We start from the raw sequence: 52,655 nt of genomic DNA, 5'->3' as shown, positions 1-52,655 counted from the left end.
CTCTTGCACTGTCTTGATCTAAATTTTGAGTTTGCATGCTCTGAGGAGTAAAATCTAATGGCTGTAATCCTAAGCTAATACTTGCAATCGTTCCTAATTGTTCCATTTCATCGTATTGTTCTTGGGTGTTGTAATAATTTGTTATGGTTTGCGTATCTAATCTTTCAAGTGAAGCAAAATCTTTATTTGTATCAGATACACTATATCCTTTAGGCAAACTATTTAAATCTGCTTCACTAAAACTTGTTTTATTGGTATCGTTAAAAGTATGATTTATAATTTGATTAAATTGATTATAGTATTGTTTAATAGTATTTGCCATATCTATGTTTGTAAAATAATTACCACTAATCCCTAAATATTCTTTTTTATCTGCAAAAAAATGACTATTCTCATTATATCTTTGAATCTCATCCAAAGTAGATTTATGTATCTTAAAATCTTTTGGTAATCCTGCAGCCTCATTAAAGTCTTCTCCCATATAACCATCTTTATCTACACTATAACCATAGGCTGTATTGGTAGAAGTATTATTACTTATATCTGCTTGTTTGAATTTTAAAGTATAAATAGAGTTTTTAAATTCACTAGATATATCATAATTAGGAGAATTTGTTTTAGTATAATAGTTTTTATTGATATTATTATTAATAGAATTTGATTGATTATCTAATACTTCACTTCTTATTAAAGTTTGTGAATTTTTATTTTCTATTTCATTTAATTTAGTGACATTTTGTTTTAAGAAAGTATTGGCAAAATTTATTTTTGAATTTTCTTTACTTTCTTTATTGGCTTTTGCTTGTGAAAGTATAGAAGTATAATTTGAGTTATCATTAATACTGAAGATACTCATATTTATTCCTTTGATTTTAGAATTGTTCTGCCTTCAAATCTAAATATCTTATAAATATAAGCAAAATTTGTTCCACTTTGGATAAGTGGAACGAGAAATGATTTAGTATTGATTTTGGAATTTCTAAAATAAGACTAAAAAACAAATTAATTATCGTTTTAACTGATTTACAATGCCGAGCATATCATCACTTGTTGTTATAGCCTTTGAGCCAGCTTCATAGGCTCTTTGCCCTGTGATAAGATCTGTCATTTCTTCGACAAGTTGAACATTACTAAGCTCCACAAAACCATGTCTGATTGTTCCAAGTCCGTCTTGTCCTGCGATTCCAGCAACCGGAGCACCGCTTGCGCCTGTTTCAAGATATAAGTTATCTCCCATAGAGTGAAGCCCTGCTGGATTGATAAACTGCACCAATTCTACTTGTCCGATTTGAGTTTCTTGTTGCTCCCCAGGAAGCATAACCGATACCGTTCCATCAGTGGCTACATTGATAGCAGTTGCGCCTTCTGGTATGGTCATTTCAGGAAGTAATTTATAGCCATCAGAATTAACAATATTACCTTCATTATCTTTTGTAAATTGTCCATTTCTTGTATATCCTATAGTTCCATCAGGGAGCTGAATTTGAAAAAAACCATTTCCAGCAATAGCCATATCAAGACTATCTGTACTCGTTGCTTTTAAATTTCCTTCTGTAAAAACTTTTGTTACAGCAGTAGGACGCACACCAACACCCACTTCTATACCAGAAGGTGAAAGGGTTGTAGCTGAAGTAGAAGTTCCGGCATATTTCATAACCTGATACATCAAATCAGCAAATTCGGCACGACTTTTCTTAAAGCCAGCTGTATTAACATTGGCAATATTGTTAGAAGTAACATCAATTTGTGTTTGCTGCGCTACCATCCCAGTAGCAGCAGTATGAAGTGATCTCATCATTTTTTATCCTTTTAATTTTTAATCTTATTTAACAGATGCAAGTTTATTGATAGCTTCTTGGTTTAAATCATCCATATGGGCTGTCATAACTTTTTGATACATTTCAACCATTCTATTAGCTTCAATCAAACCTACCATTTCAACAACCGGATTGACATTGGAGCCTTGAGAGAAACCTTGACGCACTGCGTTAGAATTATCCAAGTCTCTAATGCGAGTTAAATCATCGATTTTATAAACATTATCTCCATCTTTTTGCAAGGCTCTCATATCATCTACTTGAGCAATAAATAATCTTGCATTTCTTGTGCCATCAACTTCGATATTTCCATCTTTATCCACACTAATTTGCGAAGATCCATTTGGAATTTTAATAGCGGCATTTTCAGGATTGTTAAAATAATCACTGCTTAATACCTTATAACCTTGCTTATTTACCAAATAACCCTCTTCATTTAATTGAAAATTTCCATCCTTGCTTAATCTAATTTCTCCATTTTTTGTTTGAACTAGATAAAAAGCATCATCTCTTGTTATTGCAAAATCTAAAGGATTATTAGTTGCCTTTAAGGAGCCTAAACTAAAATCTGTATATTCTTGAGAAACTTGCGGTACGCTATCTATGGTAGTATTGATAAAGCGTGAAGCATCTCTTGTATTGTTTTCTATAGGCAACACATCCTGAGTTTCTTTAAAAATCCTTTTAAAATCTGCAATTACAACATCATCTCTTTTATATCCACTTGTATTGATATTGGCAAGATTGTTTGTAATAACATCAAGTTTATTAAACTGAGTTACCATTCCGCCTACTGCTTGATAATATCCATTTTGCATATTTTCACCTATAAAATTGTTTTTACATAAAGATATAAAGCAAAGAGTGTTCCAACTTTTAAAAATATAGAAAAATAAAGAATAAAATAAAGAAATTACAGAGGAGAGATACAAGGCTTTTAAGCCTTGTAGTTTTAATCCATTTGTCGGCGTAAAAATGTAGGAGTTTCTATTTGAGCCATAATCTCTTCATCAAAACCACCACTTACTTTTTTAAGATTTAAATAAGGATTTTTTTTAGACACTTCAGTTTCTTCTGAAGATTTTTTCTCAACAGTGTCTTTATCTTCAAAACCTGTAGCAATAATAGTAACTTCAACTCTATCTTCCATAGTGTCATCCATAGTTGATCCAAAAATAATTTTTGCATTTTCATCAACTTTCTCTTCAATACTATTAGCCGCTGCAGAAATTTCAAATAAAGAGCAATTAGAACTTGTTTTAAAGTGTAAAATCACGCCCTTAGCCCCTTTAATATCCATACCATCCAATAAAGGAGACTCTATAGCATTTTTCAAAGCTATCTCGACAGCATTTTCGCCCTCAGCGCTTCCAACGCCCATAAGAGCAAGTCCTCTATGACTCATAATAGTTCTAACATCCGCAAAGTCAACATTGATATCACCATTATCTAAAAGTATAGAAACCATACCTTTCACCGCACGAGTTAAAATATCATCAACCAATTTAAAAGCTTCTTTCATACTCGCTTTTTTATCAATAATACTTAGAAGTTTTTCATTTTGAATTACAAGGATAGAATCGCTTTCTTTTTTTAACTCAAGAAGTCCACTTTCTGCAAGTTTCTTTCTTTGTTTACCTTCAAAGCTAAAAGGCATAGTAACTACAGAAACTGTTAAAGCTCCAATTTCTTTAGCCGCTTGTGCAATAACGGGAGTAGCACCTGTTCCAGTTCCACCCCCAAAACCAGATGCGATAAAAACTATGTCACTTTGGCTTAAACTTGCTTTGATTTCCTCAAAACTCTCTCTAGCACTCTCTGCTCCAACTTCAGGAAGCATACCTGCTCCAAGTCCTTTTGTTTTCTTTTCACCAAGTTGAATTTTAGTTTTTGCCAAAGATGTAGAGATGGCTTGCGCATCAGTATTAGCAGCAATAAGATCAAGATCATTTAATCCCATTTTAACCATATGATTGATCATATTACCGCCGCCGCCGCCGCAACCTATAACTTTAATTTTCGCACCTTTATTATGTTGCATCTCTTCTACTAAAAATTCATTCATAAAATTCTCTCCTTGTTAAAATTGATTTACTATTTTATGCCACACGCTTGAAAAAAGGCCAGATTTTTTTTCTCGCGTCTCTTTAAAATCCAATTGTTCTTGAATTGCTATTGTATCATTTTCTTGCAAATTTTCATCAAAAAAATCAGATTTTATTTCATTTTCTATTTCTTTTTGAGGAATAATCTCTTGTCTAATTTGGCGATTATAATTTTCTATTTCACCTTTATATCTTAATTTTTCATTAGAATCAAGCTCATAAGGGGTAAAATAACCTGCACCGTAAAGACAAAGTCCTATGGCACAAGTATTTTCAGGATCATTAAAGATCTCATTAAAACTTGTTATCAAATCTTTTCTTGCAGTTGCTATTCTAATAGAACGATTATCGAAAGTAGCAGGAGCTAATTCATCGATTCCTGCCAACTTAGTCATTCCTCCAGTAAGCACTACACCACCACCTATACTATTAGCATAACGATTATCACTTAAAATTTTTGCTAAAATCATCAAAGTTTCTTCTGCTCTAGCATAAATAACTTCAGAAATAATATCCAAAGAAACTTCATTAACTCTTTTTTCATCACCCATTGTTGGAATTTGTATAAGCGCATTAGGTTGTTGCGATAAAGCGGCATAATTGAGTTTAATTTTTTCAGCCTCTTTAAGTGGAGTATGCAAAGCCATGGATAAATCTTGAGTGATATTAATAGAACCAATCTGTAAACAATCATTATAACGGATAGAATTTCCTGTATGGACTACCATATCACAAATTGCACCACCCATATCAATAAGAACAGATCCGAGTTCTTTTTCACTATCATCTAAACAAGCTATGGATGAAGCATAACCAGAAAGCACTATATTATCAACCCTTAAATCTGCTAATTCTACAGCTTTTTTTAAATTTTTAATATGGGATTCTTGAGAAATAACAATATGAGTTGAAACCTCTAAACGACTTCCGCTCATCCCCAAAGGATCATCTACATGCTCTAAATCATTAACTTTGAAATTATAGGGTAAAACATGAATGATTTCATATCCACTTGGTATATTAGCCGTATGTTTTGCAGTGCTTACTGCTCGATGTATTTCTTTGATTCCAATTTCATGATTTGGAATATTTACAACTCCTATGCTATCAACACTCTTGGTGTATGCTCCAGAAATTGAAACAACAACTTTATCATAATGTACACCACTCATCATCTCAGCATTTCTTACTGCTTCTTCAATGGATTTTGAAGCGAGTTCGATATTTGTAATAGCACCTTTTTTTACGCCATTGGTTTTTGCTTTTGAAAAACCAATAATTTTTAAACCTTCATCATCTTTTTGCGCAATAATAGCACAAGTTTGAGTCGAACCTAAGTCAATTCCTAGTATATTCAAAATCACTTCCCTTTGTAATAAATTTTTATTGGATATGTTTTTCTTAATTGATCAATTAATTCCTGTTTGATCATATCAGCTTTTAACACTTCTAAATTCTGCTTTAATGTTTTATAATGCTGATTTAGCTTATCGTTGCTAAGATCAATCTTTTGCTTATTAATTTTATAAAGAACTGCTTTATTATCGCTTAAAAGAACATAAGAAGAATTTTCATCAGAGTTAAAAACATTAGTTAAAAAATAACTAAACTCAGCATCATTAAAAATATTGTTATCCATTTTAACATCACTAAGTAGAGAATCCCTAGTCACAAAACCTATATTTTCACCCTTAAAATCTTTTAATTTCTCTTTCGCTTCTTTTTCTAAATTTTCTTTAGACTTTTCGCTTAAATATAAAGGCAAAATTTCATTCCTAGCTTCTTCAAAAGTTTTAATTCTTATAGGATCAATTTTATTAACTTTAATAATCATATAGCCATCTTTATATCTAACAGGTCTTAAAAGATCTCCATTTTTTATCTTAGATAAAAGCTCTAAAGGATAATAAACACTCAAATCCGAAACATTTTCATCTTTTTGAAATTGCTCTTTATTATTTTTTAGTTCTAAAAATTTAGTGTTAGCTAAATTTTTAAGCTGGATTAAACCATAATCTTTAGCAACCTTATCCTTTACTGATTTAAAATCTAAAATTTTACCATTTTGATCTTTATAATTTAATCGATTATTTTCATCATTATAAAATTTTTGCAATTCTTCTTCTGTAAATTTTTGATCATTTAACGGTAAAAAATATGTAGAAATTTCATAAGTTTGACTTGTCTTATAATCTTGCTTCTGTTGCTCCCAGAATTTTTTCAATTCTTCTTCATTGACTTTTATATTCTTTTTATCATAATCTAATTCCGCAACACTCAAAGAATCTCTCATAAAATAAGCAGTTGCCAGCATTTTTATCTCATTTTCGCTAGAAGGTAAATTGAAAATTTTATTTAATTTATCAATAATAACTTCATCGGAAAGAATTTTTTCATAATCTTTAGGCATAAAACCATTTGCATGTAAAATTTCATAATAAATTGTTTTATTAAATTCGCCTATTGGATTTTGAAAAACCCTTGTTTGAGCAAGCTTGTTTATGATTTCATCATCGCTAGAGTTTAAGCCCAAATCTTTAGCAAAATTTAATAAAAGTTTATCTTCTATAAGTGAATTTAAAGCCAATTCTTTCAAGCCGATCTTTTCGGCACTCTTTTCATCTAAACTACCATTGCTAATCTGATTGTAATAATTAAAAACTTGATTATATCGTGTATTAAATTCATTATAACTTATCTTCTCATTTCCTACAATAGCCGCATTTGAAGCGCGATCAAGGTTAAAATCATAAGCACCCCAATTCACAAAAACAGCTCCAACTAAAGCAATAGTACTAATCCATATAGTAATAATAAGGTATTTCCTATGATGCTGCATCCAAGTAAGCATACTATTCCTTGATAAAAAAATAAGTTCGATATTTTAACATATAAGTTTTTAAGTGGAGTTTAATTTAACATAAAAGTATTATTTCTTTTTTTGATTTTGACATTAAAATAAGTTATAATATCAAAATCAATCAATAAATTTAGGATTTAGCTTGGAAATTCCACACATTCCAGTGTTGCTTGATGAAGTCAATAAGGCTTTTGAAAATTTAAATTGCGGATATTTTTTAGATTGTACTGTAGGCTTTGGTGGCCATAGTGAATCTTTACTCAAAAATCATCCCGATATCAAACTTATTGCTTGTGATCAAGATCAAGAGGCCCTTAGTTTTTCTAAAAAACGTCTTGAAAAGTTTAAAGATAGAACACAATTTTTCTTAACAAATTTTAGTCAAATTCTTGATCAAATTTCTACAAATTCACTAAGAGGAATTTTAGCAGATATTGGAATTTCATCCTATCAATTAGACAATAATGAACGAGGATTTAATCTTAATTCTGATTTTTTAGATATGAGAATGAATCAAAATGCTAAAATTTCGGCTTTTAATATTGTTAATTCCTATGCTTGTGAACAACTTGCTTATATTTTTAAAGAGTATGGCGAATTAGATGATGCTTATTTAATTGCTAAAAAAATTTGCCAATCAAGAATTGAAAAACCTATAAAAAGCGCTAAAGAATTGCAAAAAATTATAGGTGCAACTAAGCAAAATCATAGAAAAGTTTCTAAAGCTACGTTAGTTTTCCAAGCCATTAGAATTGAAGTTAATCAAGAACTTGAAGTTTTAAAAATCTTTTTAGAAAAATTAGAAAAAATAAAGCTAAAAGATTGTATTTTAGCTATAATTTGTTTTCATTCTTTAGAAGATAGAATCGTAAAAAATTATTTCAAAAAATGGTCTAAAAATTGTATTTGCGATGAAAAAGCTTTACGTTGCGAATGCGGAAACAATCATTCTTTAGGAAAAATTTTAAATAAAAAAGTTATCATTGCAAGCGAAGAAGAAATAATGCAAAATTCAAGATCTAGTTGCGCAAAAATGCGTTTATTTCATTTTAAAAATATGGAAAAATAATGTTAGAAGATGATTTTTTAAAAGAAAAACAAAATATACGTCAGAAAATGCTAAATTTTTCGCGTGCTATGAATCAAGGAAAACCCTTAGATGATGAACTTAAAAATGAAATTATCTCTAGTAATGATATTTTCAAAAGACGTCTTAATAAACAACCGCGGAATTTATTTAATCAAGATGAATATGAAACAAAAAATTCCAAAAAATCAAATATATATCTTAAAGAAGATTTAATCAATGTAAAATTAGAAGAAAAACAATCCTTAGCTAAAAAAATTTTTTCTAAGATAAAAGAAAAAAATAAAAATTCATATACACAAAAAAATAAGAAAAAATTATTTTTTCTAAAAAAAACAGAAAAAGATCTACAAACTAAAAAAATACAAGAAGACAAAGTAGAAGCTAAGGATTTAAACAAAAATAATAAAGAACCTCAACTATCCAAAAAAGCGAATAACCAAAAATCAGATAAAAAAAATCCAAAAATTTCTCAAACCAATTTTAAACAAAGTTTAGAAAATTTACAAAAAAAAATACATACCGAAAATACATCTGATATATCATTGAAAAAAAATCCTGTGGAAGAAGACACCCAAAAAGTTAAAAATACCCTTTTAGAAGGCTTTACGGATGCAACCAAAGAAGATAGAAATTTAACGTTTAATCACTTGCTTTTTGCTATCTTGCTTGTAAGTTTTGCTTTATTGCTTTTTGCTCCACAAATTTATATAAGAAATCAAATTTATTATTTAAGCCGAGAAATTGCTACTTTAAAAACAGAAGAAAGTGTACTTAATGAAGAAAATAAGGATTTAAAAAGAAGATTAGAAAACATGCGTTTTCAAAATCAAATTCTTGATTACTTAGATTGAATGATTTTTTCTAGCACATATTTTTCTAAATTCTTTTTTAAAACATCATCTTTTAAAGCTTCTTTATAAAGTTTACTTGCTAATAAGGAATATTTTTCATATGAAAAATAAGGAAAATGCAAACCCCAAGCTTTTTTTATCAATTGTTTTGAAATAATTTTTCGAGTATAAATCTTAAAAATATCATAACTTATAAAAACACAAGCAGTCGCAGCAACAGCACTGATTATGCTTATATGAAAATCAAGACGCATAAGAAAATAATGTGTAACAAGCAATAAAGGCAATAAAATAAGCACACAAAGAATACTAAAATACAAATAAGAATTTAAAATTTTAAAATTAAAATTAAGTTTAGAAGGATCAACAAGCATTCCATCATTAAATAAAGCATTAGCTTCAAGTAAATCACGCAAAATAACTGGTTGATCCGATATTTTAAAGAGAAAATTAAGACTAAAATCTTTAAATTTTTTCATGCTCTAAATAATAAAATAAAGGTTTTTAACCTTTATTTACAAGCTCTTCCGTGACTCTTGCAATTTCAAATTCTTCATCTGTAGGAATAATACAAACTTTGATTTTAGAATTTGCAGTGCTTATTATTCTTTCAGTCGACATTCTTTGACTATTTAAATTTAAATCAAGTTCAATACCAAGATGAGCTAGTTTTTCACACACTTTTTGTCTTACTAAGGAAGAATTTTCACCTATTCCGCCTGTGAAAATAATACCATCAGCTCCTGGCAATACTGCAAGATAAGCTCCTATATATTTTACTAAGCGGTAGCAAAACATATCAAAAGCTAAGCGCGCTTTTTCCTCTCCTTTTTCAACTCGCGACTCAATATCTCTAAAATCATTATAGCCACAAATTCCATATACACCACTTTTTTTATTCATCAAATTATCAATTTCATCTATACTCAAGCCTCTTGCCTTGCTAATGAAAGGTATAATTGCAGGATCCATATCTCCACAACGAGTTCCCATAACAAGACCTTCAAGAGGAGTAAATCCCATAGATGTATCTACACTCTTTCCATTTTCTACAGCACAAACACTTGCTCCATTTCCAAGGTGAGCTGAAATCACATTTACGCTACTCTTGCCCAATAAATTAGCAGCTTTTGAGCTCACATAAGCATGAGAAGTTCCGTGAAAACCATATCTTCTTATGCCATCTTTATCATAAAATTCATAAGGTAAAGCATACATATAAGCATAATCAGGCATTGTTTGATGAAAAGCTGTATCAAAAACTGCAACATTTGGTACATTTGGAGCAGCTTTGATCATTGTTTTTATACCGGCTAAATGAGCTGGATTGTGTAAAGGTGCAAAAACACTTACCCTATCAATTTCATTGAGCACATGATCATCTATTAAACAATGTTTTGTTAAAGTTTTTCCTCCGTGAACAATACGGTGACCGCAACCATCAAGAACTTTAAGATCTTCTAAAATTCCTGATTCTTTAAAAAGTTCATTTAAAACTTGCAAACCATGCTCATGATCTTTTATAGCAATATCTCTTTCAAATTTCTCATCGTTTAGAGTATTTTTTAAAACAACTTTAGAGGTTTCTTCGCCGATTTTTTCAATTAAACCACTTGCCTTAACTACCTTATCATCAAAAAATTTAAATTTTATAGATGATGAGCCTGAATTTAAAACTAAAACTTTCATTTTTATCCTTTATTAAAATTATTGAGCTTGAACAGCACTTAAAATGACGGTATCTACGATATCATCAACCAAACATCCACGACTTAAATCATTCACTGGCTTTTTAAGACCTTGTAAAATAGGACCAATTGCCAAAGCATCAGCTGTTCTTTGCACAGCTTTATAACCAATATTTGCAGCATCAAGATCTGGAAATATAAAAACATTAATCTGTCCTGCTATTTTAGACTCTGGCATTTTTGAAGCTGCTGTTTTAGGATCATAAGCACAATCAAATTGCATAGGGCCATCTATGTTTAATTCTGGATATTTTTCCTTAGCTATTTTAAGGGCTTCTTTTACAAGATCTACGCTTTCTCCTTTTCCGCTATCCCCGCTAGAATAAGAAAGCAAAGCGATCTTAGGATCTAATCCAAAAGATTTTGCAGTCATAGCGCTAACATAAGCACTAGAGGCTAATTGCTCGGCTGTTGGATTAGGATTAACAGCGCAATCTGCAAAAGCTAACATTTTATCTTCTAAGCCCATGAAAAATAACCCTGAAACAGAACTTACCCCTTCTTGAGTTTTAATCAATTGAAGTGCAGGACGAATAGTTTCGGCGGTGGTTGTAGAAGCTCCACTTACCATAGCATCAGCTTTTCCACTATGCACAAGTAAAGTTCCAAAATAAGTCTTATCTTTGACTAATTCTTTAGCTTGATCAAGAGTCATTCCTTTGGATTTTCTTGCCTCATAAAGCATATTAGCAAATTCTTCACATAAATCTGAATTATAAGGGTTGATCATTTTTGCAGAATTAATATCAAGCATTAATTTTTCTGCATTCTGCTTGATTTCTTTTTCATCTCCTAAAATAATAAGATCAACAACTTCAGTTTTTAATAAAATATCACAAGCTTTTAAAATTCTTTCATCGTTACCTTCTGGCAAAACAACTGTTTTTTTATCTTTAATACTTTTTTTAATCATTTCATACTTAAAACGATAAGGGGTTACAAAATCATAAGATTTTAATTGAGCGATTTTATCAAAATCAATATTTTCATCAATTAAAACATAATTTTTACCATTTAAAAGCTTATCGAGATGTTTTTGAGTCATTGCTTTATATTCATTGCAAACATCAGCGATAATTGGAGTATTAAGATTTTTAGCGATTTTAACATTAAGTCCAAAAGCATCTAATACGCCAAATTTAGAAAAACCGATCGTTAAAACAAATTCATATTTTTCTTTTAATTCTTCATAAGTTTTTAAAATAATATTAAAAAAAACATTAGAATCTTTACTAAATTCTTCTATAGCATCTTTATCGACAAAACTATAAGTATTTTCTATATTTTGATTGATATTAAATTGTTTAAGCCACTCTTGAAAAATAGAAATGTCATGCTTAGAAACCACTGGGCAATAAATTGCCATATTTTTATAGTTTTGACTATAATATTCTAGCAATTTTAAACTAACTATAATGCTTTGATCATCACTCTTAGATCTTATTAAATAAAGATTTTCCATTATTTCTCCTTTTACTTTAAAAAAGTGGAACACTCTTTGCTTTACATTTTTATAAATATTATTTTAACAAAAAAAAATAAAAATTCATAAATTTAAAGGACGATTTTAATGAAAAAAATTTTATTTTACACCCTACCATTTGTGTTTTTTGGTTGTTCTGCTACTGTGGATCCTCAAATTTCCATGAAACCGCCTGCTTATGTCGAAGAGCTTGCCCCTAAACAAAGTAACAATATAGAAACAGCACCAGGATCGCTTTTTGGCAAAGGAGATAATCCTTTATTTTCAGACAAAAAAGCAATGAATGTTAATGATTTGGTGACAGTAGTCATTCAAGAAAGCACCACTCAAAGTACTCAAGCCAATAAAGCTACAAGCAGAACCAATACTTCGAATTTAGGTGGAGGAGCTTTAACTGGTGGCTCTGGAATTTTAAAAAATGCAATCAATAAAGTAAATGCGTATTCTAATATTGGTTTTCAAACCAATAGCACAAATAATTATCAAGGATCAGGATCTCAAAGCCGTAATGAAAGTTTTAATACAACCATCTCAACTCGCGTGATCAAAATTTTATCTAATGGTAATTATTTTATTGAAGGTTCAAGAGAACTTTTAATTAATGGAGAAAAACAAATCATACAATTAAGTGGAGTGATTCGTCCTTACGATATTGGACAAGACAATACTATAGATAGCAAATACATTGCAGATGCAAAAATTCTTTATAAAACTGAAGGTGAAGTAGATAGAAGCACTAGAAAACCTTGGGGAAGTAAAGTGATAGAGGCTATTTGGCCATTTTAATAAAGCAAGGAAAACCTTGCTTTATTCTTTATATTGTTCTACTTTTTACCTCATCTTCAACTTCTAATAAAAATCTATCAACTAAATCTTTTTCTTTTAGCTTGGCAACAACCTCGCCATGTCTTATAACAAGTCCTTGATTTTTTCCAAAAGCTATAGCGACATCAGCTCCCTTAGCCTCACCTAAAGCATTAACCACACATCCCATAACACTAATATTAATCGGTTCTTTAATATGTTTGGTTTTCTCTTCTACAATCTTAATTGCGCCAAGCAAATCACTTTGTATCCTTCCGCAAGTCGGACATGAAATGATATTAACTCCACTTTTTTGTACTCCACTATCTTGCAAAATTGCTTTTGCAACGCGAATTTCTTCTTCAAGTTCTCCTGTCATAGACACACGCATGGTATCACCTATGCCTTTAAGAAGTAAATTTCCCAAAGCTATAGAGCTTTTTACTGTGCTATGAAATTTAGTTCCTGCCTCTGTAACGCCTAAATGAAATGGATAATCACATAGAGGACGCAATCTTTCATAAGCCTCTATCGTTTTTTGAGTGTCCGAAGTTTTCATTGAAATTTTAATATCTGTAAAATCTAAATCTTCTAAAAGCTTAATATTATATAAAGCACTTTCTAGCATAGCCTCTATACCATATCCAAATTTATCGCTAAATTGTTTTTCTATGGAACCATGATTTACTCCTATTCGTATAGGAATATTGCGTTCTTTACAAGCCTTTACAACTTCTTTAATATTTTCTTTGGAACCAATATTTCCAGGATTAATTCTCACACCATCAATAAATTCAGCACAATATACAGCCAAGTTATGATTAAAATGAATATCAACTATCAAAGGCAATGGACTCTTTGCTTTAATTTCTCTTAAGGCCCTTGCATCTGCCATATCCAAACAAGCTAAACGTACTATATTTGCTCCAGCAAAATAAAGACGATTAAGTTGCTCTAAACAACCCTCTATATCTCTAGTTTTTGTAAATAACATCGATTGGACTGAAATAGGTGCATTACCCCCTATTAAAACATTTCCCACTTTAATCTGTTTTGTTTTAAATCTCTCTACCTTCATACGCAAACTCTTTTTTAAATATTATTTTTAAAATTTTAACTTTTTTTGCTTTAACTAAAGTTTATTTTTATATAATCTCTATATCTAATTTTTATTAAATATATGGAAAAAATAATGCAAGATTTAAAAAATGGTGGAGTGATTTGGCTAACAGGTTTAGCAGGTAGTGGGAAAAGCTATATTGCTGAAGAATTATGTAGAAAATTGAAAGAAAAATTAAACAATATTATCTATCTTGACGGCGATGAATTAAGAGATCTTTTGGGACATTATGGCTATGAAAAAGAAGGGCGTATTGAAGTTTCACTAAAACGTTCTAATTTCGCCCATTTTTTAAGTTCTCAAGGAATGATAGTTATTGTAAGTACGATTTCCATGTGGGATGAAATTTATACATACAACCGAAAACGATTTAAAAATTACTTTGAAATTTATATAAAATGTGATTTTGAAGAATTAAAAAAACGAGATAAAAAAGGGCTCTATAGCGGTGCTTTAAAAGGTGATATTAAAAATGTTGTGGGAGTTGATATTGATTTTGACGAGCCACATCCTGATCTGATTGTAGATAATTCTAAACTTGATAATCTTGAAAAAAAAGTAGCTATCATTTTAGATCATTTACAAAAATACTTATAAAATATGCAAAATTTATTAGAATTTATACGGGATAATTTAAATCCAACTGGAGCCAAAATTTTGTTAAAAGCTTTAAAAAATTCCCACAATGAAAACTTTTTTAATTTTATTACAGAAAATATTAACATTATTTGCACATGGTTAAACTCACATGAATTTAAAGAAAATTATTTAAATAGCCCTTATCCTCCTTTGATTAATCCTGACTTCATAGACACAGATTCGAGCAGATATTGCGCAGAACTTGCTTGGGATTTAAATTTGCCCTTACCTAAACACTATAAATTTATCTATATTTCGCCTCATGGAGTCGGTGCTGCTGCATTTTTAAGATATCTTAATGAGGGTTGCGATGTTTTATGTTTTCCTTCTTGGACTTCCCCTAATGACGCCAAAGAAAGATATTGCATCCATTATATGTATTTAAATAGCAATATTGATCAATATGCTATAAATATTTCAGAACTTAATATTCCTAATTTTGATAAATTTCTAAATTTACTTGATCCTAATACGCAAATCATTTGTAGTGTTAGAGATCCTATAGGGATTTTAAAACATAATTGGGGAAGAGATTGGACAAAAGTTTCAAGAAATTATCCACGTGATTTTAATCTCACTTATGATTATAGAAATTATATTGAATTTTTAACTCACAATAAAAAAACTGAAATTAAAGTTGATTTTGAAGAGCTGAATAACGGAGTTTTTATCTTAAATTTTTTATTGCGATATTTCAATCAAGATAAAATTTATTATTTAGATATGAACTCGATTATTCCAGAAAATGCTTTTAAAACATTGGATTTTCTTGCTCGAAAATTCAGCTTTACCCCCCCCCATATAGAAAAACAATCCTTTTTTAAAATTCAAGAATTTAAAGGCTATATTCGCTATCTTTTTCCTATCACACTTTATGCCAATAAAAAAGATATATACAGCACAGAAATCGATCCTTTAAATAGTATTGCTATTACTTTAGATAGACCAAGACAAAATAAACAAATTAATATAATAAAATTAGTTATTGATGATGATTTATCAAATGATATAGCTTTATATATTCAAAAAGAAGATTTAGAAAAACTTACAAATGATACGCAATTTTTTAATACTGTTAAAGAGTATTTACAGAACTTTTTATTTGAAATAAAAAAGATCGATAAGCAAAATGAACTTATGATGATGAAAGAAGAAGAGGTATTATCTATCTTTAACTCTAATAAAGCTTTAGCGTCGAAATTTCTAAACATTTTTCAAAAAGAATATCAGCATTTAGAACAAAATCGTCCGGACATTATCAATTCTTGGAAATATTATCAAAAATTTAAAAACAATGATTTTACATAAAATCTATAGGATCAATATCCGCATTGACATTTTTAAATTGCAAAACGTATTCTTCTATAGCAATTAAAGCTTTATAAGAATCACTGCGGATAAGAATATGAAAACGGTATTTTGTATTAATCATTTCAATTCCGCAAACCCCATATCCAATGAGTTCTATATTTTTTATCGTTGCTAATTTTTCAGCTAAATACTCGCATAAATTTTGCGCTTTTAATTTATCCTTATCTTCTATAATTAATCTTAAAAGACGTTTAAAAGGAGGATATAAACCTTTTCTATTTTCAAGCTCATCTTGCAAAAAAGCATCATAATTTTGTATATATTTTTCAAAAAAAGCACGATTTTTAGTTTGCAAAAGCACTCTAGCTTCTCCTTTGCGCCCTGCCCTACCTGCGACTTGCATAGCTAGAGCTAAAGTTTCTTCACTCGCTCTAAAATTCGGTCTAAATAAGTACTCATCAATACCCAAAATCACGCTCAAATCGACATTGTGATAATCATGTCCCTTAGCAAGCATGGAAGTCCCTATAAGTATATCAATTTTTTTATCATTAAATTCTTTTAAAATATGATTTAACTTTTTAATACTCGTAATCTCATCGCTATCAAACTTTGCTATTTTAGCATGGGTAAATTTTGATTCTAAAAGCTCTTTAAGTTCCGCTGTTCCCATCTTTCTAGCTTCTAGCATTAAACCTTTGCAAGAAGGGCAGGATTGGTCGATATTTTTTGCAAAATTACAATAATGGCATTTTAATAAATTTCTATTTTTATGCAAACTCATAGCAATAGAACAAAATGGACACTTTATTGTCTCTCCACAATTTTTACAAAAAATTTGACGAAAATTGGCACGAGTAGGTAAAAAAATAATCACTTGCTTTTGTTTATTTAAACTCGCCTGTATTTCATTTAAAAGCATAGAACTTAATGATAACTCATTTTCATCGTATATAAAATGTTTCCTGCTTTCAAAAAATGTTCCTTTAAGTCTAAATACCTTTTGCTTATAAAAACTCGTCAAAGAAGGAGTTGCGGATCCTAAAACAACTTTAATATTTAATTTAGCTCCTAAAAAAAGCGCCAAATCTCTAGCATTTAAATAGGGTTGATTTGAAGCTTTATAAGAATTATCATGCTCTTCATCTACCACGATTAAACCCAAATTTCTAAAAGGTAAAAAAAGCGCGGATCTAGCTCCAGCAATCAATAAAGCTTTGCCTTCATTGAAACTTTCTAAACATTCTTGTTTTTTCTTTTTAGAAACTTTAGAGTGCCATAAAAAAAAACTATCTTTAAAATACATTTGCAAACGTTTTTTCATTTGAGAAGTAAGCGAAATTTCAGGCATCAAAAATAAAACTTGTTTTCCTTTTTTTAAATAATCTTTAATCAAAGAAATATAAATTTCAGTTTTACCACTCCCAGTATCTGCAAAAAGCAAAGAACTTGATTGATTGTTTAAAAAGTCTAAAGCTTTTTTTTGCCCTAAACTCAAATTTGGCTCTTTAGTAATTTCTAGTTTTTTGCAACTATACTCTTTACTTGTTGAAAAAAAACCTAAAACAAAACCCATTTTAGCCGCATAGTAATAAGAAATAAATTGCGCGAGTTTAAATTGAGATTTACTTAAAGAAAAAGGTGTAAGCTCTTTAATAGCCTTTGTTTGAAAATCTGGCTTTTCGCATTCTTTAATCACTAAAGCTCTAAGATTTTTTTTCATTTTTACATCTATAATTACCTCACTTAAGGCAGGGATCTCCTTTTCACTATGAAAAATTAAATTTTGTAAATACAGTCCAAAGACTGACACTTCATAATATCTCATTGTAAATCTTTACAATATCTTGAATTTATACACTCTAAAATACCTTCTTTAGAATCATAAGTAAAATCAATGTATTCTTTTGAATTTAAGAAAAATCTATATTGATTAGATGCAATTTTCATCCAAGATTTAAAATCAGAATAAATAGGAGAATCAAGCAAGGAATAATCGTTAGCATTATAAAAAAGTTTTTCCCTTGGAGTATTAAATTTAGCATTGTCAAGATTGGTTATAAAAGCAATTTGTTTAAGCTCAGCTTGAGTTCGCATAAGCGATAAAGCTGAACTTAACATTTCATAATCTATTTTTAATTTTAAAATTTTTGCCTCTTCTTTGCTTTTACCCCAAAAGCTTAAGGCCAAACTAGAAAGTATCCCTAAAATCAAAATGACAAAAACCAACTCAAGCAAGGTAAAAGCTTTTTTCATTTGACTGGGAGTTCTTCATTAATAGCTTTTATAAGTTTTTTAAGTTCTCTTTCTAAAATATAATTTTCATAACTTTTTTTTACAAAAGCATCTACAAAACGCTTGAGTTCAATTTTTTTAGTTCCGCCAGAAATTAAAGCAATATCATCCTCTAAAACATTAGCGAATTCTTCACTACATTTAACAATAAAATCTTTTGCAGAAACATTGATAATTACTTGTTTTAAATTATCACTTGCCAAGTACAGCCTCGATTTTTTTGTAAATATCCTCACTTTCTATATTGCGAGATTTTAATTCTTCCTCAAGACGCATAATTTGATTACTTTTTGCCTCATTTTGTGCCTTTACGCTTACAAGTTCATTTCTTAAATTCTCATTTGCTTCGCACACTTCATTATACTTTTCAATAAGCTCATTAACTTTATCTGACATAGTATTAATAATTTTTTCATCAAACATATTTTTCGCCTTCTTTAATTGAAAATTTAAATATAGAAAATATTTATGTAATTGTAGCAAAAAAAAATAAATTTTCATGTTTTTAAAAAGATTAATTTTAATTAAAGTATTTTCTTTTAAAATTTTTAATTTTAAAATATTTTAACAAAGTGAAATTATGCTAGAACTTACAAGTGAATTTAAACCAAGTCCTGATCAAAAACAAGCCATAGAAGGCATAGTAAAAAGTATTAAAAAAGGTAATAAATATCAAACTTTATTAGGGGTTACAGGTAGCGGAAAAACTTTTACCATGGCTAATGTCATCAAAGAACTTCAAATGCCAACTCTTATTATGAGTCATAATAAAAGCTTGTGTGCTCAACTTTATAGCGAATTTAAAGGCTTTTTTTCTAAAAACCATGTGGAGTATTTTATCTCTTATTATGATTATTATCAACCAGAAGCTTACATTCCACGTACTGATGTCTTTATAGAAAAAGATAGTTCCACAAATGAAGACCTAGAAAGATTAAGACTAAGTGCTACAGCTTCACTTTTAAGCTACGAAGATATTGTGTGTATTGCAAGTGTTTCAGCTAATTATGGACTTGGAAATCCAAATGAATACATTGGAATGGTTTTAATTTTTGAACTTGGTATGCAAATTTCACAAAAAGAACTTCTTAAAAAACTTGTAGATATGGGTTATAAAAGAAATGATAATTTTTTTGATCGTGCAGATTTTCGTGTGCAAGGTGATACTATAGATATTTATCCTGCTTATTATGAGGATGAAGTAGTAAGGCTTGAATTCTTTGGTGATGAACTTGATAGCATGTATCATTATAATGTTTTAGAAAATAAAAAAGGCAAAGATTTAAAACGCTTTATTTTATACCCTACAAGTCAATTTAGCGTCGGAGAAACGCGCTTAAAGCAAGCTATTAAAGATATTAAGCAAGAATTAAATGAACGCTTAGCCCAATTTGAATTAGAAAATAAACTCGTAGAACATCAACGTTTAAAACAACGTGTTGAATTTGATCTTGAAATGCTTACGAGCACAGGTATGTGCAAAGGTGTAGAAAATTATGCTAGACATTTAACGGGATTAAAAGCTGGAGATACACCCTACACTCTATTTGATTATTTTGCTATCAAAGATAGAAAATTTCTTGTCATCGTTGATGAAAGTCATGTTTCATTACCTCAATTTCGCGGAATGTTTGCTGGAGATAGAAGCAGAAAACAAACTTTAGTAGATTATGGCTTTCGCCTACCTTCAGCTCTTGATAACCGTCCTTTAATGTTTGATGAATTTATCCATAAAAATTGTCAATTTCTTTTTGTTTCAGCCACTCCAGCACCTCTAGAACTTGAATTAAGCAAAGAAAATATTTTCCATCAAATTATGCGTCCAACGGGCTTACTTGATCCACTTATAGAATTAAAAGACAGCGACAATCAAGTTGAAATTTTATTTGACGAAGCTAAAAAAGTGATCGATAAAAATGAACGTGTCTTAGTTACAGTGCTGACTAAAAAATTAGCCGAAGAGCTTACAAGGTATTATTTAGAGCTTGGCATTAAAGTAAAATACATGCATTCAGATATTGATGCTATAGAACGCAACGAAATCATTAGAAATCTTAGAAGTGGCGCTTTTGATATGTTAATTGGTATCAATTTGCTTAGAGAAGGACTTGATTTGCCTGAAGTTTCACTCATTGCTATTATGGATGCTGATAAAGAAGGATTTTTAAGAAGCACGACAAGTCTTATACAGACTATGGGAAGGGCTGCAAGAAATGTCAATGGAAAAGTATTGCTTTTTTGTAAAAAAATTACAAAATCCATGCAAGAAGCTATGGACACAACTAACGAACGTCGCAAACTTCAAGAAGCTTACAATAAAAAACATAATATTACTCCAACCTCAGTTAAACGTCACATAGAAGAAAGTTTAAAAAATGAAGAAGATTTAGGAGAAATTTATCGCAAAGGTAAAAAACTTGAAAAAATGCCTGCTAGCGAAAGAGCTAAGCTTATCAAAGAACTTCGAAAACAAATGTTAGAAGCAGCAAAAGCTCTTGAATTTGAAAAAGCAGCAGCTATAAGGGATGAGATCAATAAAATGAAAAATTTATAACAAAAATATATCCCTTGTTCTCACTCCAACTTCATTAATCAAAGCGTTTAAAATTTCATATTGAAAATCTTGCAAAGGACGCTTTTCTTTTAAAACTATACCAATAACCCCTTTTGTTTTTTCTCCATCTTCTATAGGCAAATACATCGCATTAGCATTTGGCAAGGTATTGGTACAAAGTCCTGCTCTTTCACGATTTGTAGCCACCCATTGAGCGATAGCAATTTCATCAGCACTGAAACAATTTTTAAGTATTTGTTTATCGTTATTAAAAAATAATAAAGGCTTAGATAAAATATTATTTTTACTCATAGGATAAATAATTATAGGTAAATTTAATAATTTCAAAGCTTGATTGCCAAGTTGTTCCCAAAGTTCTTGTTTGCTTTTTACTCTAGCTAATTTTTCACTATTTTCAAGCAAAATCGCTGTTCTATAAGATCTTTTTGCTAATTCTTTGGATTGAAGTTTTAATCTTCTTGTAAAAACAGAAGTTAAAAAACCAACAATAAACATAGTCGCAAACGTAATTATATTTGCGCTATCGTGAATTTTAAAACTAAAAAAAGGTTTTAAGAAGAAAAAATTATAAAACAGCACACTGATTAAAGAAGAATACAAAGCATAAAATTTATTATCCGATATAAAAGAAGAGCTAAAAACAGCCAAAATAAAAACCATCACTATATTGCTAGGTTGAGTGTCAAATTGATGGAATATAAAAGCGATAATAATTGCTAATAATAATATAGTATTAATCATAATAAAATTTAAAAAATTAAAACCTTTTTTTCTCGTCATTTTTGGCATTTTAATTTCGCTTTCATTGACTAGATATAAGTCAATATTTGGACTTTTCTTTGCTACAGCTTCAAAAATTTCTTCTTTAAATTTTTTCTTATTTTTATTTTTGCCTAAAACTATTTTAGAAACATTGCTAATACTAGAATATTCAGCAATTTGGCCCGCTACATCTTCATCATAAACACTAATAATCTCAGCATCAAAACTCTTTGCAAGTTCTAAATTTTCTTTTAATGATTTATCCTCTTCAAGGTTAGAATTTTTTATACAAATGGCGCTTAATTTTGCATGAAAAGCACTTGCAAGTCTTGCAGCTGATCTGATAACTTTAGCATTGCTTTCATTGATACAAACTAAAATATGCTCTCCAGTATGATAAGTTAAGTCATCATTAATAAGCCTTTGCTCATTTGCCCTTAAATTGACCCTTGATGCAAGTCTTCTTAAAGCAATTTCCCTTAAGGCTACCAATCTTTCTTGTCTGAAAAAATTTTCTAAAGCCAATTTAGCCTGTTTTTCTTTATAAATTTTACCTTCTTGCATCCTTTTTAAAAGTTTATTAGGCTCAATATCTACAAGTTCTACTTGATCAGCTTCATCAAAAATACGATCAGGAATTCTTTCTTTAACTTCTATTTTACTGATATTTGCCACCAAATCATTTAAACTTTCTAAATGCTGAATATTTAAAGTGGTATAAACATCAATACCCGCTTTTAATAATTCTTCTATATCTTGAAAACGCTTTTCATTTCTAAGACCTTTTGCATTCGTGTGTGCTAATTCATCAACCAAAACTAAAGCCGGTTTTCTTTTTAAAGTGGCGTCCAGATCAAATTCTTTTAAGGTGATATTTTTATAAGAAATTTCAAGATTTTCGATGCTTTCAAAACCTTCAGTCAAACTCATAGTTTCAGGTCTATCGTGTGGCTCTATGTAGCCCAAAACCACATCGACTCCATTTTGCAATAAATTTCTAGCCTCACTTAACATAGCATAGGTTTTGCCAGATCCTGCTGCATAGCCTAAAAATATTTTTAATTTAGCAAATTTATTTTTTTCTTCTTCTTTAGCTTTTACTTCAAATTTTTTAAGAATTTGTTCGGGCGTTTGTCGTTGCATTTTTACTCTTTTTCATGACCTTATTTATAGCTATATTCACTTTTAAAACATTAACTTTCATCTCGCCAAAAATACCTAAAAATTTATCTTGTGTGTTATTATTGATGATTTTCTCTACTTGATTTCTACTTAATTTTGAAAATTTAACTATACGAGGAATTTGTATCCATGCTGCTTGTTTGCTAATATGTGGATCAAGTCCTGAAGCTGAAGCACTTAATAAATCAATTGGAATTTCCTTTTTTGAAACATTTGGATTTTGTTTTAAAAATTGATTTAAATCCTTTATCATGCGTTCTTTTAATGCAGGATTAGACATAGCATAATTAGAACCACCTGAATTAACACTGCTTTGATTAGTATCGCTTATATTATAATTTACAGCTGAACTTCTTCCATGTAAAAAATAAGGCTCATTAAAAGCTTGACCTAAAAGCTCTGATCCGACCGCCTTATTTACATCGAGTGTAGCTTGTCCATTTTCATCGATTAAACTTCCGCTCGCCTCATAAGGAAAAATAAATCTAGCTGCCTCATTTAATACAAAAGGATAAATAGCACAACACAAAACAAGTATAAAGATAAAAAAACTAAGCAAAGTTCTAACCATAATCAAACTCCTAAAATTCGAAGTAGCCAAGCCGTAGGGATATCGATAATTTTAATACCAATAAAAGGAGCGATCACTCCTCCAATTCCGTAAATCCCTAAATTTCTTAAAAGCAACATTTCACTTTTCATAGGTCTAAATTTAACACCACGCATAGCAATAGGTATAAGCAAAGGAATAATCACAGCATTAAAAATCAATGCCGATAAAATAGCACTTTGAGGGGTTGCTAAATGCATAATATTTAAAATTTGCATCTGTGGCAAAACCACGCTAAACATAGCTGGTAAAATAGCAAAATATTTAGCAATGTCATTAGCCATACTAAAGGTTGTCAAACTTCCTCTAGTGATCAACAAACCTTTGCCTATTTCAACAATTTCTAAAATTTTTGTAGGGTTAGAGTCAAGATCAATCATATTAGCTGCTTCTTTAGCAGCTGCGGTTCCTGAATTCATCGCTATGCCAACATCAGCTTGTGCGAGTGCTGGAGCATCATTAGTACCATCTCCTGTCATTGCGACAATTTTACCCTCAGCTTGTTCTTTTTTTATAGCTTCTATTTTATCTTCTGGCTTACATTCTGCTATAAAACCATCAAGTCCGGCTTCTTTGGCTATTGTAGCTGCTGTTAATGGGTTATCTCCCGTACACATAAGGGTTTTGATGCCCATTTTTCTTAATTTTGCAAATCGTTCTTTAAGGCCTGGCTTTACAGTATCTTTTAGATAAATCACTCCCAAAATTTCCTTATCTTGATTCACCACTAAAGGGGTTCCACCTAGATTTGAAATTTGCATGACTTTTGCTTCCAAATCACTTGGAATTTCTCCACCCATTTCATCAATATAGACCCTAATCGTATCAAAAGCCCCTTTGCGAATTTGAGTACCATCTTTTAAATTAACTCCACTCATTCTATTTTGAGCGCTAAATTCGATCACTTCTTGAATTTCTTCTTGATCGCGTTGATATCCCATTTTACTTGCTAACGCAACAATACTTTTTCCTTCTGGCGTTTCATCTTTTAAAGAAGATAATAAACAAGCATGGATTAATCGATCCCTATCCACTCCTTGAGCTTCATAAAATTCATTAGCCAAACGATTTCCAAAAGTGATCGTACCTGTTTTATCTAAGATCATAGTATCAACATCGCCACAATTTTCCACTGCTTTTCCAGAAAGCGCTATCACATTAAAACGAGTTACTCTATCCATTCCTGCTATACCTATGGCCGAAAGAAGCCCTCCAATAGTAGTAGGAATCAAACATACAAGCAAAGCAACTAGCCAAGAAATAGGCAAATTAACATTTAAAAATTGCACAAAAGGATATAAACTAACTACGACGATTAAAAAACTTAGACTAAGGACAATTAAAAGAATATTTAATGCAATTTCATTGGGTGTCTTTTGGCGTGCGGCTCCTTCAACCAAATTGATCATTTTATCTAAAAAACTTTCTCCAGCACCTACTAAAATTTTAATTTTTAAAAAATCTGTTAAAACTGTCGTTCCTCCGGTTACAGAAGAAAAATCACCCCCTGCTTCACGCATCACAGGTGCACTTTCTCCAGTAATCGCTGACTCATCAACGCTGGCTGCTCCTTCAATAATCTCTCCATCATTAGGTATAAGTTCTCCTGCTTTAACTAAAACAACATCTCCGATTTTTAATTTGCTAGCGCTTAGCATTTCTTCACTACCATCGTTTTTAATCACTCTTGCTTTAAAGTCTTTTTTACTTTGCTTTAAAGTGGCTGCTTGCGCCTTGCCTCTACCCTCGGCTATACTCTCTGCAAAATTTGCAAACAATAAAGTAATAAAAAGAACTAAAGTGATTAAAATATTATAAATTCTTTCTTGGTAATCACCCCCAAATAAACTAGGGAAAAAACTTAAAATAAGCGTAATAACAAAGCCAATTTCTACCATAAACATAGTAGGATTTTTGATCATAAAACGCGGATCAAATTTAAAAAATGCTCCTTTAATCGCTGTGCTTAAAATTTCTTTTGTGATAAGTTTATTTTGTTTTTTAGACATTAGCTCTCCTTGTTTAATGCCATAAAGATAAATATTCAGCCACACTAGAAAGTGTCAGCACTGGAAAAAAAGTTAATGCTGTAAAAATATAAACGATGCAAATTAAAACAAACATAAAAGTCAAAGTATCTGTTTTTAAAGCATTTGTATTATCTTCTTGGGTTTTTTGATTTAAAAACGATCCTGCAATTGCTAATTGTATAATTAAAATAAGATAACGTCCGCAAAACATAGCAAAAGCTGTGCTTAAATTCCAAAACAAATCATTATCCTTAAGTCCCTCAAGCCCTGATCCATTATTTGCAGTTGCGGATGTAAATTCATATAAAATTTGAGCTAAACCATGAAAACTAGGATTTATAATGCTATCTTTTGCAAAAATTACCCCCAAAGCACTTAAAACAAGGATTAATAAAGGATGTATCAAAATAGCCAAGGCAATAAGTTTCATCTGCTTGCTTTCTATTTTTTTTCCTAAAAACTCCGGAGTTCTTCCTATCATCAAAGCGCAAATAAATACGCACAAAATAATATAGATCATCATATTCATAAGCCCAACACCATCACCGCCAAAAGCAACATTAAGCATCATATTAAGCATAGTAATTCCTATACTTAAAGGATTTAAACTATCATGCATATTATTAACACTTCCCGTTGTAAAAGCCGTTGTAACAGCACTAAATAAACTGGATGAATTAACTCCAAATCTTAATTCTTTTCCTTCCAAATTTCCCAAAGTTTGATTAAGCTCTAAAGAAGATAAATTAGGATTTGGAAGAGTTTCGCTATGATGGATAATAATTAAAGAAATTAAGAAAATAATACTCATAGCTCCAAAGATAACCCCGCCTTGTTTTCCCATCAAAGCAAAACCTTGCTTTTCTTTTCTATAATGAATCATCAAGCCAAAGACCACAACACAAGAACTAGGAATTAACATCATGGATAAAATTTGTATAAGATTAGTTAAAGCATTAGGGTTTTCAAAAGGCATGCTTGAATTAGCTCCAAAAAATCCTCCACCATTGGTTCCTAAGTGTTTAATAGACTCAATAGCAGCAACAGGACCTGTAGCTATAGTTTGAATTTTATCTTCTAAAGTTACAAGATGAAAATTTGGATAATAATTTTGCACCACACCTTGGGAAATAAAAATCAAAGAGATAATAAAACTCAAAGGAAGTATTAAACGCGTCATCACGCGAGTAAAATCCTCATAATAATTTCCCATTTGCATACCACAAAATGCCCTACAAAAAGCTATACAAGCACAATATCCACTTACACCAGAAACAAACATAGCAAGCAAAATTCCTGTGCTTTGAGAAAATAAACTTAAAGCATTTTCCCCGCTATAATGCTGTAAATTAGTATTAGTAATAAAACTAATAGCAGTATTTAAACTCAAATCTAGCGGCATGGATTTGATAGAGTTAGGGTTTAAAAAAAATCTATCTTGTAATAAAAAAATAACAAAAGAAAAAATAGCCACCAAAAGATTAAAAATACACAAATGAAAAGAATACTGTTTCCAAGTCATATTTTTTCTATCGATAGCACAAATTTTGTAAATTAAGGCATCTATAGGATTAAAAATAAAATCAAAAATAGTTTTTTTAAAATTAGCAATTTTATATAAATATCGTCCAAAAATTAAGGATAAAATAAAAGATATAATCAATACAACTACAATTTCTAACATATTTTTCCTTTAAAATTTTTCAGGATATAAAAGTGCGTAAAAAAGATAGCAAGCAAGCAATAAACTTAAAACCAATAAAAAGATCATTCGTAAAATCCTAATTAATAAAAATCATTCAAAATAAAGGGTTTTAATTCTATCCTTGCTAGCCTTATAATTTGCTTTATTATTTTTAACTAAAGATATCCCACCATCATTGTTATAAAATAACCCGCTATACAAGAAGAAACCACGCCAATAAGTCCAGGTAAAATAAAACTATGATTGATCACAAATTTACCAATACGAGTTGTTCCTGATCGATCAAATTGTATAGTGGCTAAATCACTCGGATAAGTTGGCAAAATATAATACCCATAACAAGCAGCCGCAAAAGCTATGATCACACCTGGTTCAACACCGATACTTAAAGATAAAGGAACAAAAGCAGAAATAGCTGCTGCTTGAGAATTAACAAATTTAGAAATTAAAAGAAGCATTAAAGCATAAGTCCAAGGATGCTCTTTAACTATATCTCCAAATAAAGCTTTCATCATAGGAGTATGGACTGCAAACATCGTATCAGCCATCCAAGAAATTCCAAAAACTGCCACAAGGGCTACCATACCGGATTTAAAAATTTCATTAGAGCCTATCTTTTTTACATCTGTTTTTGTAAAAATAATCATCAAAGCGCCCGCTAAAAGCATAAACATTTGAATGATTGATACCATAGAAATATAATTATAACTTGGATTTCCAAGCTTATCTTTTTGAGGGATAGCTACAATTGCTTCTGAATGATCTTTTATATTAGAAGTTAATTTTTTAAGATCAATTACAGCCTTATTACCTCCACTTAAAGTCCATTCTACTGTATTATCAATGTGCGCTTGATACACCATTTTTTGACCCCAATTAGGTTTTAAATCATCAAAAATTCCAATAATGGCTACTGAAAAAATTGCAAGGATAAAAATCCACATTGCAACCCAGTTATTTTTCGCCAATTTAACCCCCAAAAGCGTTTTAGATTCCCCATAAACATATTTTTTAAATTCCAAATCTTTTAATTTTTCTTGAAAAACCTCATCTTTATCTAAATCTTTACCTCTAAACCAAGAAAAAATTCCCACACATAAAACACCTATAAGAGTACTAGGTATAGTGATTTGAAGTAAATTAATATAGCCATCAAAACCGGCCAATTTATGAGGAGTATTTAAAAGCAAAGCCGTTAAACTCACAACCGCTACAGAAACAGGACTTGCAATAATTCCCATTTGTGAAGATATAGAAGCCGCTGCCATAGGGCGTTCTGGACGAATGCCATTTTTAATGGCAATATCATAAATGATAGGCATTATAGTATATACCACATGTCCTGTCCCACAAAGCATTGTCAAAAAACACGTAACAAAAGGAGCTAAAAGGGTTAAAAATTTAGGATTTTTTCTTAAAAGTTTTTCAGCAATTTGAAGCATAACATCCAAACCACCGCTTGCTTGTAAAGTCGCACTAGCAACAACTACAGCTAAAATAGTAAGCATAACATCAATCGCAGGTTTTCCAGGCTGGATATGAAAAACAAAAACTAGCATCAAAATACCTATTCCGCCTAACAATCCAAGAGCTATACCACCTTTTTTAGCACCATAAAAAAGACAGATAAGCACCACCGCTATTTGAATAAAAAATTGCCACCCTTCGCTAAGATTTGTTAAAAAATCCATTTTAACTCCTTTTTAAATTACAAAAATAATAATTTCATTGTAGCATAATTTAAAAAGAAAAGATAATATTTATTAAATAAAATAAATAAAAATTAAATATAAGAAGTTTTAAGAATTTATCCTTCAAGCTCATAAAGTTTTTTTCTATCTGTAGAACTTGCAATATTGAGATGTTTTCGGTATTTAGTAATCGTTCTACGCCCAATATCAATCTTAAATTCATCCTGTATGAGTTTTAAAATTTTACTATCACTTAAAGGTTTTAAGCGATTTTCATTTTTAACTAAATTTGCGATAAAATCTTTTACGCTCGCATTAGAAGTTTCTCCTTCTTCATCAAGAGCAAAAGCAAAAAAATCTTTTAAAGGAATCAACCCCCTTTCACAACTTAAATATTTATTTGCGATCGCTCTTGAAACCGTAGAAGCATTGCGATCTAAATCTTCTGCAATATCTTTTAAAGTCATAGGTTTGATATCTTTACCTATAAAAAAATCATACTGATGCTCTACTATCATTAATCCAATTTTATATAAAGTTGCTTTTCGCATAGCCAAAGCATCTACTAAATTTTTAGCCTCTTTAATGTAATGTGCTAAATATTCATGGTCAATTCCATCTGTTTCAATAGAAATTTCAGGATAATATTCATCGTTAATTTTTACTTTAATTTCATTATTTTCACGAAAAATAAAAATATCAGGAATGATAGCTTGAGAATCTTCAAAATATTCCAAAAAAGGAGGAATGCTAAATTTTTTTATCACAGAAATTGCTTGAGTGTATAATTTTTCTTTCGTATAATTTTGGATATTTTCAAAATCCAATATAAGCATTTTGCAAAAATCATAAAGTTCCTCATCTATATTTTCATTTTCAAGAGCAAATAAAAAAGCTTCTTTGTAGTCCTTAGCACCCACACCTATAGGATCTAAAAACTTAAAACGCATTCTAATGCTTTCAATATCCTTTTCATTAATATCTTGCATGACTTCTTGATCGTATTCAAAATACCCTTCATGGTTAAGACATTCTATGATTTTATTTGCAATATCTTGAGATTTTTTTGTAGGAAAAAGCGGAGGGATAATTTGCTCATTTAAAAGTTCATAAACGCTTTTTTTGCCAATACCCATACTTTCAACCATGGCTGAATTTGTATTGTTTTTATAAAAAGAATCAAAATAACTCTTTCCTTTTTCAGAGGTTTTAATCGCATCTTGAACATTTAAAAAAGGATTTTCTTCTGCAAATTTGTCCAAATTCTCTTTTAAATCTTCTATATTTGCCTGCAAAATAGGAAGCCACGAGCGCAAGGTTTGAGAGATTTTTGTTTTTGTGCTTTGAGTAATCTTTTGCTTTAACATTAATCTAGGAGTTTAAACTCCGCTCCTAAATAGTATTTTTTTACATCTTTATTGTTTGCGATTTCTTCAGCATTCCCACTTGCTAATAAAGATCCAGAACGAATCACATAAGCCCTATCACAAATAGCTAAAGTCTCACGCACATTATGATCAGTAATTAAAATTCCAATATTTAATTTCTTAAGTTCTTTAATCAAGGCTTGAATTTCAGAAACCGCTATAGGATCAACCCCAGCAAAAGGTTCATCAAGAAGTAAAAATTTAGGCTCACACATCAAACTTCTAGCTAACTCGCAACGCCTTCTTTCACCGCCACTTAAACTCAATCCCTTTCTTAAGCGAATCGGCTCTATGCTTAAAAGCTCAAGCATTTGTTCTACTTTTTCATTTAAAACTTGTTTATCTTTATAAAAAATTTGTGCCGCTAAAAGCAAATTTTCTTCAACACTTAAATCTTTAAAAATACTACTTTCTTGTGGCAAATATCCAATTCCTTCTCTAGCGCGTTTATTTAATGGCTCTTTTGTAATATCCACACCATCAAGCAAAACTTTGCCGTTAGTTGGAGTTATCAAACCACATATCATATAAAAAGTAGTGGTTTTTCCTGCTCCATTCGGCCCTAAAAGTCCAACAACTTCCCCGCTATTTAGCTCCAACGATACATCTTGTATTATTTTTGTTTTTTTTATGATTTTTTCTAAATTGATGATTTGTAATTTACTCATAAAATTTCATACTTTCTTTTATTGTCTTTAACACTGATTTTAACAATTGTAGATAAAATTCCAAATTGCAATAACTTTTCTTTTAGCCCATCATCTCCCCATTCTACCAAATGCAAACCTTCTTCAAATAAATTATCAAACAATCCATTCTTTAAAAGTCCATCTAATCCTTCTTGATAAATATCATAATGATATACACAAATATTTTCATTTTGATATTTTTGCATGATAGAAAAAGTTGGGGAAGTAACTTGATCGCCTAAATTTAGAAATTTAATCCAAGCTTGAACTAAGCTAGTTTTACCGCTAGCTAAATCTCCTTGTAATAAAACCACTCCCTTGCAAGGTAAATAAGAAAAAATTTGATCTAATTCTTCTTTAGATAAAATCATTTCTTTCATAATTTTTCCACATATTGATTTTGAGTATTTTTAGGAATGCTTTTAGTAGAAGGTATGGCCAAAACCTTATATTCTTGAGTGTATTGCATAAAATGCAAACTAATGATATCTCCTATTTTCACTTCCTTGCTCGCTTTAGCGATTTTATCATTAATTTTAACCACTCCGCTTTTACACATATCTTCAGAAATCGCTCGTCTTTTGGTGATATTAACCACATTTAAAAATTTATCCACTCTCATAAGAATGAATTTTAGCAAAAAAAAACAAATTTTGGAACATATTTTGCTTGTATTGCTGCAATTAAATTTCATTAAAAACCTTTCTTTTAACAAATTTTAGATACAATAAGACAAAAATTAAGTTAAAGCTTAAAAAGGAATATCGATGAAAGTATTATTGATTAAAGATGTTAAAGGGCTTGGAAAAGCCGGAGAAGTTAAAGAAGTCAAAGATGGATATGGACAAAATTTTTTAATTGGAAAAGGCTTGGCTAAAGCTGCCACTACTGAAGTTTTAAGAAAATATGAAAGTGATAAGAAAAAAGAGGCTGAAAATTTACGCTTTGAGATCGCAAATTTAGAAAAATTAAAAGAAGAGCTTAGCAAAATCACTCTTGAAATTTTTAAACCTGTTGGAGCCAATGGTAATTTATTTGGTGGGGTTACAAAAGATGAAATCGCTCATGCACTTAAAGAGCAAAAAAATATAGAACTTGATAAAAAAAGCTTAGAATGTGATACTTTAAAAAGTATTGGAATTCATGAAATCAGTGTAAAATTAGGCCATGCAATCCATGCAAATTTTAAAATTGATATAAAGGCAGAATAATTATGTTTCACGCAACTACGATTTTAGCCTATAAGGGTAAAAATAAATCCGTAATCGGAGGAGATGGGCAAGTTAGCTTTGGAAATACTATTTTAAAAGGCAATGCCGTTAAAATTAGAAAGCTTAATAATGGCAAAGTTTTGGCGGGTTTTGCAGGAAGCACAGCAGATGCTTTTAATCTTTTTGATATGTTTGAAAATTTATTACAAAGTTCTAAAGGCGATCTTTTAAAGGCGGCTATAGATTTTTCCAAAGAATGGAGAAAAGATAAATACTTAAGAAAGCTTGAAGCTATGATGCTGGTGCTTGACAGAAATCACATTTTTTTACTTTCAGGAACTGGTGATGTGGTAGAACCGGAAGATGGGGAGATCGCAGCGATTGGTAGTGGTGGAAATTATGCGCTTTCAGCTGCAAGGGCCTTAGTAAAACATGCTTCTTTAGATGAAGAAGAACTAGTAAAATCAAGCTTGCAAATTGCAGGAGAAATTTGCATTTATACTAATACAAATATAAAAACCTATGTAATAGAGGATGAAAAATGAACTTAACCCCAAAAGAAATAGTCAAATTTTTAGATGATTATGTTATCGGTCAAAAAAAAGCTAAAAAAATCATCTCTATAGCCTTAAGAAATCGTTACAGAAGAATGCAATTGAGTCCAGAACTTCAAGATGATATTATGCCAAAAAATATTTTAATGATAGGTTCAACTGGGGTTGGTAAAACAGAAATTGCAAGAAGACTTGCAAAAATGATGGGTTTTCCTTTTATAAAAATTGAAGCTAGCAAATACACTGAAGTGGGTTTTGTAGGGCGTGATGTAGAGAGTATGGTAAGAGATTTAGCCAATGCGGCTTTAAATTTAGTCAAGAATGAGCAAAAAGAAAAAAATAAAGATAAAATTGATGAATTTATCGAAAATAAAATTTTAGAAAAACTCTTACCGCCTTTACCAAAAGGCATCAGTGATGAAAAGCAAGAAGAGTATAAAAATAGTCTTGAAAAAATGAGAACCAAGCTTAGAAATGGGGATTTGGATGAAAGCAATATAGAAATAGAAATTTCTCAAAGCATGTTCGATACTAATCCTAACTTGCCACCTGAAATGGGAGCGATGCAAGATATTGTCAAGGTTATTGGCGTAGGCAGTAAAAAAGTCAAAAAAGAAATGAAAATCAAAGATGCTAAAAACGCTTTAAGAAACGAAGCTGGAGATAAAATTTTAGATCAAGAAAGCATAAAAAGTGAAGCTTTAAAAAGAGCGGAAAATGAAGGGATTATTTTTATAGATGAGATTGATAAAATAGCCGTTTCAAGTGGAAATTCAAACCGACAAGATCCAAGCAAAGAAGGAGTGCAAAGAGATTTATTGCCAATCGTTGAAGGATCTAGCGTTCAAACTAAAATCGGAACCTTAAAAACAGATCATATACTTTTTATCGCTGCGGGTGCTTTTCATTTGAGCAAGCCAAGTGATTTAATTCCAGAACTTCAGGGACGTTTTCCTTTAAGAGTTGAACTTGATAGCTTAGATGATAAAGCTCTTTATGAAATTTTAACCCGTCCTAAAAATTCACTTTTAAAACAATACACCGAACTTTTAAAAACAGAAAAATTAGAACTTGAATTTGATGATGAAGCTATAAAAGAAATTGCAAAAATAGCCTCTAAAGCAAATGAAGAAATGCAAGATATAGGCGCTAGACGTTTGCATACTGTAATAGAAAAACTTCTTGAAGACTTAAGTTTTGAGGCTGATGAATACGCGGGTAAAAAATTTATCGTTGATAAAAAAATGGTCGAAGAAAAACTTGGAGATATTATAGAAAATAAAGACTTAGCTAGGTATATTTTGTGAAAAGTGGCTTTGTTAGCATCATAGGAAGAACCAATGCCGGAAAAAGTGCTTTGGTTAACTCCTTGCTTGAAGAAAAAATCACTCTAGTTTCTCATAAACAAAATGCTACAAGACGAAAAATCAAAGCCATAGTAATGCATAAAAAAGATCAAATTATTTTTATTGACACTCCTGGATTACATCAAAGCAATGCAACCTTAAATCAAATGTTAATTGAAAGCACTATAAAAGCCATGGGAGATTGCGATTTGATTTTGTTTGTGGCAAGCGTATTTGATGGTTTGAAAAATTATGAAGAATTTTTAACACTAAAACCAAAAGTTCCTCATATTATCGTTTTAAACAAAGTTGATTTAACCGATAATGCCACTCTTTTAAAAAAACTTAACGATTATGCTAAATTTAGCGAGTATTTTAAGGCTATCATTCCTTATTCTTGCAAAAAAAAGACTTATAAAAAAACTTTACTTGATGAAATTGTAAAATATTTAGACGAACATGAATATTTTTATGATCCTGATTTTTTAACTCCAAGCAGTCAAAAAGAACTTTATAGAGATTTTATACTTGAAAGTATTTATGAAAATTTAAGTCAAGAATTGCCTTACTGCACCGAAGTAATGATCAATAAAATTAAAGAAAAAACAAATCTTATCGTTATCGAGGCTCAAATCATTACAGATACAAATTCTCACAAAGCCATGCTTATAGGAAAAAATGGATCAACACTCAATCGTATAGGTAAAGATGCTAGAATAAAAATTGCACAACTAGCTCAAAATAAAATTCTTTTAAAACTATATGTGGTAGTAAAAAAGAATTGGCAAAAAGATGAGGATTTTTTAAAAAAAATATTAAATTATGAAGAATAAAATTGAAATTGTAAGTTTTGAAAAACTCATTTATATCCAAAAAAATGGCAGATTTGAAGAAGATAGACTCTTTGAAGAAATAATCAAAGAATGCGATATAAAAAATCCTTTTGAATACCAAATAGCATTTTTAAAACAAGATGAAATTTATCATTGTTTTTTAAGCAGGGTTGAAAATTTACCCAAATGCCTCGCTTGTTTTCCCAAAGCTTTCATTTTTAAGCCTTTATTTAAAAATAATTTGATTGGAAAAAATAATTTTTGCTTTCTAGAGCTTTATTTAAATGAAGTATATTTATGTTTTTATGAACAAGATAAATTTAAAGCTTTTAAAAAATTCAAATATGAAAAAAATTTAGAATTATTTTTAGAAAAAACGCATATATTAGAACTTTTGCAATACTATGAAAGTGAAATTTTAATCAGTTTTGAAAATAATGATTTAATAAAAGAATTAAAAAATAAAACAATTGTTTGTAAAATTTTAGAACAAAATGAAAATAAACTCGCAAAATTAAGTATGCCAATCTTGGATAAAAATGCCAATTTTATTAAAACGAGCAGGAAAATTTTTCCTTATTATTTGAAACTAATTTTTTTATTTTTATTTAGTTTTATTGGAGCGAGTGGAATTTTAATTTTTACTAATTTTTTAAATTATCAAGAGAATAAAAACTTGCAAACTCAAAATAAAAATTCTCAAGATAAGCTTTATAAACTAGAAAAAGAAAAAAATAAAATCTTAGAAAAAAAACTAAAAGACCTAAATTTAACTCTTTACGATAAAAAAACACTTCTTGATCAAAATTTTAATCAACTCAATGAAATTGTAAAAAATTTTAAACCAAACAAAGATAGAACTTTGATTTTAAAAAATATCTTTATTTGGCTTAATCAAAACTCACTAGGAATTTCTAGCTTAAAACTAAAAGATTATAACATCGTTATACAATTTAACAATCGAGAAAATTATCTTCATGCTCTTAAAAATTTAAAAACTGAATTGAAGCTTATATCCAAAAACGATGCGCTTCATCAAATTATTTTAGAGTTAATCCATGGATAAAATAGAATTTTTTTTAGAAAATTTAAATCTAAGAGAAAAACTTCTCATTATTATAATTACAATATTATTCGCTATATTTTTAGCTTTTAAAATCGAACCTTTATTTATAAATTCTTTTTTTAATCATAATATTTTCATTCATAATATTGATATTAAAAAAGAACAAGCCGCTAATCAAAATTTAGAACAAAAAATACAAATATCAAATCAAAAACTACAACAAATTCAAAACAAAACACTCGTTTATGAGCAATACTTAAGTTTATTCCAAAAAAAATATGATCAATATTTAAAAAATATCAAAACACTAGCTCTAAATAATAAAATCGAAATAAAAAAAATCTCACAGACAAAAATTCAAAAAAACAATATCAATCACTATAAAATTTTTATTAAAACTTATGGAAATTTTAATGCTTTATTGTCTTTTATAAAAGATTTAGAAAACTCTAATTTTTATTATCAAATTAATATCATTGAAATGCAAAATTTAACAAGCTTAAAACTAGAATTAAATCTTGAAATATCAATAATATGTCTTAATAAGGAAATTGAATGAATTTATACCAACAAAAGATCGCACAACTTAGAGACTTAATGAAAAAAAATCATATAGATGTTTATTTGATTTTGAGTTCAGATCCTCATTTAAATGAATATCTTCCGGATTTTTATCAAAATAAAACTTTCATTAGCGGTTTTAAAGGATCAGCTGGAACCTTGATTTTTACCCATAAAAAAGCTTTTTTATGGACAGATGGAAGATATTGGCTTCAAGCTGAAAAAGAATTAAAAGGAAGCTCCATAGAGCTTCAAAAACAAAATCATACTAACACTTTTTTAAATTGGTTAAAGGAAAATCTTAAAAACAATGAAATTTTAGGCACTGATTTTTCTCTCTTGTCTTTAAATTTATTTGAAAATTTACAAACAAATTGCCAAGCAAGATTAAAACACATTGATTTAATTTCACCCTTATGGCAAGACCGTCCTAATTTACCAAAAAGCAAAATTTACGAGCATAAGATTAAATACTGTGGTTATTCTCGTCAAGAAAAAATCAAACAAATACGAGAAAAAATGCAAGATTTAAACGCTCAAAGTCATCTCATTTCTTCACTTGATGATATTGCTTGGATTACAAATTTAAGAGGAAACGATATAGAATACAATCCTGTATTTTTAAGTTATTTGTTTATTAGCCAAAAAACGATTTTGCTTTTTATCGATAAAAATAAAATTGATTTAAAGCTAGAAAAAAAACTCAATCAAGATGGAATTTACATTAAAAATTATTGTGAAATTTATCAAGAAATTCAAAAACTCCGCGATACAAACCTACTCATAGAGCCAACAAAAACAACAGCTTTATTGATTCAATATCTTCATAAAAGCGTAAAAATCATAAAAGAAATCAATCCTAGCACATATTTAAAATCAATCAAAACTCAAAAAGAAATCAAACATATAGAAAATGCTATGATAGAAGATGGAGTTGCTTTGTGTAGATTTTTTACTTGGCTAGAGGAAAATATCAAAAAAAATAAACACATAAGTGAACTTGATATTGATCTTAAGATAACAGAATTTAGAGCAAAAAGTCCTTATTATATTAGCAATAGCTTTGCAACTATAGCAGGTTTTAATGCTAATGGAGCTTGTGTTCATTACAAAGCAACGAAAAAGAATTTTTCTTATATTAAAGATAATGGACTTTTGCTCATAGATTCTGGTGCCCAATATGAAAATGGAACCACAGATATAACTCGTGCTGTTGCTATAGGTAAAGTTAGCAAAGAACAAATTTATGATTACACTCTTGTTTTAAAGGCACATATAGCCATATCAAGTACTATTTTTCCAAAAGATATTCCTATGCCTTTACTTGATGCGATCTCAAGGGCACCTTTATGGAAAAATCAGCTTGATTATATGCATGGAACTGGCCATGGGGTAGGCTATTTTTTAAATGTCCATGAAGGCCCTCAAACCCTATCTTATTTTGCCCCTGTCCTTGAAAAAACCAAAGTCAAAGAAGGAATGCTAACCTCTATAGAGCCAGGAATATATAAAAAAGATAAATGGGGCATTAGACTTGAAAATTTAGTTTTAAATACCAAAGTTAAAAATCCAAAAAATAAAGATTATGGAGAATTTTTATACTTTAAACCTTTAACTCTTTGTCCTTTTGAGTTAAAATGTATCAATAAAACTTTACTCAATAAAGATGAAAAATCATGGCTAAATGCTTATCATAAAAAAGTTTATAATAAACTTTCTATAAAGCTAAAAAACGAACCTAAAGTTTTAAAATGGCTAAAAAATAAAACAAAAATTATTGATTAGTTTTTTTAAAAGCTTAAAACTATTTAAAATATCCCAAACTTATCATTTTTTGATAAATTTTTGCAGTGATTTCCCCAGAGGTAGTATCCCTACCTCCATGTTCAAGTAGAACGGTTACAACATATTTTGGATTCGCATAAGGCGCATAAGAAGTAAGCCATGCGTGAGATCTTGTATAATATTGTAATTGTTTTTCGTCCACTCTGCTACGATCTGTTTGAGAAAATCCCACAACCTGTGCGGTTCCTGTTTTAGCAGCTACTTTCACTTTAAGATCATGCAAATAACGATAAGCTGTTCCACCTTGTTCGTTAGCCACAGCATACATCGCATCTCTTATATAGGGAAGTTGACTTTTTTCAAATAAGGTAAAAATTTCTTGATCGCGTTGAGTTTTATTTTCGATTTTGGTATTATTATTTTCTATACTTTGCAAAAAGTGAGGTAAAATCTGTTCACCTTTGGCAACTTGAGCCGTATATCTTGCAATTTGCATAGGGGTTGCTAAAAAATTTCCCTGACCTATGGCTGTATTTAAAGTATCACCCTGAAACCAATTTTGATTATATCTTTGCATTTTCCATTCCCTGCTTGGCAAAATCCCTACAAATTCATTAGGTAAATCAACGCCAGTTTTTGCACCAAAACCAATACGCGATAAGGTTTGACTAATTTGATTGATACCAACTTGCAAGCCTCCATCATAAAAATAAACATCACAGCTTGACTTAATAGCATGTTTTAAATCCATATTTCCATGCCCCGATCGATTCCAACAGCGAAACAATCTTCCTCCAAGCTCCACGCTACCCCCGCAAAAAAATTGAGTAGAAGGCGTGATATTTCCTGAATTTAAAAAAGCCAAAGCAACGCCCATTTTAACAACCGAACCAGGCGGATAATATCCATTGATTAGTTTATTTGTAAAAGGATGATCAAGATTATTAGAAAGTTCATCCCAATCTTTAAAAGAAATTCCTGTTACAAAGGGATTAAGATCATATTCTGGAAAACTTCCAGCCGCCAAAATAGATCCATCTCTAATATCCATAATAATTGCAGCACCGGCATTATTTTCAAAAAGATTGGTTAAAAAGTCTTGCAATTGTATATCAATAGTTAAATGTATATCATTTGAAAGCGGAGGAATATAAGAAATTTGGGCTACTTCTTGATTTAGAGCATTAACCTTATAAACTTTTTCCCCTTTAACTCCTTGTAAAATATCATTGTAATAGCGTTCTATACCGCTTTTTCCAATAAAATTTGTCAATTTAGAAATTTCATTTTCTTTTATATCTTGCAAATTAGCTTTTCCAACATAACCTATAATATGAGAGGCTAATTTTCCATAAGGATATTTTCTTTGCACCGCAGATTCTATTTTGATATTTTCATCCAAATTAAGCACTGAATAATGCTTCATCATCTCTTGTGCAGGTATAAAATCTACAATTTGTATATAATCTTGATTATAATATGAATCATTTTTCTTGTAAAATTGCAATAATTTTGTAACATTTAAATCCGGAAAAAAACCTTGTAATTTGTTTAATTCTTTTTCTAAAATGCTGATTTTATTTTTTTTAAGACTTAAATAAGGTTTCAAAGAAATACTATATCCTAAGTCATTAACTGCCAAAAGTGTACCATTTCGATCAAATATTTCTCCACGTTTGGGCGCTATCAATTGAGTTTTTATAGCATTTTGTTTCGCAAGTTCTTCATAATAGACATTGGATTTTATACTCAAATAATAAATACGGCTTAATAAAAAAATAAAAAATAAAAGTATAAAACCAACAACCAAACGCATACGCATTAAATTTTACCTCTAAAAAAGACATAAGCTAAAAAACATTCAATTGCTATAGATACTAAATATCCAAAATTTAATGTTTTAAAATGCTGATTATTCATATAAGAAAAAATAAAATCCAAAAGAAAAATGAAAAAATAAGCGCAAAGAACAAACGCAATAGGTATTAGTTTTTCCATTTTCAAACTTGTTTTAATCCAATCAGCACAAATATAATAAAAAAGAGCAAAAGCAATCCAAGATGAAAAAATAAAAAAGTCATAAGTAACATCTGTAAAAAATAAAAAAAATAAAGAAAAATACCACCTAAAATCAAGTTTATTAAAGGTTTTTTGACTTTGCTCTAAAAGATAAATCATATAACAAAAAAATAAACCATAAAGTAAAGGTGTATAGGTAAAAATAGAGCCTAAAATTTGATATATAATATAAAAAAAACCTAAAAATATATATCCACCGTTGATACTTACTCTATAGTTTTTTATCATTTATAAACCCAAAACCTGATTAATGATTTCATTTTCAAGCTTATCAAGCCCAAATTTATTTAAATTTGAAATTAAGATTGCATCTTTAAAATTGTTTTTAAGCTTGGCTTTTTCACTTTGATTTAATTTATCACATTTTGTAAAAACTTTTAAAACTTTTTGATCCGGCTTTAAAAAACCTTTTAAATAACCATCCAACTCTTTATCAATTTCTAAACCAATATGCCTCGAATCGATTAAATGTATAAATAACTTTATAGAAGTTCTTAATTTTAAAAATTCATCTAAATAAACATTCCATTCTTCTTTCAAATTTTTTGAAACCTTAGCATAGCCAAAACCAGGCAAATCCACAAAATGGATATTAAACTTATCCTCATCTTTTTGACATAAAACTTCAAAAAAATTTATCAACTGGGTTTTTCCAGGAGTTGAAGAACTTTTAGCAAGATTTTTTTGCTTACATAAAGAATTAATTAAAGAACTTTTGCCAACATTTGATCTTCCTAAAAAAGCAACTTCGCTGAAATTAGACGCAAAATTGATATCAAATTTTGCTAAGGAGGTGATAAAACGGGCATTAATAATCATTTTTGCTGTTTCAAATCAAACACAAAGCGCGCAGGTTTATTGTCTTTGCTTTGTATTTTATAAGTATTTTTTTTTCTATCTACAATGATTTTATTTCCACAAAGCTTTTGATGATTAATTGGTTCATTAATAAATGCATTTCCATCGATCTCATAAGTATCATCAATAACATTATAAATTAATTTATCCCCTTCTCCTTTATAAATCTTGCCTTTTAAATTAATTTTAAATTTTGGATTTTGCGTAGCCTCATAGCGTATAGGTTTGCGATTTTTATCGGTATAGATGATCAATTTTCCAGCGTTTAAAATATCTTCTCCCCTTTTAACTTCAACATCGCCACTAAGCACGCTTTCTCCCTTATTTTCATCAGAATAAAAATTTAAAGCTTTTACTTCGATTTTAGTTGCTAAAGATACACTCATACAAAAGAATAATAAAATTATTTTTCTTGCAAGCATGCATTTACCTCTTGAATTTGCAAAATTTTATTTTTCGTATCATATTGTAAACTTTTTCCATTAACAATATTTCCATTAATCAAACCCTTAAAACCTGTATCTGTACTTAAAATTTTGCTTTTTGGCTGATACTCCACTTCATTAGCAATAAATTTAACATTATTGGAGCCTAAATATGTAACATTACCTTCAAATTTTATCTTATCCATATTTTGACCCAAAAGCTCTAATTTGTTAGCGCTTAAATTAAAATCTAAATTATAATTTGTAAAATTATCAAATTCATCTCTATTAGCATATCTTACCCAAGAATTAGCCCTATAATAAGATTTAATTGCTGTTTGATTGATATCATAAGCTTTTAAATGACTTGCTTCAATATTTTTAAAATTTAAAGAATAAGATTTAATATCTAAAGAATAAGGATCTTGAAGCCATAAAATCACAAAAGTAATGACAAAAAGAGCAATAAGGATGCCAAAACTTTTTATAGCCAAATTTTATTCCAATCTTGCTGCATATTATTTTTTTTTACGATATATTCTATCATTTCTGCTACAGCAGCTTCTCCGCCTTTATTTTCCAAAATCACATCAACTTTTAAATCCTTATGAGCATCTTTTGGTTTAAAGCTTAAACCTACATTTTCAAGCAGATTTTTATCGTTAAAATAATCCCCTATAGCCGCACATTGAGAAAAATCAAGCTTTAATTTTTGCAAAATTTCTTTTGCACAAGTTAATTTATCTTTAACTCCTTGAAATAAAAGATCTATTTTTAGATCTTTAGATCTTTTATCTACGCAAGGACAATTTCTACCTGTAATGATGGCGATTTTTTTGCCAAGTTTTATCCAAGCTTCGATCGCTGCACCATCTTTAACATTAAATTCTTTGACAAAACCACCTTCTGAAGTGTAGATGATTTTTCCATCTGTTAAGCAACCATCCACATCTAAAAAAATTAATTCTATCATTTTATTCTCTTACTATGAAAGCTCCAGCAAATGCTCCACTTGCAGCAAAATCACGTGCTTCTTCTTCGCTTCTAAATCCAGTTAAAAAAACTCGATTTAAACCATCTACTGTGCTTGTGCGTATAGTCGAAGAATAAGTTCTATAAGTTTTATATCTTGAAGCTATAGTTCTTGCGCCTTCTGGATTTTTAAACGCACCAATTTGAACCATAAAATTTCCACCCTCATAAATTTGACCATTACCTGAAATTTCTCCACCGTTTCCATAATTTACATTAGAATGAACGATATTATTGCCAGAATTTGAAGAACCAAATCCTATAACTTCGAGTCTAACTGGTGCTGTTCCACTGTGTATCATATCGATTTGCTTTGCAGCCGCATTAGATAAATCAATAATACGATTATTTACAAAAGGACCACGATCATTCACACGAACGGTAACTTGGCGATTGTTATTTAAATTTGTAACCTTTAAAATGGTATTCATAGGCAAAGTCTTATGTGCTGCTGTGAATGCATTTTGATCGTAAATTTCACCATTTGAAGTTTTTTTACCATGAAATCCTGGCCCATACCAACTAGCAATACCATCAGCAGTTTCTCCAACAGATACCACGGTTGGATAATAAGTTTTTCCATTTATGGTGTAAGGCTTCATTGTGCCTTTACCGCCTGAAGAACTAGGATTGCTTTTAAAATCATTGCTCGGGTAATAAACCTGAGCACCACTGCTTGATTCTGAAAGAAAATTCCCTATTCCACAACCCGTAAAAATACTAATGACGGATAAAATTGGAATAATTTTTAGAGTCGCTTTGAGCTGTTTTAATGTTTGCATTTTTGTTCTCCTTTATTGGTATTATAATTTTTTGATTAATACTTAAACGATTTTTATAAATACGGTTTAATTCTTTAATGCTATCTATACTCACATGATGATTTTTTGCTATTTTATATAAAGAATCACCCGCTTTTACAGTATAAACTTTAGTCATAGGTATAGTTGTATCAACTTTTGCAAGTTTATTTTCTTTAAAATACTTGTCAAAAAAAGCCACTTTGTTTAAAGGAATATACATATAATATCCTTTTCCTGGTGGTGTAAAGTTATGTTTAAAATGAGGATTATATTTTTTAAAAGTAGCAAAACTTATATTTAAATTTTTAGCTATATCTTTTAAAGAAACCGAAGATGGAGTATCTACTTTAATAAAATCATTACTTAAAGCATAGTTTACCAAAGAAGCATCTTTTGATAATAAAAAATCCTTATCATTTGCTAAAAACGAAAGGGTTAAAATTTTGCGCAAAAAATTACGAGTTTCTAAAGAAAGATATCTCTTATTTGAATCAAGCAAAACATTTAAATCATCACTTCCTGCTTCTTTTATAGCTTGATGCAATTTTCCATTGCCGCAATTATAAGCTAAAATGGCCAAATACCACTTACCAAACTCTGCTTTCATTCTCTTTAAATAATCAATGGCCGCATAAGTTGATTTTACAGGATCTCTTCTTTCATCAACATAAGCATCCACTCTAAGCCCCAAATTCTTAGCTGTGGGCTTCATAAATTGCCAAATTCCAACAGCTTTAGCATTAGAAACACTATTAACCTTTAAGCCAGATTCAACCATGGCTAAATATAAAATTTCTTCAGGAACTTCTTGTTCAGATAGTATTTTCCTTATCATAGGAGTTATTTTTGAAAAATTTTGCATTCCATCAATTAAAGTTTTAGTATGTTTTGATTTTATATCCTGTTGACTTTGAACAAAAACCAAGTTGCTGATAAAATTTGATTCTATATCCAAATCTCTTAAAATTTTTATTTGTCTTTCATAAAATTCTGGAGTATTAATTTGCGCAAAAAGAAAATTAAAAAAGAACAATAGTAATAATATTTTTCTCATAAACTACCTTGAAAAAATAATTTTTTAGAATTGTCTAAACAAATTGCCAAAAGCTCTTCTCTTGATAAATTTAAAATCTCACTCATTTTATTAGCCACTAATTGAGTTAACAAAGGTTCATTTCTTTTCCCTCGATAAGGCTCTGGGGTTAAATAAGGAGCATCGGTTTCAATGAGTAATTTATCTTTTGGAATTTTAGGCAAAATTTCCACTAATTTTTTAGCATTTTTAAACGTTAAAATTCCACCTATTCCAAAATAAAAACCCTCATCGCTAAGACGAAGTAAATGTTCACTTGCATTAAAGCAATGCAAAACTCCACCGACAAGATCTTTAGAATATTGATGTAAAATTTCATAGGTGTCATTATTAGCTTCTCTTGTATGGATAATCACAGGTTTTTTAAACTCTTTTGCTAATTCAAGCTGAATTTTAAAACAATGTTTTTGAAGATTTTTTTGGTATTCTATTTCTTTTAAATCATCGCTTTGAAAACGAAAATAATCCAATCCGCACTCGCCCACTGCCACGCATTTTTCTTGTTTTAAATATTGTCTTAAAATATTTTCATCAAAATTATCAATTTCATATGGATGCACTCCGGCTGCAAAATATACCCTATCATATTTTTGTGCCAATTCTGCAGCATAAGGAAGATCTTTAATATGCGCACCAGGTATGATTATTTTTTCAATTCCATTGTTAAAAGAATGTTTTAAAAGCGCATCCAAATCTTCTTTAAAAACATCACTATCAATATGACAATGAGTATCGATAATTTTTAAGTTATCTTTAAATTCAAGTTCTAAGAACATACTTCCACTCGATCTTTCCCATTAGTTTTGGCTAGTTCAAGCGCCTTAGATGCTTCTTTAACTAAGTGATCAAATTTATCCTTGCTCTTGCCAAAAACTACTCCAATAGAAGCAGTGAAAAACACTTCATCTAAATTAATCAAAATTCCCACTTTTTTAATATTAACACGGATGCAAGATAAAATTTTCACAGCTTTTTCATGAGAAATATTTTTTAATAAGATACAAAATTTTTCAGGGGTGTATCTTCCCACTATATCCCTACCCTTAACTTCATTTACAATTTCATTCGCGCAAATTTTAATCACCTTATTGCCTGCCTCAAAACCGTAATTTTCATTTAAAGACTTTAAATTATCAATATTTAAAAAAGCCAAAGCAAAATCTTCTTCTTTAGTCATAATCTCATTAAAATACGTTTCAATATCATCCATTAAAGCTTCATAATTTTTTACGCCAGAAACAGGATCAAGCTTATTGTAGGTATTTAAAAATTCCATATTTTCCATATAAGCCAAACATCGATCCAAGCGAGAATTAAAACTATCTCTTTTAATCGGCTTTATTAAATATTCATTAGCACCATTTTTAAACAAATCAGCTTCTAAGGTATCATTTTTATCGCCTAAAAGAATTACCCCCAATTCTTCTTCGCTAAAACGAGTTCTAACTTCATTTAAAAGTTCACTCCCACTAATAACTGGCATATTAACATCTGCGATAATAAGACGTACATCTTCATTATCATTTAAATAACTCATAGCCTCTTCTCCATGAGCAGCAGCTAAAACATTAAAATGTCTTTGAGTTAAAATCTTTTTAATTTCATTACGTTCAGGAAGTTTGCTTAAAGCTAAAATGATTTTAGTTCCAAAGTGATGTTCTAAATTAGATATAGAATTTATAATATCATCGATACAAGTACTGCTTTCTTTAAAAATATAACCCATTATGTCTTTTTTTAAAAAGTCATCTCTCACTTCTTTATCATTATTAGCGGTTAAAACAATCACAGGTAGTTTTTTTTCTAAAAGAAACTCTACTATCTCTCCATTTGGAGCATCTGGTAAATATAATTCAGCAAAAACTAAAAAATATTTATTAGAGGATAATTCTTTTGCCTCCGTATAACTAAAAACGATATCAACTTCATAATTTAAAGTTGATTGGATTTTTTTAGCCAAAAGCTTTCCAAGCATTTTATTATGATCGACAATTAAAATTTTTTTATCCATAATTTTAACACACCTTAAAAATTAAAGCTAAATTTTAATGTAAGAATAAAATTATAGCACGCTTAAATAAAAAATCTGCTTAAGATTTAAATAAAGTTTTAGCAAATTCCAAAGCCTCATCATTAATCTTTTCTCCGCTTACCATTCTAGCAAGTTCTTTAATTCTCTCATCTTGATTTAATTTCTTAACAAAACTTTCATCACCTTTTTTTTCAACTAAAAAATGATTATGCGCTTTAGAAGAAAGTTGTGGTAAATGCGAAATAGCAAAAATTTGATAAAAATTTGAAAGCTCATTTAACACTTTAGCAATACTCATCGCTTCTTTGCCGCTTAAATTAGCATCAATTTCGTCTAAAAACAATATCCCATTACCTTGACCTAAAATTTTACATTCCGTTGCTATAAATGCAAGTCTTAAGCGATTGAGCTCCCCTGAACTTAAATTTTTCAAATTAGCTAAATTAATATTTAAACTAATCTCATCTTTACCCATGGAAGATATCATTTTACTTTCATCTAAATTCAAAACAGCATCTTTCATATAAAGATTTTTTAGATATCCATTTAAGCAATTTTGCAATTTTTCTAGATTATTCTTTCTCGTTTGGGTTAGAATTTTTGCACTTTTTTCTATTTTGTCTTTTGCCTTTTCAAATTTTTTCTCAAGCTCTTTTTTTTCAAAACTTAGATTTTCATAATGCTCGAGTTCTTTTTTCTTTTGTTCTAAAATTTCTAGTGCATTTTCAATACTCTCATAACGTTTAATTAAAAAGGATAAATTTTCTATCCTATCAAGTATTTTTTCAATATCAAAATCCAAATCTTCTAATTTTTGACTTTCTGAAATCAAACGTAATTCATTTAAACATTCACTAAAAAAAGTTGGATCCTTATCACTTAAATTTAAAGCATCGATTACAACTTTTTCTAAATCAAAAATTACACTAGCTTTTTGCCACGCTTCATCCAATTTATCCTTTTTAGAAAGCTTTTTTTTAAGCTCTAATAATTCTTCATATTCCCCTATTTTTGGATTAATGCTTTGAATTTTTTCAATTTGAATACTTGCTACTTCTTTTAATTCTTCGATTTTTCTTTCTTCATCTAAAATTTGATTTAATTCTTCGGAAAATCGAGTGTAATGATTAAAATCTTCTCTAAATTCATTTAAAAAATTTTCAAATTGAGGATTATTTTGTATTTCTAGAGCATCTAGAATTCTCAAAAATTTTTCATTGCTAAATTCGTTATTTTCCCTAGCGCTAAGATGCTTAATAAAACTTTTACTTAAATTTTGCAAACTTTTTTTAGCAATGCTTTGGTTATTAATAAAATATTTTGTATTTTTTTCTTTTAAAAGTTTAAAAACATTTTCTTCTTCGCTTTCTATTCCATATTCTTCCAAATTTAATTCATCATCGAGTTCTAGTTCTACAAGTTTAGCCTCACTATCGCTTAGAGCAAAAGCGGATAAAATACCCTTAAATAGTACAGATTTTCCAGCTCCGCTAAGCCCAGTAAAAACAGTAAGTCCTTGTGAAATTTCAAGCTTTGCTTCTTTAAAACCCAAATTTTCTTTTATCAAAATTCTATTGATCATTAACTTCCCCAATTTAGTTTTTCTTTTAAAATTTGAAAATAATCTCGATTTTTTGGACGAATCAAAGTGATACTTTTATGACTTAAACCCACTTTAATGCTTTTAAAATCATCCATTTTATAATTTTCTTGTCCATCTATAGAAAACATGCATCCTTTCGCCCTAATTTCCAATTCAAATCCTTTAGGCAATACAATAGGCCTTTGTGTCAAGGAATGAGAACAAATTGGAGTCAGGATAAAAGCTTGAGCTAAAGTATAAACTATAGGACCATTGGCACTTAAATTATAAGCAGTTGATCCAGCAGGTGTAGCAACAATCAATCCATCTCCAAAATATTCATTAAATTTTTTATCTTGATAATAAACTTCAATATGTGCCATAGAGGCTTGATCTTCTCTTTTTATGATAATGTCATTAAAGGCGTAATTTTTTATTTTTTGACCATTTTTTTGTTTTAAACTAACGTTAAGAAAAAAAGGATTTTCCGTTTTAAAATCACCTCGAAAAAAAGATTGAAAAAATTCCTCAGCATAATCAATTTTAAAATCCGTTAAAAAACCTAAATGTCCTGCATGAATCCCCAAAACAGCTTTATGATATTCCCAAGCTTTACGGCATACGGAAATCAAAGTTCCATCACCACCCAAAGAAATAATAAAATCAGAAATTTTAAACAATTCATCGATATCATAATGTGATAAATTCGGATTTTTAGAGTTTTTAAAAAACAAAAGTTCAACATTATACTTCTTTAAAATATTTTCTAAAATACGTATTTCATTGTCAAGATCCGAATTAAAACGAACAATGAGCCCTACTCTCTTAATATTTTTATAATCTATTTTGTTTTGCATGAAAAAATTATAACAAAACTTAGCTAAGCAAAAGAATAAAAATACTATAATTTTAAAATAATTATTTTAATTTCAAGGAAAAAAATTGCGTAGTCATTACAATACAGACTTGGGAATTTCCAATGTTGGAGAAACGGTTAAACTCTGTGGGTGGGTCAATAGCTACCGCGATCACGGAGGAGTCATTTTTATAGACTTAAGAGATCGTAGTGGCATCATACAACTTGTTTGTGATCCAAATGATAGCAAAGAATCTCACGAAATCGCTTCACGTGCTAGAAATGAATTTGTGCTTATTGCTGAAGGCAAAATTCGCCCTCGTGGAGAAGGACTTGTTAATACTAAATTAAAAACCGGTGAAATCGAAGTTGTTATTAGCAAGCTCATTATAGAAAATGAAAGCGCGGTTCCTCCTTTTGCAATCGCCGATGAAAGCGTTAATGAAGAATTAAGATTAAAATACAGATTTTTAGATTTAAGAAATCCTAAACTTTATGAAAATTTTTCTTTACGATCTAAAGCTTGTATAGCGGCTAGAAATTCTTTAGCTAATATGGGATTTTTAGAAGTTGAAACCCCTATTTTAACTAAAGCTACACCTGAAGGAGCGAGAGATTATCTTGTCCCTTCTCGCGTCCATCAAGGTGAATTTTATGCCTTGCCTCAAAGTCCGCAATTATTTAAACAACTTTTAATGTGTAGTGGTTTTGATCGTTATTTTCAAATCGCAAAGTGCTTTAGGGATGAAGATTTAAGAGCGGATCGACAGCCTGAATTTACCCAAATTGACATTGAAATGAGTTTTTGCGAACAAAAAGACGTTATGATGGTTGCTGAAACCTTTTTGAAAGACATTTTTAAGGCTTGTGGAAAAGAAATTAAGACCCCTTTTAAAGTCATGCAATATAAAGAAGCTATGGAGCTTTATGGGAGTGACAAACCTGATTTGAGATTTGATCTTAAATTTATAGATGTAATCGATATCTTTGCTAAATCTAACAATGAAATTTTCTCAAATATCGCTAAAGATACAAAGAAAAACCGTATCAAAGCTATACGCGTTCCGCAAGGAGATACTATCTTTTCAAAAAGACAAATGCAAAGATTTGAAGATTTTGTTCGCAAATTTGGAGCACAAGGCTTAGCCTTTATACAAGTTAAAGAAGATGGTCTTAAAGGTCCACTTTGTAAATTTTTTGATGAAGCTGATTTACAAGAACTTAGTAAACGCTGCAATTTAGAAGTTGGAGATGTTGTCTTTTTTGGAGCTGGAGTTAAAAAAACTGTTCTTGATTATATGGGAAGATTTAGAATTTTCCTTGCAGAAGAATTAAAATTAATCGATCCTGATGTATTAGAATTTTTATGGGTTGTTGATTTTCCTATGTTTGAACAAAACGATGATGGAACTTATTCGGCTATGCATCATCCTTTTACTATGCCAAAAAATATTGATGAAGAAGATATTGAAGAGATTTATTCTATTGCCTATGATGTGGTTTTAAATGGAGTAGAATTAGGCGGAGGAAGTATTAGAATTCATAAAAACGATATCCAGCAAAAAGTTTTCAAAAAATTAAATATCAATGAAGATGAACAAAAAAATAAATTTGGATTTTTACTCGATGCTTTAAGTTTTGGAGCTCCACCTCATGGCGGTATCGCTATAGGCTTAGATAGACTTATCATGCTAGTTACTGGATCAAAAAGCATAAGAGAGGTTATTGCTTTTCCAAAAACACAAAGGGCGCAATGTCTTATGACAGACGCACCATCAGAGCCAAATAAAGAAGCTTTAAGAGAATTAGGAATCAAATTAAGGGAGAATATAAAATGAAAGAATTATTTTTAATCATAGGGGCACCTGGAAGTGGAAAAACTACGGATGCTAGTCTTATAGCCCAATCAGATATTAATATCACCCATTATTCAACAGGTGATTTATTAAGAGAAGAAGTTGCTAGCGGAAGCGAACTTGGAAAAACAATTGATAGCTTTATCTCTAAAGGAAATTTAGTTCCTTTAGATGTGGTTGTAAATACTATAGTTTCAGCACTTAAAAACGCTCCAACAAAAACAATTATTATCGATGGTTATCCAAGAAGCGTTGAGCAAATGACCGAATTTGATAAAGTTTTAAGCTCCCAAAACGAAATAGAACTTAAAGGCGTGATCGAGGTACGCGTAAGCGAGCAAGTAGCCAAAGATAGAGTTTTAGGCAGAAATCGCGGAGCTGATGACAATGAAGAAGTGTTTTATAATAGAATGAAAGTTTATACCGAGCCTTTAGAAGAAATTCAAAAATTTTATCAAGATAAAAAACTTCATTTTATTATCGATGGAGAACGCACAATAGAACCTATTGTTGCAGATATGAAAGAATTAATTAAAAAAATTCAAAGCATTTAAAGGAGAATAAATATGGACTTAAGCAAAATCACAATTGGAGACATCCCAAATAAAATCAACGCCATGATCGAAATTCCTTATGGATCAAATATCAAATATGAAATCGATAAAGACAGTGGCGCTATTATGGTTGATCGCGTGATGGCAAGCGCGATGTTTTATCCTGCAAATTATGGTTTTATCGCAAATACTCTAGCTGATGATGGCGATCCTGTTGATATTTTGGTTTTAAATGAATATCCTATTCAAGCTGGAGCTGTTATTCCTTGCCGCTTAATTGGTGTTTTAATCATGGAAGACGAAAGTGGAATGGATGAAAAACTTTTAGCTGTTCCAAGCTCAAAAATTGACGCAAGATATGATAATATCAAATCTTATACTGATTTACCTCAAGCAACCTTAAATAAAATTAAAAATTTCTTTGAAACCTACAAAATTCTTGAACCAAATAAATGGGTAAAAGTGCAAGATTTCAAAGATACAGATACTGCAATTGAAATTCTAGAAAAAGCGATCAAAAATTACAAATAAATTATTAGCCTTTTTTAGGCTAATATCAAGGAAAATATGAAAAGTATTATTTTGGGTGGTGGATGCTTTTGGTGCGTACAAGCTGTATTTGAAAACATTAAAGGAATTGTATATAGTGAAGTTGGATATACAGGAGGGGCTGAAAATCCAACCTATGAAAGCGTATGCTCTGGCGATGGTAATATTGAAGTTGTTAAATTAAGCTACAACGATGTAGAAATTTCTCTTATAGAAATTTTAAACATCTTCTTTAAAATTCATGATCCTACTTCCATAGATAAACAAGGTGCTGATATAGGAATTCAGTATCGATCTGCAATTTTTTACGAAAATGAAAATGATGAAATTCTAATTAAAAACTTTATTGAAAAGATAAAAAACAACTACTCTTTGCCTATAGTAACTCAAATCTACAAATTAAACAAATATTATCCTGCAGAATCCTATCATCAAAACTATTTCGCAAAAAATCCAAATCAAAGTTATTGCCAATTTGTTATTGCTCCAAAATTACAACTTATAAGAGATAAATTATCCAATTAAGATCTTAAAAAAATACATTTTATTCACAAAGTTTTCACAATGTGATTTTCTTATGAAAAGCCTATGAAATAGTGCTTTGAGTTTAAAAAAATAAAAAAAAATATTTATTGTTTTTTAAGTTTTTTTATGAATTTAAAATTATATGTGAAAAAGTTTACTTTAAAATCATAGTTAAAACAAATTTGGAACACTTCTTGCTTATATTTAATTAAGATATTTTTAGATTTGAAGGCAGAACAATTCTAAAATCAAAGGAATAAA

The 52,655-nt window shown here is 29.7% G+C and carries 52 protein-coding genes and 1 pseudogene; 17 read left to right on the top strand and 36 right to left on the bottom strand.

All coding sequences use genetic code 11. From position 1 onward, the window contains the following. From H2277_RS05385 to H2277_RS05360, 6 genes are all read right to left on the bottom strand, one after another. Positions 1-856: Cj0814 family flagellar-dependent secreted protein (locus H2277_RS05385; RefSeq protein WP_407928559.1), on the bottom strand; the 856-nt coding region annotated here is incomplete at its 3' end. A 150-nt stretch (positions 857-1,006) separates the two neighbouring features. Continuing rightward, positions 1,007-1,798: a flagellar basal-body rod protein FlgG gene (flgG, locus tag H2277_RS05380; RefSeq protein ID WP_137624165.1), complete on the bottom strand. Its 792-nt coding sequence runs from the start codon at positions 1,796-1,798 to the stop codon at positions 1,007-1,009. 24 nt (positions 1,799-1,822) lie between these two features. Beyond that, positions 1,823-2,635, bottom strand: coding sequence for a flagellar hook-basal body protein (locus H2277_RS05375; protein ID WP_337201325.1), 813 nt, complete (start codon positions 2,633-2,635; stop codon positions 1,823-1,825). A 134-nt stretch (positions 2,636-2,769) separates the two neighbouring features. Then, on the bottom strand, positions 2,770-3,882 hold the full coding sequence (ftsZ, locus tag H2277_RS05370) for a cell division protein FtsZ (RefSeq protein ID WP_337201324.1): 1,113 nt from the start codon (positions 3,880-3,882) through the stop codon (positions 2,770-2,772). Between the two features lie 15 nt (positions 3,883-3,897). Further along, positions 3,898-5,286, bottom strand: coding sequence for a cell division protein FtsA (gene ftsA / locus H2277_RS05365; RefSeq protein ID WP_337201323.1), 1,389 nt, complete (start codon positions 5,284-5,286; stop codon positions 3,898-3,900). After that, on the bottom strand, positions 5,283-6,773 hold the full coding sequence (locus H2277_RS05360) for a peptidylprolyl isomerase (RefSeq protein ID WP_337201322.1): 1,491 nt from the start codon (positions 6,771-6,773) through the stop codon (positions 5,283-5,285). The genes ftsA and H2277_RS05360 overlap by 4 nt, the downstream gene beginning before the upstream one ends. A 151-nt stretch (positions 6,774-6,924) precedes the next feature. Between H2277_RS05360 and rsmH the strand changes: the two genes are divergently transcribed. Both rsmH and H2277_RS05350 read left to right on the top strand, forming a co-directional pair. Then, positions 6,925-7,851 carry a 16S rRNA (cytosine(1402)-N(4))-methyltransferase RsmH gene (gene rsmH / locus H2277_RS05355; RefSeq protein ID WP_337201321.1) on the top strand — a complete coding sequence of 309 codons (927 nt, stop codon included), beginning with the start codon at positions 6,925-6,927 and terminating at the stop codon, positions 7,849-7,851. Beyond that, positions 7,851-8,723 (top strand): hypothetical protein, encoded by an 873-nt coding sequence (locus H2277_RS05350; RefSeq protein ID WP_337201319.1) that lies wholly within the window; start codon positions 7,851-7,853, stop codon positions 8,721-8,723. Before rsmH ends, H2277_RS05350 begins: the two co-directional genes overlap by 1 nt. Here H2277_RS05350 and H2277_RS05345 read toward each other — a convergent pair. From H2277_RS05345 to pta, 3 genes are read right to left on the bottom strand one after another with little or no spacing between them, the layout of a single operon-like run. Continuing rightward, positions 8,711-9,202 (bottom strand): hypothetical protein, encoded by a 492-nt coding sequence (locus H2277_RS05345; protein WP_337201318.1) that lies wholly within the window; start codon positions 9,200-9,202, stop codon positions 8,711-8,713. The two genes, H2277_RS05350 and H2277_RS05345, sit on opposite strands and share 13 nt — an antisense overlap. Positions 9,203-9,227: 25 nt before the next feature. Continuing rightward, positions 9,228-10,412 (bottom strand): acetate kinase, encoded by a 1,185-nt coding sequence (locus H2277_RS05340; protein WP_337201317.1) that lies wholly within the window; start codon positions 10,410-10,412, stop codon positions 9,228-9,230. Positions 10,413-10,430: 18 nt separating this feature from the next. Next, entirely contained in the window at positions 10,431-11,933 is a 1,503-nt protein-coding gene (gene pta, locus H2277_RS05335) for a phosphate acetyltransferase (protein ID WP_337201316.1), read from the bottom strand. A 108-nt stretch (positions 11,934-12,041) separates the two neighbouring features. Here pta and flgH point away from each other — a divergent pair, with 108 nt between their 5' ends. After that, on the top strand, positions 12,042-12,740 hold the full coding sequence (gene flgH, locus H2277_RS05330) for a flagellar basal body L-ring protein FlgH (protein ID WP_337201315.1): 699 nt from the start codon (positions 12,042-12,044) through the stop codon (positions 12,738-12,740). 28 nt (positions 12,741-12,768) lie between these two features. Here the strand turns inward: flgH and ispG are convergent, their stop codons facing one another. After that, positions 12,769-13,836, bottom strand: coding sequence for a flavodoxin-dependent (E)-4-hydroxy-3-methylbut-2-enyl-diphosphate synthase (ispG, locus tag H2277_RS05325; RefSeq protein WP_337201314.1), 1,068 nt, complete (start codon positions 13,834-13,836; stop codon positions 12,769-12,771). A gap of 114 nt (positions 13,837-13,950) precedes the next feature. Here ispG and H2277_RS05320 point away from each other — a divergent pair, with 114 nt between their 5' ends. Next, the gene (locus tag H2277_RS05320; protein WP_337201313.1) at positions 13,951-14,475 is read left to right on the top strand and encodes an adenylyl-sulfate kinase; all 525 of its coding nucleotides are present in this window, start codon (positions 13,951-13,953) and stop codon (positions 14,473-14,475) included. A gap of 3 nt (positions 14,476-14,478) precedes the next feature. Continuing rightward, positions 14,479-15,825, top strand: a complete 1,347-nt coding sequence (locus tag H2277_RS05315) for a DUF2972 domain-containing protein (protein WP_337201312.1) — start codon at positions 14,479-14,481, stop codon at positions 15,823-15,825. On the opposite strand, the gene H2277_RS05310 is transcribed toward H2277_RS05315, so the two are convergent. From H2277_RS05310 to H2277_RS05295, 4 genes are read right to left on the bottom strand one after another with little or no spacing between them, the layout of a single operon-like run. Continuing rightward, complete coding sequence (locus H2277_RS05310; protein WP_337201311.1) at positions 15,818-17,656, bottom strand: primosomal protein N'; 1,839 nt, start codon at positions 17,654-17,656, stop codon at positions 15,818-15,820. The two genes, H2277_RS05315 and H2277_RS05310, sit on opposite strands and share 8 nt — an antisense overlap. After that, a complete protein-coding gene (locus H2277_RS05305) occupies positions 17,653-18,084 on the bottom strand; it encodes a type II secretion system protein (RefSeq protein WP_337201310.1) in 432 nt (143 codons plus the stop codon). The genes H2277_RS05310 and H2277_RS05305 overlap by 4 nt, the downstream gene beginning before the upstream one ends. After that, complete coding sequence (locus H2277_RS05300) at positions 18,081-18,326, bottom strand: hypothetical protein (RefSeq protein ID WP_137624180.1); 246 nt, start codon at positions 18,324-18,326, stop codon at positions 18,081-18,083. Before H2277_RS05300 ends, H2277_RS05305 begins: the two co-directional genes overlap by 4 nt. Next, positions 18,316-18,546, bottom strand: coding sequence for a hypothetical protein (locus H2277_RS05295; RefSeq protein WP_137624181.1), 231 nt, complete (start codon positions 18,544-18,546; stop codon positions 18,316-18,318). Before H2277_RS05295 ends, H2277_RS05300 begins: the two co-directional genes overlap by 11 nt. Positions 18,547-18,703: 157 nt before the next feature. Between H2277_RS05295 and uvrB the strand changes: the two genes are divergently transcribed. Next, positions 18,704-20,677: an excinuclease ABC subunit UvrB gene (gene uvrB / locus H2277_RS05290; protein WP_337201309.1), complete on the top strand. Its 1,974-nt coding sequence runs from the start codon at positions 18,704-18,706 to the stop codon at positions 20,675-20,677. On the opposite strand, the gene H2277_RS05285 is transcribed toward uvrB, so the two are convergent. The 10 genes and pseudogenes from H2277_RS05285 to H2277_RS05240 form a co-directional block, all read right to left on the bottom strand. After that, complete coding sequence (locus H2277_RS05285; RefSeq protein ID WP_337201308.1) at positions 20,672-22,603, bottom strand: DUF4118 domain-containing protein; 1,932 nt, start codon at positions 22,601-22,603, stop codon at positions 20,672-20,674. The genes uvrB and H2277_RS05285 overlap by 6 nt on opposite strands. Beyond that, positions 22,572-23,213 carry a potassium-transporting ATPase subunit KdpC gene (kdpC, locus tag H2277_RS05280; RefSeq protein WP_337201307.1) on the bottom strand — a complete coding sequence of 214 codons (642 nt, stop codon included), beginning with the start codon at positions 23,211-23,213 and terminating at the stop codon, positions 22,572-22,574. The genes H2277_RS05285 and kdpC overlap by 32 nt, the downstream gene beginning before the upstream one ends. 2 nt (positions 23,214-23,215) lie before the next feature. Then, on the bottom strand, positions 23,216-25,261 hold the full coding sequence (kdpB, locus tag H2277_RS05275; protein WP_337201306.1) for a potassium-transporting ATPase subunit KdpB: 2,046 nt from the start codon (positions 25,259-25,261) through the stop codon (positions 23,216-23,218). 13 nt (positions 25,262-25,274) lie between these two features. After that, entirely contained in the window at positions 25,275-26,966 is a 1,692-nt protein-coding gene (gene kdpA, locus H2277_RS05270) for a potassium-transporting ATPase subunit KdpA (RefSeq protein WP_337201305.1), read from the bottom strand. Positions 26,967-26,975: 9 nt separating this feature from the next. Then, positions 26,976-27,056, bottom strand: a pseudogene (gene kdpF / locus H2277_RS05265) (K(+)-transporting ATPase subunit F); the annotation flags it as partial. 86 nt (positions 27,057-27,142) lie between these two features. Beyond that, complete coding sequence (locus tag H2277_RS05260; protein ID WP_337201304.1) at positions 27,143-28,678, bottom strand: anaerobic C4-dicarboxylate transporter; 1,536 nt, start codon at positions 28,676-28,678, stop codon at positions 27,143-27,145. Between the two features lie 116 nt (positions 28,679-28,794). Then, on the bottom strand, positions 28,795-30,045 hold the full coding sequence (locus H2277_RS05255; protein WP_337201303.1) for an RNA polymerase factor sigma-54: 1,251 nt from the start codon (positions 30,043-30,045) through the stop codon (positions 28,795-28,797). Beyond that, the gene (gene lptB, locus H2277_RS05250) at positions 30,045-30,773 is read right to left on the bottom strand and encodes an LPS export ABC transporter ATP-binding protein (RefSeq protein WP_337201302.1); all 729 of its coding nucleotides are present in this window, start codon (positions 30,771-30,773) and stop codon (positions 30,045-30,047) included. The genes H2277_RS05255 and lptB overlap by 1 nt, the downstream gene beginning before the upstream one ends. Then, a complete protein-coding gene (gene tsaE / locus H2277_RS05245) occupies positions 30,770-31,174 on the bottom strand; it encodes a tRNA (adenosine(37)-N6)-threonylcarbamoyltransferase complex ATPase subunit type 1 TsaE (RefSeq protein ID WP_337201301.1) in 405 nt (134 codons plus the stop codon). The genes lptB and tsaE overlap by 4 nt, the downstream gene beginning before the upstream one ends. Then, positions 31,171-31,416, bottom strand: a complete 246-nt coding sequence (locus H2277_RS05240; protein ID WP_337201326.1) for an RNA-binding S4 domain-containing protein — start codon at positions 31,414-31,416, stop codon at positions 31,171-31,173. The genes tsaE and H2277_RS05240 overlap by 4 nt, the downstream gene beginning before the upstream one ends. A 145-nt stretch (positions 31,417-31,561) precedes the next feature. Between H2277_RS05240 and rplI the strand changes: the two genes are divergently transcribed. The 7 genes from rplI to H2277_RS05205 are packed head-to-tail and all read left to right on the top strand — an operon-like array spanning position 31,562 to position 38,150. Continuing rightward, complete coding sequence (gene rplI / locus H2277_RS05235) at positions 31,562-32,005, top strand: 50S ribosomal protein L9 (protein ID WP_137624191.1); 444 nt, start codon at positions 31,562-31,564, stop codon at positions 32,003-32,005. Between the two features lie 2 nt (positions 32,006-32,007). Continuing rightward, a complete protein-coding gene (gene hslV, locus H2277_RS05230) occupies positions 32,008-32,550 on the top strand; it encodes an ATP-dependent protease subunit HslV (RefSeq protein WP_337201300.1) in 543 nt (180 codons plus the stop codon). Further along, positions 32,547-33,866, top strand: a complete 1,320-nt coding sequence (gene hslU, locus H2277_RS05225) for an ATP-dependent protease ATPase subunit HslU (RefSeq protein WP_337201299.1) — start codon at positions 32,547-32,549, stop codon at positions 33,864-33,866. The genes hslV and hslU overlap by 4 nt, the downstream gene beginning before the upstream one ends. Further along, complete coding sequence (era, locus tag H2277_RS05220) at positions 33,863-34,738, top strand: GTPase Era (protein WP_337201298.1); 876 nt, start codon at positions 33,863-33,865, stop codon at positions 34,736-34,738. The genes hslU and era overlap by 4 nt, the downstream gene beginning before the upstream one ends. Beyond that, positions 34,728-35,804, top strand: a complete 1,077-nt coding sequence (locus H2277_RS05215; RefSeq protein WP_337201297.1) for a hypothetical protein — start codon at positions 34,728-34,730, stop codon at positions 35,802-35,804. Before era ends, H2277_RS05215 begins: the two co-directional genes overlap by 11 nt. Next, positions 35,797-36,363 (top strand): hypothetical protein, encoded by a 567-nt coding sequence (locus tag H2277_RS05210; RefSeq protein WP_337201296.1) that lies wholly within the window; start codon positions 35,797-35,799, stop codon positions 36,361-36,363. The genes H2277_RS05215 and H2277_RS05210 overlap by 8 nt, the downstream gene beginning before the upstream one ends. Further along, complete coding sequence (locus tag H2277_RS05205; protein ID WP_337201295.1) at positions 36,360-38,150, top strand: aminopeptidase P family protein; 1,791 nt, start codon at positions 36,360-36,362, stop codon at positions 38,148-38,150. Before H2277_RS05210 ends, H2277_RS05205 begins: the two co-directional genes overlap by 4 nt. Before the next feature lie 19 nt (positions 38,151-38,169). On the opposite strand, the gene mrdA is transcribed toward H2277_RS05205, so the two are convergent. From mrdA to H2277_RS05145, 12 genes are all read right to left on the bottom strand, one after another. After that, a complete protein-coding gene (gene mrdA, locus H2277_RS05200) occupies positions 38,170-39,972 on the bottom strand; it encodes a penicillin-binding protein 2 (RefSeq protein ID WP_337201294.1) in 1,803 nt (600 codons plus the stop codon). Next, complete coding sequence (locus H2277_RS05195; RefSeq protein WP_337201293.1) at positions 39,972-40,457, bottom strand: hypothetical protein; 486 nt, start codon at positions 40,455-40,457, stop codon at positions 39,972-39,974. The genes mrdA and H2277_RS05195 overlap by 1 nt, the downstream gene beginning before the upstream one ends. Further along, positions 40,458-41,048, bottom strand: a complete 591-nt coding sequence (gene yihA, locus H2277_RS05190; RefSeq protein WP_337201292.1) for a ribosome biogenesis GTP-binding protein YihA/YsxC — start codon at positions 41,046-41,048, stop codon at positions 40,458-40,460. After that, positions 41,045-41,509: an LptA/OstA family protein gene (locus H2277_RS05185; RefSeq protein ID WP_337201291.1), complete on the bottom strand. Its 465-nt coding sequence runs from the start codon at positions 41,507-41,509 to the stop codon at positions 41,045-41,047. The genes yihA and H2277_RS05185 overlap by 4 nt, the downstream gene beginning before the upstream one ends. Continuing rightward, on the bottom strand, positions 41,491-42,006 hold the full coding sequence (locus H2277_RS05180) for a hypothetical protein (protein WP_337201290.1): 516 nt from the start codon (positions 42,004-42,006) through the stop codon (positions 41,491-41,493). The genes H2277_RS05185 and H2277_RS05180 overlap by 19 nt, the downstream gene beginning before the upstream one ends. After that, a complete protein-coding gene (locus H2277_RS05175; protein ID WP_337201289.1) occupies positions 41,997-42,485 on the bottom strand; it encodes an HAD-IIIA family hydrolase in 489 nt (162 codons plus the stop codon). The genes H2277_RS05180 and H2277_RS05175 overlap by 10 nt, the downstream gene beginning before the upstream one ends. A 1-nt stretch (position 42,486) precedes the next feature. Continuing rightward, positions 42,487-43,326 carry a septal ring lytic transglycosylase RlpA family protein gene (locus H2277_RS05170; RefSeq protein ID WP_337201288.1) on the bottom strand — a complete coding sequence of 280 codons (840 nt, stop codon included), beginning with the start codon at positions 43,324-43,326 and terminating at the stop codon, positions 42,487-42,489. Then, a complete protein-coding gene (locus H2277_RS05165) occupies positions 43,265-44,401 on the bottom strand; it encodes a transglycosylase SLT domain-containing protein (protein WP_337201287.1) in 1,137 nt (378 codons plus the stop codon). The genes H2277_RS05170 and H2277_RS05165 overlap by 62 nt, the downstream gene beginning before the upstream one ends. Further along, on the bottom strand, positions 44,398-45,216 hold the full coding sequence (locus H2277_RS05160; RefSeq protein ID WP_337201286.1) for a TatD family hydrolase: 819 nt from the start codon (positions 45,214-45,216) through the stop codon (positions 44,398-44,400). The genes H2277_RS05165 and H2277_RS05160 overlap by 4 nt, the downstream gene beginning before the upstream one ends. After that, a complete protein-coding gene (locus H2277_RS05155) occupies positions 45,207-46,451 on the bottom strand; it encodes a diguanylate cyclase domain-containing protein (protein ID WP_337201285.1) in 1,245 nt (414 codons plus the stop codon). Before H2277_RS05155 ends, H2277_RS05160 begins: the two co-directional genes overlap by 10 nt. Before the next feature lie 79 nt (positions 46,452-46,530). Further along, entirely contained in the window at positions 46,531-48,054 is a 1,524-nt protein-coding gene (locus H2277_RS05150; RefSeq protein ID WP_337201284.1) for an AAA family ATPase, read from the bottom strand. Beyond that, a complete protein-coding gene (locus tag H2277_RS05145) occupies positions 48,054-48,911 on the bottom strand; it encodes an NAD(+) kinase (RefSeq protein WP_337201283.1) in 858 nt (285 codons plus the stop codon). The genes H2277_RS05150 and H2277_RS05145 overlap by 1 nt, the downstream gene beginning before the upstream one ends. Positions 48,912-48,996: 85 nt before the next feature. On the opposite strand from H2277_RS05145, the gene aspS reads away from it, so the two are divergent. The 4 genes from aspS to msrA are packed head-to-tail and all read left to right on the top strand — an operon-like array spanning position 48,997 to position 52,394. Continuing rightward, entirely contained in the window at positions 48,997-50,748 is a 1,752-nt protein-coding gene (gene aspS, locus H2277_RS05140) for an aspartate--tRNA ligase (RefSeq protein WP_337201282.1), read from the top strand. After that, positions 50,745-51,320, top strand: coding sequence for an adenylate kinase (locus tag H2277_RS05135; RefSeq protein WP_337201281.1), 576 nt, complete (start codon positions 50,745-50,747; stop codon positions 51,318-51,320). Before aspS ends, H2277_RS05135 begins: the two co-directional genes overlap by 4 nt. A gap of 12 nt (positions 51,321-51,332) precedes the next feature. Next, positions 51,333-51,851 (top strand): inorganic diphosphatase, encoded by a 519-nt coding sequence (ppa, locus tag H2277_RS05130; protein ID WP_337201280.1) that lies wholly within the window; start codon positions 51,333-51,335, stop codon positions 51,849-51,851. Positions 51,852-51,887: 36 nt separating this feature from the next. Further along, complete coding sequence (gene msrA / locus H2277_RS05125) at positions 51,888-52,394, top strand: peptide-methionine (S)-S-oxide reductase MsrA (RefSeq protein ID WP_337201279.1); 507 nt, start codon at positions 51,888-51,890, stop codon at positions 52,392-52,394. Positions 52,395-52,655 lie beyond the last annotated feature (261 nt).

Origin of the sequence: Campylobacter sp. W0014 (assembly GCF_020135975.1) — a bacterium.
Taxonomy (GTDB): Bacteria; Campylobacterota; Campylobacteria; order Campylobacterales; family Campylobacteraceae; genus Campylobacter_D.
This window is presented reverse-complemented; position numbering and strand designations above follow the sequence as displayed.

Excerpts from the sequence above, each read along its gene's own strand:
- kdpB (WP_337201306.1), bottom strand. The coding sequence starts at position 25,261 with ATGTCTAAAAAACAAAATAAACTTATCACAAAAGAAATTTTAAGCACA.
- H2277_RS05165 (WP_337201287.1), bottom strand. The coding sequence starts at position 44,401 with ATGAGAAAAATATTATTACTATTGTTCTTTTTTAATTTTCTTTTTGCG.
- H2277_RS05205 (WP_337201295.1), top strand. The coding sequence starts at position 36,360 with ATGAATTTATACCAACAAAAGATCGCACAACTTAGAGACTTAATGAAA.
- tsaE (WP_337201301.1), bottom strand. The coding sequence starts at position 31,174 with ATGAAAGAAATGATTTTATCTAAAGAAGAATTAGATCAAATTTTTTCT.
- ppa (WP_337201280.1), top strand. The coding sequence starts at position 51,333 with ATGGACTTAAGCAAAATCACAATTGGAGACATCCCAAATAAAATCAAC.
- H2277_RS05215 (WP_337201297.1), top strand. The coding sequence starts at position 34,728 with ATGAAGAATAAAATTGAAATTGTAAGTTTTGAAAAACTCATTTATATC.
- flgH (WP_337201315.1), top strand. The coding sequence starts at position 12,042 with ATGAAAAAAATTTTATTTTACACCCTACCATTTGTGTTTTTTGGTTGT.
- ftsZ (WP_337201324.1), bottom strand. The coding sequence starts at position 3,882 with ATGAATGAATTTTTAGTAGAAGAGATGCAACATAATAAAGGTGCGAAA.
- lptB (WP_337201302.1), bottom strand. The coding sequence starts at position 30,773 with ATGAGTAAATTACAAATCATCAATTTAGAAAAAATCATAAAAAAAACA.
- H2277_RS05345 (WP_337201318.1), bottom strand. The coding sequence starts at position 9,202 with ATGAAAAAATTTAAAGATTTTAGTCTTAATTTTCTCTTTAAAATATCG.
- H2277_RS05340 (WP_337201317.1), bottom strand. The coding sequence starts at position 10,412 with ATGAAAGTTTTAGTTTTAAATTCAGGCTCATCATCTATAAAATTTAAA.
- H2277_RS05360 (WP_337201322.1), bottom strand. The coding sequence starts at position 6,773 with ATGCTTACTTGGATGCAGCATCATAGGAAATACCTTATTATTACTATA.
- H2277_RS05170 (WP_337201288.1), bottom strand. The coding sequence starts at position 43,326 with ATGCAAACATTAAAACAGCTCAAAGCGACTCTAAAAATTATTCCAATT.
- H2277_RS05210 (WP_337201296.1), top strand. The coding sequence starts at position 35,797 with ATGGATAAAATAGAATTTTTTTTAGAAAATTTAAATCTAAGAGAAAAA.
- H2277_RS05185 (WP_337201291.1), bottom strand. The coding sequence starts at position 41,509 with ATGCTTGCAAGAAAAATAATTTTATTATTCTTTTGTATGAGTGTATCT.
- H2277_RS05255 (WP_337201303.1), bottom strand. The coding sequence starts at position 30,045 with ATGTTAAAGCAAAAGATTACTCAAAGCACAAAAACAAAAATCTCTCAA.
- ispG (WP_337201314.1), bottom strand. The coding sequence starts at position 13,836 with ATGAAGGTAGAGAGATTTAAAACAAAACAGATTAAAGTGGGAAATGTT.
- H2277_RS05305 (WP_337201310.1), bottom strand. The coding sequence starts at position 18,084 with ATGAAAAAAGCTTTTACCTTGCTTGAGTTGGTTTTTGTCATTTTGATT.
- msrA (WP_337201279.1), top strand. The coding sequence starts at position 51,888 with ATGAAAAGTATTATTTTGGGTGGTGGATGCTTTTGGTGCGTACAAGCT.
- kdpA (WP_337201305.1), bottom strand. The coding sequence starts at position 26,966 with ATGTTAGAAATTGTAGTTGTATTGATTATATCTTTTATTTTATCCTTA.
- kdpC (WP_337201307.1), bottom strand. The coding sequence starts at position 23,213 with ATGGTTAGAACTTTGCTTAGTTTTTTTATCTTTATACTTGTTTTGTGT.
- H2277_RS05375 (WP_337201325.1), bottom strand. The coding sequence starts at position 2,635 with ATGCAAAATGGATATTATCAAGCAGTAGGCGGAATGGTAACTCAGTTT.
- H2277_RS05260 (WP_337201304.1), bottom strand. The coding sequence starts at position 28,678 with ATGGATTTTTTAACAAATCTTAGCGAAGGGTGGCAATTTTTTATTCAA.
- H2277_RS05320 (WP_337201313.1), top strand. The coding sequence starts at position 13,951 with ATGCAAGATTTAAAAAATGGTGGAGTGATTTGGCTAACAGGTTTAGCA.
- H2277_RS05155 (WP_337201285.1), bottom strand. The coding sequence starts at position 46,451 with ATGGATAAAAAAATTTTAATTGTCGATCATAATAAAATGCTTGGAAAG.
- yihA (WP_337201292.1), bottom strand. The coding sequence starts at position 41,048 with ATGATTATTAATGCCCGTTTTATCACCTCCTTAGCAAAATTTGATATC.
- H2277_RS05350 (WP_337201319.1), top strand. The coding sequence starts at position 7,851 with ATGTTAGAAGATGATTTTTTAAAAGAAAAACAAAATATACGTCAGAAA.
- rplI (WP_137624191.1), top strand. The coding sequence starts at position 31,562 with ATGAAAGTATTATTGATTAAAGATGTTAAAGGGCTTGGAAAAGCCGGA.
- H2277_RS05175 (WP_337201289.1), bottom strand. The coding sequence starts at position 42,485 with ATGATAGAATTAATTTTTTTAGATGTGGATGGTTGCTTAACAGATGGA.
- H2277_RS05240 (WP_337201326.1), bottom strand. The coding sequence starts at position 31,416 with ATGAGAGTGGATAAATTTTTAAATGTGGTTAATATCACCAAAAGACGA.
- hslV (WP_337201300.1), top strand. The coding sequence starts at position 32,008 with ATGTTTCACGCAACTACGATTTTAGCCTATAAGGGTAAAAATAAATCC.
- pta (WP_337201316.1), bottom strand. The coding sequence starts at position 11,933 with ATGGAAAATCTTTATTTAATAAGATCTAAGAGTGATGATCAAAGCATT.
- H2277_RS05145 (WP_337201283.1), bottom strand. The coding sequence starts at position 48,911 with ATGCAAAACAAAATAGATTATAAAAATATTAAGAGAGTAGGGCTCATT.
- H2277_RS05295 (WP_137624181.1), bottom strand. The coding sequence starts at position 18,546 with ATGTTTGATGAAAAAATTATTAATACTATGTCAGATAAAGTTAATGAG.
- H2277_RS05310 (WP_337201311.1), bottom strand. The coding sequence starts at position 17,656 with ATGAGATATTATGAAGTGTCAGTCTTTGGACTGTATTTACAAAATTTA.
- H2277_RS05315 (WP_337201312.1), top strand. The coding sequence starts at position 14,479 with ATGCAAAATTTATTAGAATTTATACGGGATAATTTAAATCCAACTGGA.
- H2277_RS05150 (WP_337201284.1), bottom strand. The coding sequence starts at position 48,054 with ATGATCAATAGAATTTTGATAAAAGAAAATTTGGGTTTTAAAGAAGCA.
- H2277_RS05285 (WP_337201308.1), bottom strand. The coding sequence starts at position 22,603 with ATGCAACGACAAACGCCCGAACAAATTCTTAAAAAATTTGAAGTAAAA.
- mrdA (WP_337201294.1), bottom strand. The coding sequence starts at position 39,972 with ATGCGTATGCGTTTGGTTGTTGGTTTTATACTTTTATTTTTTATTTTT.
- hslU (WP_337201299.1), top strand. The coding sequence starts at position 32,547 with ATGAACTTAACCCCAAAAGAAATAGTCAAATTTTTAGATGATTATGTT.
- uvrB (WP_337201309.1), top strand. The coding sequence starts at position 18,704 with ATGCTAGAACTTACAAGTGAATTTAAACCAAGTCCTGATCAAAAACAA.
- flgG (WP_137624165.1), bottom strand. The coding sequence starts at position 1,798 with ATGATGAGATCACTTCATACTGCTGCTACTGGGATGGTAGCGCAGCAA.
- H2277_RS05160 (WP_337201286.1), bottom strand. The coding sequence starts at position 45,216 with ATGTTCTTAGAACTTGAATTTAAAGATAACTTAAAAATTATCGATACT.
- H2277_RS05195 (WP_337201293.1), bottom strand. The coding sequence starts at position 40,457 with ATGATAAAAAACTATAGAGTAAGTATCAACGGTGGATATATATTTTTA.
- H2277_RS05135 (WP_337201281.1), top strand. The coding sequence starts at position 50,745 with ATGAAAGAATTATTTTTAATCATAGGGGCACCTGGAAGTGGAAAAACT.